The 55875-nt window shown below is 72.6% G+C and carries 51 protein-coding genes and 1 tRNA gene (2 of these 52 running past the window's edge); 26 read left to right on the top strand and 26 right to left on the bottom strand.

The features are described from left to right. The 4 genes in view from arsB to ACI3EY_RS09050 are tightly spaced (at most 28 nt apart) and all read left to right on the top strand, a layout consistent with a single transcriptional unit that may run on beyond the window. A protein-coding gene (arsB, locus tag ACI3EY_RS09065) for an ACR3 family arsenite efflux transporter (RefSeq protein ID WP_405040195.1) crosses the window boundary here: on the top strand, nt 1–883 show its 3' portion. Its footprint begins 221 nt before the window's first position; 883 of the gene's 1104 nt are visible here — the last part of the coding sequence; its start codon lies beyond the left edge, outside the window; it ends in the stop codon at nt 881–883. After that, the gene (locus tag ACI3EY_RS09060; protein WP_405040194.1) at nt 880–1893 is read left to right on the top strand and encodes a metalloregulator ArsR/SmtB family transcription factor; all 1014 of its coding nucleotides are present in this window, start codon (nt 880–882) and stop codon (nt 1891–1893) included. Before arsB ends, ACI3EY_RS09060 begins: the two co-directional genes overlap by 4 nt. Before the next feature lie 28 nt (nt 1894–1921). Further along, nucleotides 1922–2347, top strand: a complete 426-nt coding sequence (locus tag ACI3EY_RS09055; protein ID WP_405040193.1) for an arsenate reductase ArsC — start codon at nt 1922–1924, stop codon at nt 2345–2347. A 3-nt stretch (nt 2348–2350) separates the two neighbouring features. Next, on the top strand, nt 2351–3427 hold the full coding sequence (locus ACI3EY_RS09050) for an ArsO family NAD(P)H-dependent flavin-containing monooxygenase (protein WP_405040192.1): 1077 nt from the start codon (nt 2351–2353) through the stop codon (nt 3425–3427). On the opposite strand, the gene ACI3EY_RS09045 is transcribed toward ACI3EY_RS09050, so the two are convergent. Then, a complete protein-coding gene (locus ACI3EY_RS09045) occupies nt 3409–3936 on the bottom strand; it encodes a DinB family protein (protein ID WP_405040191.1) in 528 nt (175 codons plus the stop codon). The genes ACI3EY_RS09050 and ACI3EY_RS09045 overlap by 19 nt on opposite strands. Before the next feature lie 75 nt (nt 3937–4011). Here ACI3EY_RS09045 and ACI3EY_RS09040 point away from each other — a divergent pair, with 75 nt between their 5' ends. Beyond that, nucleotides 4012–4482, top strand: a complete 471-nt coding sequence (locus tag ACI3EY_RS09040) for a hemerythrin domain-containing protein (protein ID WP_405040190.1) — start codon at nt 4012–4014, stop codon at nt 4480–4482. 6 nt (nt 4483–4488) lie between these two features. On the opposite strand, the gene ACI3EY_RS09035 is transcribed toward ACI3EY_RS09040, so the two are convergent. The 6 genes from ACI3EY_RS09035 to orn form a co-directional block, all read right to left on the bottom strand. Continuing rightward, entirely contained in the window at nt 4489–5283 is a 795-nt protein-coding gene (locus tag ACI3EY_RS09035) for an ABC transporter permease (RefSeq protein ID WP_405036026.1), read from the bottom strand. Further along, nucleotides 5280–6245, bottom strand: coding sequence for an ABC transporter ATP-binding protein (locus tag ACI3EY_RS09030; protein ID WP_405040189.1), 966 nt, complete (start codon nt 6243–6245; stop codon nt 5280–5282). The genes ACI3EY_RS09035 and ACI3EY_RS09030 overlap by 4 nt, the downstream gene beginning before the upstream one ends. 1 nt (nt 6246) lies before the next feature. Next, nucleotides 6247–7017, bottom strand: coding sequence for a hypothetical protein (locus ACI3EY_RS09025; RefSeq protein WP_405040188.1), 771 nt, complete (start codon nt 7015–7017; stop codon nt 6247–6249). Continuing rightward, the gene (locus ACI3EY_RS09020) at nt 7014–7883 is read right to left on the bottom strand and encodes an ATP-binding cassette domain-containing protein (protein WP_405036029.1); all 870 of its coding nucleotides are present in this window, start codon (nt 7881–7883) and stop codon (nt 7014–7016) included. Before ACI3EY_RS09020 ends, ACI3EY_RS09025 begins: the two co-directional genes overlap by 4 nt. Then, nucleotides 7880–8254, bottom strand: coding sequence for a GntR family transcriptional regulator (locus ACI3EY_RS09015; RefSeq protein WP_405036030.1), 375 nt, complete (start codon nt 8252–8254; stop codon nt 7880–7882). Before ACI3EY_RS09015 ends, ACI3EY_RS09020 begins: the two co-directional genes overlap by 4 nt. A 141-nt stretch (nt 8255–8395) precedes the next feature. Further along, nucleotides 8396–9010, bottom strand: coding sequence for an oligoribonuclease (gene orn, locus ACI3EY_RS09010; RefSeq protein ID WP_405036031.1), 615 nt, complete (start codon nt 9008–9010; stop codon nt 8396–8398). A gap of 41 nt (nt 9011–9051) precedes the next feature. On the opposite strand from orn, the gene ACI3EY_RS09005 reads away from it, so the two are divergent. Both ACI3EY_RS09005 and ACI3EY_RS09000 read left to right on the top strand, forming a co-directional pair. Continuing rightward, nucleotides 9052–10269: a PrsW family intramembrane metalloprotease gene (locus tag ACI3EY_RS09005; RefSeq protein WP_405036032.1), complete on the top strand. Its 1218-nt coding sequence runs from the start codon at nt 9052–9054 to the stop codon at nt 10267–10269. Continuing rightward, a complete protein-coding gene (locus ACI3EY_RS09000; RefSeq protein ID WP_405036033.1) occupies nt 10269–10583 on the top strand; it encodes a hypothetical protein in 315 nt (104 codons plus the stop codon). Before ACI3EY_RS09005 ends, ACI3EY_RS09000 begins: the two co-directional genes overlap by 1 nt. Here the strand turns inward: ACI3EY_RS09000 and ACI3EY_RS08995 are convergent. After that, the gene (locus tag ACI3EY_RS08995) at nt 10549–10779 is read right to left on the bottom strand and encodes a hypothetical protein (protein WP_405036034.1); all 231 of its coding nucleotides are present in this window, start codon (nt 10777–10779) and stop codon (nt 10549–10551) included. The two genes, ACI3EY_RS09000 and ACI3EY_RS08995, sit on opposite strands and share 35 nt — an antisense overlap. Nucleotides 10780–10889: 110 nt before the next feature. Here ACI3EY_RS08995 and ACI3EY_RS08990 point away from each other — a divergent pair, with 110 nt between their 5' ends. Next, nucleotides 10890–11594 carry a class I SAM-dependent methyltransferase gene (locus tag ACI3EY_RS08990; RefSeq protein ID WP_405040187.1) on the top strand — a complete coding sequence of 235 codons (705 nt, stop codon included), beginning with the start codon at nt 10890–10892 and terminating at the stop codon, nt 11592–11594. A gap of 75 nt (nt 11595–11669) precedes the next feature. On the opposite strand, the gene ACI3EY_RS08985 is transcribed toward ACI3EY_RS08990, so the two are convergent. Next, complete coding sequence (locus ACI3EY_RS08985) at nt 11670–12050, bottom strand: VOC family protein (protein ID WP_405040186.1); 381 nt, start codon at nt 12048–12050, stop codon at nt 11670–11672. 150 nt (nt 12051–12200) lie between these two features. Between ACI3EY_RS08985 and ACI3EY_RS08980 the strand changes: the two genes are divergently transcribed. Continuing rightward, nucleotides 12201–12611 carry a hypothetical protein gene (locus ACI3EY_RS08980; RefSeq protein WP_405036037.1) on the top strand — a complete coding sequence of 137 codons (411 nt, stop codon included), beginning with the start codon at nt 12201–12203 and terminating at the stop codon, nt 12609–12611. Between the two features lie 53 nt (nt 12612–12664). Next, nucleotides 12665–14650: a CocE/NonD family hydrolase gene (locus ACI3EY_RS08975; RefSeq protein ID WP_405040185.1), complete on the top strand. Its 1986-nt coding sequence runs from the start codon at nt 12665–12667 to the stop codon at nt 14648–14650. Between the two features lie 34 nt (nt 14651–14684). Here the strand turns inward: ACI3EY_RS08975 and ACI3EY_RS08970 are convergent, their stop codons facing one another. Both ACI3EY_RS08970 and ACI3EY_RS08965 read right to left on the bottom strand, forming a co-directional pair. Next, the gene (locus ACI3EY_RS08970) at nt 14685–15635 is read right to left on the bottom strand and encodes a class II glutamine amidotransferase (protein WP_405040184.1); all 951 of its coding nucleotides are present in this window, start codon (nt 15633–15635) and stop codon (nt 14685–14687) included. 98 nt (nt 15636–15733) lie between these two features. Then, nucleotides 15734–15806 (bottom strand) — tRNA-Arg (locus tag ACI3EY_RS08965). 44 nt (nt 15807–15850) lie between these two features. Here ACI3EY_RS08965 and tyrA point away from each other — a divergent pair. The 6 genes from tyrA (at nt 15851) to ACI3EY_RS08935 (ending at nt 23864) form a co-directional block, all read left to right on the top strand. Continuing rightward, nucleotides 15851–16996, top strand: coding sequence for a bifunctional chorismate mutase/prephenate dehydrogenase (gene tyrA, locus ACI3EY_RS08960; RefSeq protein ID WP_405040183.1), 1146 nt, complete (start codon nt 15851–15853; stop codon nt 16994–16996). A 53-nt stretch (nt 16997–17049) separates the two neighbouring features. Next, nucleotides 17050–18750 carry a dynamin family protein gene (locus ACI3EY_RS08955; RefSeq protein ID WP_405040182.1) on the top strand — a complete coding sequence of 567 codons (1701 nt, stop codon included), beginning with the start codon at nt 17050–17052 and terminating at the stop codon, nt 18748–18750. Beyond that, a complete protein-coding gene (locus tag ACI3EY_RS08950) occupies nt 18747–20402 on the top strand; it encodes a YfjP family GTPase (RefSeq protein ID WP_405040181.1) in 1656 nt (551 codons plus the stop codon). Before ACI3EY_RS08955 ends, ACI3EY_RS08950 begins: the two co-directional genes overlap by 4 nt. A 189-nt stretch (nt 20403–20591) precedes the next feature. Next, nucleotides 20592–21119 carry a single-stranded DNA-binding protein gene (locus ACI3EY_RS08945; RefSeq protein ID WP_405040180.1) on the top strand — a complete coding sequence of 176 codons (528 nt, stop codon included), beginning with the start codon at nt 20592–20594 and terminating at the stop codon, nt 21117–21119. A gap of 63 nt (nt 21120–21182) precedes the next feature. Then, entirely contained in the window at nt 21183–22865 is a 1683-nt protein-coding gene (ettA, locus tag ACI3EY_RS08940) for an energy-dependent translational throttle protein EttA (protein WP_405040179.1), read from the top strand. A gap of 90 nt (nt 22866–22955) precedes the next feature. After that, on the top strand, nt 22956–23864 hold the full coding sequence (locus tag ACI3EY_RS08935) for a pseudouridine synthase (RefSeq protein WP_405040178.1): 909 nt from the start codon (nt 22956–22958) through the stop codon (nt 23862–23864). 62 nt (nt 23865–23926) lie between these two features. On the opposite strand, the gene ACI3EY_RS08930 is transcribed toward ACI3EY_RS08935, so the two are convergent. The 3 genes from ACI3EY_RS08930 to ACI3EY_RS08920 all read right to left on the bottom strand — a co-directional run bounded on the left by ACI3EY_RS08930 (nt 23927) and on the right by ACI3EY_RS08920 (nt 30103). Next, nucleotides 23927–27874, bottom strand: coding sequence for a cell wall-binding repeat-containing protein (locus ACI3EY_RS08930; protein WP_405040177.1), 3948 nt, complete (start codon nt 27872–27874; stop codon nt 23927–23929). 174 nt (nt 27875–28048) lie between these two features. Next, nucleotides 28049–29014, bottom strand: a complete 966-nt coding sequence (locus tag ACI3EY_RS08925; protein ID WP_405040176.1) for an acyl-CoA thioesterase — start codon at nt 29012–29014, stop codon at nt 28049–28051. Nucleotides 29015–29032: 18 nt separating this feature from the next. Beyond that, nucleotides 29033–30103 (bottom strand): aldo/keto reductase, encoded by a 1071-nt coding sequence (locus ACI3EY_RS08920; protein ID WP_405040175.1) that lies wholly within the window; start codon nt 30101–30103, stop codon nt 29033–29035. A gap of 95 nt (nt 30104–30198) precedes the next feature. Between ACI3EY_RS08920 and ACI3EY_RS08915 the strand changes: the two genes are divergently transcribed. Beyond that, nucleotides 30199–30987, top strand: a complete 789-nt coding sequence (locus ACI3EY_RS08915) for a hypothetical protein (RefSeq protein ID WP_405040174.1) — start codon at nt 30199–30201, stop codon at nt 30985–30987. Nucleotides 30988–31034: 47 nt separating this feature from the next. Here the strand turns inward: ACI3EY_RS08915 and ACI3EY_RS08910 are convergent, their stop codons facing one another. The 3 genes from ACI3EY_RS08910 to ACI3EY_RS08900 are packed head-to-tail and all read right to left on the bottom strand — an operon-like array spanning nt 31035 to nt 33945. Then, on the bottom strand, nt 31035–31682 hold the full coding sequence (locus ACI3EY_RS08910; RefSeq protein WP_405040173.1) for a LutC/YkgG family protein: 648 nt from the start codon (nt 31680–31682) through the stop codon (nt 31035–31037). Further along, complete coding sequence (locus ACI3EY_RS08905; protein WP_405040172.1) at nt 31679–33187, bottom strand: LutB/LldF family L-lactate oxidation iron-sulfur protein; 1509 nt, start codon at nt 33185–33187, stop codon at nt 31679–31681. The genes ACI3EY_RS08910 and ACI3EY_RS08905 overlap by 4 nt, the downstream gene beginning before the upstream one ends. Beyond that, on the bottom strand, nt 33184–33945 hold the full coding sequence (locus ACI3EY_RS08900) for a (Fe-S)-binding protein (RefSeq protein WP_405040171.1): 762 nt from the start codon (nt 33943–33945) through the stop codon (nt 33184–33186). Before ACI3EY_RS08900 ends, ACI3EY_RS08905 begins: the two co-directional genes overlap by 4 nt. A gap of 94 nt (nt 33946–34039) precedes the next feature. Between ACI3EY_RS08900 and ACI3EY_RS08895 the strand changes: the two genes are divergently transcribed. The 3 genes from ACI3EY_RS08895 to ACI3EY_RS08885 are packed head-to-tail and all read left to right on the top strand — an operon-like array spanning nt 34040 to nt 35921. After that, the gene (locus ACI3EY_RS08895; RefSeq protein WP_405040170.1) at nt 34040–34768 is read left to right on the top strand and encodes a FadR/GntR family transcriptional regulator; all 729 of its coding nucleotides are present in this window, start codon (nt 34040–34042) and stop codon (nt 34766–34768) included. Next, nucleotides 34765–35265, top strand: coding sequence for an acyl-CoA thioesterase (locus ACI3EY_RS08890; protein ID WP_405040169.1), 501 nt, complete (start codon nt 34765–34767; stop codon nt 35263–35265). Before ACI3EY_RS08895 ends, ACI3EY_RS08890 begins: the two co-directional genes overlap by 4 nt. Then, nucleotides 35262–35921 carry a hypothetical protein gene (locus ACI3EY_RS08885; RefSeq protein ID WP_405040168.1) on the top strand — a complete coding sequence of 220 codons (660 nt, stop codon included), beginning with the start codon at nt 35262–35264 and terminating at the stop codon, nt 35919–35921. The genes ACI3EY_RS08890 and ACI3EY_RS08885 overlap by 4 nt, the downstream gene beginning before the upstream one ends. A gap of 70 nt (nt 35922–35991) precedes the next feature. Here the strand turns inward: ACI3EY_RS08885 and ACI3EY_RS08880 are convergent, their stop codons facing one another. Continuing rightward, a complete protein-coding gene (locus tag ACI3EY_RS08880; RefSeq protein WP_405040167.1) occupies nt 35992–36534 on the bottom strand; it encodes an ArsR family transcriptional regulator in 543 nt (180 codons plus the stop codon). Nucleotides 36535–36592: 58 nt separating this feature from the next. Here ACI3EY_RS08880 and ACI3EY_RS08875 point away from each other — a divergent pair, with 58 nt between their 5' ends. Continuing rightward, nucleotides 36593–37873: an MFS transporter gene (locus ACI3EY_RS08875; RefSeq protein ID WP_405040166.1), complete on the top strand. Its 1281-nt coding sequence runs from the start codon at nt 36593–36595 to the stop codon at nt 37871–37873. A 32-nt stretch (nt 37874–37905) separates the two neighbouring features. Here ACI3EY_RS08875 and ACI3EY_RS08870 read toward each other — a convergent pair whose 3' ends face one another. Genes ACI3EY_RS08870 through ACI3EY_RS08860 form a run of 3 tightly spaced genes read right to left on the bottom strand, consistent with a single transcriptional unit; the run spans nt 37906 to nt 42356 of the window. Further along, nucleotides 37906–39594 (bottom strand): glycoside hydrolase family 13 protein, encoded by a 1689-nt coding sequence (locus tag ACI3EY_RS08870; RefSeq protein ID WP_405040165.1) that lies wholly within the window; start codon nt 39592–39594, stop codon nt 37906–37908. A gap of 24 nt (nt 39595–39618) precedes the next feature. Further along, nucleotides 39619–40026 (bottom strand): globin, encoded by a 408-nt coding sequence (locus ACI3EY_RS08865; protein WP_405036059.1) that lies wholly within the window; start codon nt 40024–40026, stop codon nt 39619–39621. Nucleotides 40027–40052: 26 nt separating this feature from the next. Continuing rightward, nucleotides 40053–42356: a hypothetical protein gene (locus ACI3EY_RS08860; RefSeq protein WP_405040164.1), complete on the bottom strand. Its 2304-nt coding sequence runs from the start codon at nt 42354–42356 to the stop codon at nt 40053–40055. A gap of 106 nt (nt 42357–42462) precedes the next feature. Here ACI3EY_RS08860 and ACI3EY_RS08855 point away from each other — a divergent pair, with 106 nt between their 5' ends. After that, nucleotides 42463–43782, top strand: coding sequence for an FUSC family protein (locus tag ACI3EY_RS08855; RefSeq protein ID WP_405040163.1), 1320 nt, complete (start codon nt 42463–42465; stop codon nt 43780–43782). Here the strand turns inward: ACI3EY_RS08855 and ACI3EY_RS08850 are convergent. From ACI3EY_RS08850 to ACI3EY_RS08840, 3 genes are read right to left on the bottom strand one after another with little or no spacing between them, the layout of a single operon-like run. Then, nucleotides 43742–45592, bottom strand: coding sequence for a hypothetical protein (locus tag ACI3EY_RS08850; RefSeq protein WP_405036062.1), 1851 nt, complete (start codon nt 45590–45592; stop codon nt 43742–43744). The genes ACI3EY_RS08855 and ACI3EY_RS08850 overlap by 41 nt on opposite strands. Then, entirely contained in the window at nt 45589–46104 is a 516-nt protein-coding gene (locus tag ACI3EY_RS08845) for a SigE family RNA polymerase sigma factor (RefSeq protein ID WP_405036063.1), read from the bottom strand. Before ACI3EY_RS08845 ends, ACI3EY_RS08850 begins: the two co-directional genes overlap by 4 nt. 57 nt (nt 46105–46161) lie before the next feature. Further along, nucleotides 46162–47067, bottom strand: coding sequence for a mechanosensitive ion channel family protein (locus ACI3EY_RS08840; RefSeq protein WP_405040162.1), 906 nt, complete (start codon nt 47065–47067; stop codon nt 46162–46164). A 109-nt stretch (nt 47068–47176) separates the two neighbouring features. Between ACI3EY_RS08840 and malQ the strand changes: the two genes are divergently transcribed. Then, nucleotides 47177–49348, top strand: coding sequence for a 4-alpha-glucanotransferase (malQ, locus tag ACI3EY_RS08835; RefSeq protein ID WP_405040161.1), 2172 nt, complete (start codon nt 47177–47179; stop codon nt 49346–49348). A 127-nt stretch (nt 49349–49475) separates the two neighbouring features. Here malQ and ACI3EY_RS08830 read toward each other — a convergent pair whose 3' ends face one another. Together ACI3EY_RS08830 and pepN are read right to left on the bottom strand one after the other, a co-directional pair. Then, a complete protein-coding gene (locus ACI3EY_RS08830) occupies nt 49476–50555 on the bottom strand; it encodes a type IV toxin-antitoxin system AbiEi family antitoxin domain-containing protein (protein ID WP_405040160.1) in 1080 nt (359 codons plus the stop codon). Between the two features lie 273 nt (nt 50556–50828). Beyond that, the gene (gene pepN, locus ACI3EY_RS08825; protein ID WP_405040159.1) at nt 50829–53417 is read right to left on the bottom strand and encodes an aminopeptidase N; all 2589 of its coding nucleotides are present in this window, start codon (nt 53415–53417) and stop codon (nt 50829–50831) included. Nucleotides 53418–53485: 68 nt separating this feature from the next. On the opposite strand from pepN, the gene ACI3EY_RS08820 reads away from it, so the two are divergent. The 3 genes in view from ACI3EY_RS08820 to mgtE are tightly spaced (at most 17 nt apart) and all read left to right on the top strand, a layout consistent with a single transcriptional unit that may run on beyond the window. Further along, nucleotides 53486–54133: a mycothiol-dependent nitroreductase Rv2466c family protein gene (locus ACI3EY_RS08820; protein ID WP_405036068.1), complete on the top strand. Its 648-nt coding sequence runs from the start codon at nt 53486–53488 to the stop codon at nt 54131–54133. A 17-nt stretch (nt 54134–54150) separates the two neighbouring features. After that, nucleotides 54151–54618, top strand: coding sequence for a ribose-5-phosphate isomerase (locus ACI3EY_RS08815; protein WP_405036069.1), 468 nt, complete (start codon nt 54151–54153; stop codon nt 54616–54618). Further along, a protein-coding gene (gene mgtE, locus ACI3EY_RS08810) for a magnesium transporter (RefSeq protein ID WP_405040158.1) crosses the window boundary here: on the top strand, nt 54615–55875 show its 5' portion. The gene runs 98 nt beyond the window's last position; only the first 1261 of its 1359 coding nucleotides appear in the window; it begins with the start codon at nt 54615–54617; its stop codon lies beyond the right edge, outside the window. Before ACI3EY_RS08815 ends, mgtE begins: the two co-directional genes overlap by 4 nt.

Here is a 55875-nt window from a genome sequence, read left to right as displayed (position 1 = left end):
GGCCAAGGTCCGCTACGACCGGGTCGCCACCGTCACCGGGGACCGGCGGCTGCTCGTCTCCTCGCTGGTGCTGAACTGGCTGGTGGGACCGGCGGTCATGTTCGCCCTCGCCTGGCTCTTCCTGGCGGACCTGCCGGAGTACCGCACCGGCCTGATCATCGTCGGCCTGGCCCGCTGCATCGCGATGGTGGTGATCTGGAACGACCTGGCCTGCGGGGACCGGGAGGCGGCCGCGGTGCTGGTGGCCATCAACTCCGTCTTCCAGGTCTTCGCGTTCTCGCTGCTCGGCTGGTTCTACCTCACCGTGCTGCCGACCTGGCTGGGCCTGGACACCCAGGGCCTTGACGTCTCGGTCGGGCAGATCGCGCTCAACGTGCTGGTCTTCCTCGGCATACCGCTGGTCGCCGGGTTCGCCTCGCGCTGGATCGGCGAGCGGCGCAAGGGCCGGGACTGGTACGAGGAGCGCTTCCTGCCGGTGATCGGACCGTGGGCGCTCTACGGGCTGCTCTTCACCATCGTGCTCCTCTTCGCCCTGCAGGGTGACGCGATCGCCTCCAGCCCCTGGGACGTCGCCCGGATCGCGGTGCCGCTGCTCGCCTACTTCGCCCTCATGTGGTCCGTCGGGATGGTCGTCGGCAAGGGTCTCGGGCTCGGGTATGCCCGGACCACCACGCTGGCGTTCACCTCGGCCGGCAACAACTTCGAGCTCGCCATCGCGGTGGCGATCGGCACCTTCGGCGCCACCTCCGGCCAGGCCCTGGCGGGCGTGGTCGGACCCCTCATCGAGGTGCCGGTGCTGGTCGGCCTGGTCTACGTCACGCTGTGGCTCGGCCGCCGCTGGTTCCGCACGGATCCTTACGCCCCCAGGACGGAGCAGCCATGAGCACCACGACCACCAGTGCGCAGGAGCGTGCGGAGGACTGCCGCCCGACGACGGCCTACGCCATCAGCACCGAGGCGGCCACCTCGCTGTCGGCGACGCTGAAGGCGCTCGGGGACCCGCTGCGGCTGCGGATGCTCTCTGCCGTCGCCACCGACGAGCGCGGCGAGTCGTGCGTCTGCGACCTCGCCGAGCTCGCCGACGTCTCCCAGCCCACCGTCTCCCACCACCTGAGGACGCTCAAGGAGGCCGGCCTGCTCTCCGCGCAGCGGCGGGGGACCTGGGTCTGGTACCGCATCGCGGACGGCCGGCAGGGGGCGGTCACCGCGCTGCTGGACGCCTTCGCCCCCGCGGTCGTCACCCGGGACGTGCCGACCTCGCCCGCGCCGGTGCAGGAGGGCGGCGAGGATCTCGACGCACGGGTCACCCGGCTGGGTGAGCGGATCGCCGACGAGATGCCGCAGCTGCACCGGGAGCTGGTGCTGAGCGTGGTGCGTGAGTCCTACGCGGGCCTGGCCCGGTCGGCCCGGATCACCCGCTACCTGGTGCCGCAGACCGAGCGCTTCGCCCGGCAGCGGCTGGCCGACCTGACCCGGGACCGGGAGACGTCGGTGCCGCAGGTGCTCTTCGTCTGCGTCGCCAACGCCGGGCGTTCTCAGCTCGCGGCGGCCATCGTCAACCAGCTCGCCGGTGGCCGGGTGGTGGCCCGCTCCGCAGGATCGGCCCCGGCCGCGGACGTGCACCCGCACGTGCGGACCCTGCTGACCCGGATCGAGGGGGACGACCACGCCGCCGACCGGTTCCCGAAGCCGCTGACCGACGACGCCGTCCGCGCCGCCGACGTGGTCGTCACCATGGGCTGCGGCGACGTCTGCCCGCTCATCCCGGGTGTGCGCTACGAGGACTGGCCGGTGGGCGACCCCGCCCTGGCCTCGCCCGAAGGCGTCGAGACCATCCGGGACGAGATCACCGTCCGGGTCCGCGCCCTGCTGGACACCCTCCTCACCCCCTGAACCGTCGACAGCTCCCGGAAGGAGCCCCATGTCCGAGCAGCCCTCGCCCGCCCGCACGCCGTCCGTCCTCTTCGTCTGCGTCCACAACGCCGGCCGGTCCCAGATGGCCGCCGGCTACCTGCGGCACCTCGCCGGTGACCGGATCGAGGTCCGCTCGGCCGGCTCGGTGCCGGCCGAGGCGATCAACCCGGTCGCCGTCGCCGCGATGGCCGAGGAGGGTGTCGACATCGTCGGGGAGCAGCCGAAGGTGCTGACCACCGAGGCCGTCCAGGCCTCGGACGTCGTCATCACCATGGGCTGCGGCGACACCTGCCCGATCTTCCCCGGCAAGCGCTACGAGGACTGGCAGCTGGACGACCCCGCCGGGCAGGGGCTCGAGGCCGTGCGCCCCATCCGGGACGACATCCGGGCCCGGGTGGGCACCCTGGTGGACGAGCTGCTCGGGCGTCCCTAGCCGATGGCGGGGGTCCCACAGGTCGACGAGGTCGACGTCGTCGTCGTGGGCGGTGGTCAGGCCGGCCTGGCCGCCGGGTACTTCCTGCGGCGGGCGGGCCTGCGGTTCGTCGTCCTCGACGCCGAGGACCACCCCGGCGGTGCTTGGCAGCACGGCTGGGACTCGCTGCACCTCTTCTCCCCGGCCGCGCACAGCCCTCTGCCGGGCTGGTGGATGCCCGCCCAGGAGGGGGAGGAGTACCCGAGCGCCGACCACGTCGTCTCCTACCTCACCCGGTACGAGGAGCGCTACGAGCTGCCGGTGCACCGACCGGTCCGGGTGCTGGCGGTGCGGGACGCGGGCGAGCGGCTGGCGGTCGAGACCGGCACCGGCCAGGTGTGGCACGCCCGGCACGTGATCAGCGCCACCGGCACCTGGGGGTCGCCCTACCTGCCGCTGCGGCCCGGGCACGAGGAGTATGCCGGTGAGCAGCTCCACACGGTCGACTACCGCAGCCCGGAGCCGTTCCGTGGGCGGTCCGTCGTCGTCGTGGGCGGCGGGAACTCGGCCGCGCAGATCCTCGCCGAGGTCTCCCGGGTGGCGGACACCCTCTGGGTCGCCCGCGAGGAGCCGCGGTTCATGCCGGACGACGTGGACGGTCGGGTCCTCTTCGACGTGGCCACCCGCAGGGACGCGGCCCGCCGGGCGGGCCGGGAGACCGAGGGGGTGACCGGGCTGGGCGACATCGTGATGGTGCCCCCCGTGCGGGAGGCGCGGGAGCGCGGCGTCCTGCACGCCCGGCCGATGTTCGACCGGCTCACCGTCGAGGGTGTCGCCTGGGCGGACGGCAGCGGGCATACCTGCGACGCGGTCATCTGGTGCACCGGGTTCCGGCCCACGCTCCAGCACCTCGCCCCGCTGGGCCTGACCCGCGAGGACGGGATGCCGAGGACCGAGGGAACCCGGTCGCTGGACGAGCCGCGCCTGCACCTGCTCGGCTACGGCGACTGGACCGGCTTCGCCTCGGCCACCCTGATCGGCGCGGGGCGCTCCGCCAAGGGGGCGGTCGCCACGATCGTCGATCAGCCCATCGAGCGCTGACCGTCGAGGCTCTCGCGGATGATGTCGGCATGGCCGGCGTGCTGGGCCGTCTCCACCGCGATGTGCATCACGGTCCGCCGGACGGACCAGCTGGTGCCCGCCTCGAACCAGGGCGCCTCCGGCAGCGGGTGGCGCGCGTCGAGGTCGACCCGGGCGACCAGCTCGTCGGTGGTGGCCGCCACCGCCGCGTAGTCCGCCAGCAGGCCGGCCAGGGTCTCACCCGGGAGCATCCGGAACTGGTTCTGGTAGTCCAGTGCCCAGGTCGGTGGGTTGCTCCAGTCGATGCCCTCCCAGTCGACGTCGCCCTGGGTCGTCGCCCCGTCGACGATGAAGTCCGCCCACTCCTTCTCGGTGGCGGCCACGTGCTTGATCAGCCCGCCGAGGCACAGCGTGCTGGCGGTGGGTGTGGCCCGGCCCTGCTCGTCGCTGAGCCCCGCCACCGTCAGCCGGAACAGGTCCCGGTGCTTGTGCAGGAGATCCAGCAGGTCGTCACGCTCTGAGTTCGTCATGTGACCGACTGTAGGAGCCATTGTGGTCACATTCAGACCTCTACCAGAAGCGCGCTCGGTGTAGTCTCGCCTGTCGTGAGCGACGGCGAGACGACCAGGCTGGTGGCCTGGAGCCAGGAGCTGCGCGAGGTGCACGGGCGGCTGCGGGACGCCCTCGAGGTGGTCCGGGACGCTGTCGATGAGGACGGTGGCGCCGAAGCCGCCACACGTGACCTGCTGCTCTTCTGTCATGGCTTCTGTGCCGCTCTGACCGGCCATCACGAGGGCGAGGACCGACACCTCTTCCCGGCCGTCGCAGCGGCATACCCTGAGCTGGCACCGACGCTGCGCTCCTTGCAGCAGGACCACTCGATGATCGGGCACCTCGTCGGCGGACTGCAGAAGGCGGTCGAGGCCTCGGCCACGCCGGACGAGCTCGACCGCCACCTGGAGGGGATCGCCGCGATCATGGAGAGCCACTTCCGCTACGAGGAGCGGCAGCTCCTGAGGGTCCTCGACGGCCTCGCGCTGACAGCGGAGCCTGCTCAGGTGCTGGGGCCCCTGTGAGGGACGTCAGCGCCAGCGGAACACCTTGACCGCGATGGTGCAGGTGAGCACCGTCCACAGCCCCATCGAGACGAACTGCTCGGTCGGGAAGTCCCCGACGCCGAACCAGGCCGTGGTCATCGCCTGGCTGGCCCCGCCCAGCGGCATCCAGGTGGAGATGGTCTGCAACGTCTCCGGCATGGTCGGCCCCGGGGTCCAGAGGCCTGCGAAGAAGAGCAGCGGGAAGTAGACGAGCATCCCGATACCGCCGGCCGCACTCGCCTTGCGCATCACCCCGCCCAGGATGAGTCCGATGCCGAAGACCGACCCGATCGCCAGGGGCAGGGTGAGCAGGAGCAGGCCCCAGTCCTGGGGCAGTGGGACGTCGAGCAGGACGACCGCGACGGTGACCGCAGCGACGCTGCCGATCATCAGCCAGAAGAGGTTGACCCCGGCCTGGGCGATCAGGATCCCCTGCGGTGCCATCGGCGTGGTGGACAGTCGTCGCAGGACGCCTCTCTCCCGGTAGCCCGCCAGGTAGGTCGGGAACGACGACAGACCGGCGGTGGCGATGGCCACGCAGATCATCGTCGGTGTCATCAGGTCGAGCGCCTGCAACCCGGTCCAGGGCCCGGCGTCCGTCAGGGGGTCGCGCATCCCCGGGACGGCGAGTCCGATGCCGAGCAGGAGCACGGTAGGGAAGGCGACAACGAAGAACAGGCTGCCGTAGTCCCGGGTGAACAGCCGGAACTCGGTTGCGATGAGGCGTCCGAGCCCGGGCATGCCCAGGCGGTGGGTCGTGGTGGGTGCGGTGGTGGTCACGATGCCTCCTGCGTGGTGGTGACGAGGTCGACGAAGACGTCCTCCAGCGAGCGCGCCCGGGTCTGGACCTCGTCCGGGATGACGCCCTGTTCGCTGAGCGCGAGCACGACGGCGGGCAGCACCGCGTCGGTGCCGCTGATGGTCCAGCCCCGCTGGGCGGGCTCGATGCTGGTGACCTCGGGCAGCACGGGCAGTCCGAGTCGGTCCGGGTGGTGTCCGTCGGGCAGGGCGATGCGGAACGAGCGAGCACCCTCGGCGGCACCGGTCAGCTCGGCAGGGGAACCCTGCGCCGCCACCACGCCGTCGGCGATGACCATCAGACGGTCGCACAGGCGCTCGGCCTCGTCCATGAAGTGGGTGACCAGGATGATGGTGACGCCCTGGTCCCGCACCTGCTCGATGAGCCCCCACGTCTCCCGACGGGCCTGGGGGTCGAGCCCGGTGGTGAGCTCGTCCAGGATGGCGATCTCCGGCCGGCCCACCAGCGCCAGCGCGATCGACAGACGCTGCTTCTGGCCGCCGGAGAGATCGTCGAAGGGGGTGTCCGCCTTGTCCGCCAGACCGAGGAGGCGCAGCAGCACCTCCGGGTCCTCGGGCTCGGGGTAGAACGCCGCATAGAGCCGCAGCGCCTCGCGCGGCGTGATCTGGCCCTGCAGGGTGGACTCCTGCAGCTGGATGCCCAGGCGTTCCTTGAGGTATGCCGGGTGTCGGCGAGGGTCGACGCCGAGGACCTCGACCCGACCACCGTCGGCCCGGCGCAGGTTCGCCAGGATCTCCACGGTGGTGGTCTTCCCGGCGCCGTTGGCGCCGAGGATGCCGAAGATCTCGCCGCGCCGGACCTCGAAGGACACGTCGCGCACGGCGACCTTGTCCCGGTATGCCTTGCGCAGGTGCTGCACCCGGATGACGGGGGTGCCGGTCTCCGGGGCCGGGGGCGCCGGGGCGGTGGTCGGGGTGGTCATGTCAGGCCTCCTTGGGGGCGAGTGCCATGGTGATGGTCAGCCGGTAGTGCGCCGCCGAGGCCACGATGATCAGGGCCAGCGGCAGCGCCGGCTGCCAGACGCCGAGGTCGAGGCTCAGGGCGGTGGGCAGGATGTCCTGGGCCGTCCCCCAGGGCGTGCCGGCGTTGGTCCCGTAGACCGCGGCCAGCAACACCGGGGCCAGGGTGAGCGGTAGGGCCGCCGTGCCCAGCAGTCCGCCGAGCCGGTAGTAGGCGGTGTGCACCAGCAGGCCCGAGACGTTCCCGGCCCAGTAGAGAAGGAACAGGAAGAGCAGGAGCGGTAGCGCGTAGCCCGCGGCGGGCTCGTTCGGGTCGTCCGCCAGGCCCGCCCGCCACCCCAGGGCGCCGAAGAGGGGGCGCTCCAGCATCAGGAGGAGGACCAGGCTCATCGAGAACGTCGCGGCCAGCCCTGCCGCGGTCACCAGGGACCCCGTGGCGGCGCCGGACCGGGTGATGCCGTTCATGATGTACGTCGGGGTCATGACCCCGCACATGATCATCATCGAGAAGCCGAACCACAGGCCTGCCTGTTGGCCGAACTGCACGATCGAGACCTCGGGAACGGTGTTGTACCGGTAGACGAGAGCCACCCCGACGCCGATCACCAGCATGATGAGCAGGAACCACTTGGCGACGTAGAGGCACATCCACATGGTCAGGTCGAAGCTGCGGCGCCAGTGCGGTCCCAGGGCCTGGGGCTCGGGTGCCGGTCGGGCGACGGTCTTGGTGCTCATCGGTGGTCCTCCTCGGTCAGGTGGATGAACAGGTCCTGCAACGGGACACGGCCGACCTCGACGCCGACGCTGCGGGCGTGCTCCAGGGCGTGCTGGTCGAGCTCGCCGAAGAGGGTGACCCGGCGGGTCGGGCCCAGGTCCTGGGTGCCGATCACGGGCAGCCCTCCCACCAGGTCGTCCACCGTCGCGGTCGGGCCGGTGAGCGTGAGCCCCCGGGCTCGGACGTCGTCGGCCCCCGACTGCAGGAGCAGTGCACCGCGGGACAGGATGGTGACCGTCTCCACGATGGGCTCGAGCTCGGCGATGAGGTGGCTGGAGATCACGTAGGTGCGGGGGTTCTCGACGTAGTCGGCGATCAGCTCGTCGTAGAAGTGCTGCCGGGTGGGGGCGTCCATGCCCAGGTGGACCTCGTCCAGCAGGGTCAGTGGGGCCCGGGACGCCAGCCCGACGATGGCCCCGACGGTGGAGCGCTGGCCACGCGAGAGGTGGTTGACCTTGGTATCGGCGCTGAGACCGAAGGAGTCCAGGAGGTCGTCGGCGTACGCCCGGTCGAAGGTGGGGCGCAGCGTCTCGAGCATCTCCAGGGTGTCGCCGATCGGCTCCTCGTCGATCAGGTCCCCGCCCTCGCGGACCAGGCAGATCCGCTCGGTGAGCATCCCGCGCTCCCACGGGTCCTGCCCATCCACCCGGACGCTCCCGGAGGTGGGTCGTCGTGCGGCGGCGATCAGGGAGAGCAGGGTCGACTTGCCGGCGCCGTTGCGGCCGAGCAGGCCGTGGATCCCGCCCTCGGACCAGCTCAGGGACACGGCGTCCAGGGCGGTGGTGTCCGTGAAGCGGACGCTGACGTCCTCCAACGTGACGTTCATCGGTCGGAGCCTCCTGTCGGGTGCTGATCGCTGATGTAGGTGATGAGCTGCTCGGCGGTGATGCCCAGGTGGGCGGCCTCGCGCAGCACGGGGGAGAGGCGCTCCGCGAAGAAGCTGTCGCTGCCCTTGCTCCGCAGCCGGGCCGCGGCCCCGTCGGTGACGAACATGCCGACGCCCCGCTGCTTGTAGAGGACCCCCTCGTCGACGAGCTCGGCGAACGCCTTGGCGGCGGTCGCGGGGTTGATGCGGTAGGTGGTGGCGTACTGGGTGGTGCTCATCACCTGGTCCCCTTCCTGGAGGGCGCCGGAGAGGATCTCGCCCCGGATCGCCTCGGCGATCTGGACGTAGATCGGTTCGCGTCCGTCGAACACGCAACCTCCTTGGTCATGTGGTTCATTACATGACTAATGAACCATGGAGGTGGGTATGCCGTCAACCCCGGGAACGAGAACGACCTCCCGTTCTCCTGCCGGGGCAGGAGGACGAGAGGCCGAGAAGCGGCGGTCGGAGGCTCAGCCGGGTGCGGCGCCCGCCTCCTGCTGGTCGGTGGCGATCTGCCGCAGCGCGGTGGTGTCCAGCCCGGGGTGGTCCCGGAAGATCGCCGCCCGGTAGTACCGCAGCTCGGCGATGCTGTCCTGGATGTCGCCCAGGGCGCGGTGGCCACCGGTCTTGCGGGGGGCGGCGAAGTAGGCGCGCGGGTACCAGCGGCGGGCGAGCTCCTTGATCGAGGAGACGTCCACGATCCGGTAGTGCAGGTGGGCCTCCAGCTCGGGCATGTCCCGGGCCAGGAAGGCCCGGTCGGTGCTGACGGTGTTGCCGCCCAACGGCGCCTTGCGGGCGTCGGGGACGTGCTCGCGCACATACTCCATCACCTGGTTCTGCGCCTCCTCCAGGGTGATCCCGCCCTCCAGCAGGGGGAGCAGCCCGGAGTCGGTGTGCATCTGGCGCACGAAGTCACCCATCTGGTCCATCGCCTCCTGCGGCGGGCGGATCACCACGTCGACGCCCTCGCCGAGCACGGTCAACTCGGAGTCGGTCACCAGGCAGGCGACCTCGACCAGGGCATCGGCCACGGTGTCCAGGCCGGTCATCTCGCAGTCGATCCAGACGATACGTTCAGCGCTCACGCACCCAGGGTATGCCTCCACCTACCGGTAATCTCACGGCCATGGTGTTCCAGCCCCCGCAGCCGACCGGCTCGCTGCCTCCCCCCACGGGTCCCTCCGCCGGCGGGGGTGACTGGCACCAGGTGATGACCTTCCAGCCCTCGGCCCCGACCCCGCCGAACGCCACCCGACGCCCGGTCATCCGCAGGGTGCTGCTGTGGAGCGTCACGGTGACCATGTTCGGGCTGGCCGGCCTGGCGATGACCCTGGTGGTCACCACCGCGGTGGGTGTGCAGGCGGCGGTGCTCGGGATGGTGACCTCCTCCCTCGCCCTGGGCATCGTCATACCCCTGTTCATCTGGGTGGACCGGCTGGAGGCGGAGCCGCCCAGGCTGCTGTGGTTCGCGTTCCTGTGGGGGGCTCTCGTCTCGACCCTGGGGGCGTTGGTCCTGAACGAGCTCGGGGTCGCCTTCTTCGCCGGGATGCACGAGGACCCGGTCGTCCTCGGTGCGGTGGTGGTGGCCCCGCTGTCCGAGGAGTTCTTCAAGGGGCTGGGGGTGCTGCTCATCTTCTGGCTGGCCCGGCGCGAGTTCCACGGGGTGACCGACGGGATCGTCTACGCCGGGATCGTGGCGGCCGGCTTCGCGTTCGTCGAGAACATCATCTACCTGGGGCAGATGTACGTGGAGGCGGGACCGGCCGGGCTGGTGGGCATCTTCGTGCTGCGCTGCCTGGTGAGCCCGTTCGCGCACCCGATGTTCACGGTCTGCATCGGGCTGGCGCTGGGGCTGATCACCACCCGTCGTCGCTGGGGATCGGCCTGGATCGTCCTCGTCGGCTTCGCCGGGGCGGTCTTCCTGCACGCCCTCTTCAACTACAGCGCCGTCGCGGCGTCGGGCAGCTACTTCGTCCTCTTCGCTGTGGTGCAGGTCCCGCTGTTCATCGGTTTCCTGATGCTGCTGCGCTGGGCGAGGGTCCGGGAGTCACGGATCGTGCGGGACACCCTCACCGGCTACGGCTTGGCCGGCTGGTACACCCCGGCGGAGGTGGCGATGATCGCCGACCCGGGGGAGCGGCGGCGGGCGAGGCACTGGGCGCGCGGGGTCGGTGGCAAGCCCGCGGAGCGGGCGATGGAGGCCTTCCAGGACGAGAGCGGGGAGCTGGCGATGGTGCGCAAGCACCTGGCGCACAGCGGCCCGGACCCGGTCTGGCAGCACCGGGAACGAGCCCTGCTGGAGACCATCAGCGCTCATCGGCGCGTCTTCGTGCCGGGGGCATGATGGGGGCACAGCAAGGGGCGAGCGACACACGCGCACCGCGCGGGCGTCGCTTCTGGGCCGCGGTCGTGCTCGCCGTGGCGCTGCTGGTGGGCGGGGTCCTCGTGGCAGACCCCGGCCGGACCCGGTCCTTCGGCTGGTTCGCCTACCAGCCGCTGCCCGCCGAGGCGGGGCTGCCCTACATGTTCTTCCCGGACCAGCTGTGGGGGCTGCTGCTCCTCGCGCTGGGGGCGCTGCTGCTGTCCGGACTGGTGGGGTATGCCCTCGGCTCGCGGCGTGGGCCTACTCGTCCCGGGCAGCGACCTTCGGCTCGCTGATCTCCACCCCCGGGACCGAGAGGTCCTTGAGGGCCTTGGACACACCGGCCACCAGGCTGGCGGCGGCACGGTCCTCGGCGCGGATGTCGTCGGGGGAGAGCGAGTCCTCGGGGGTCGCGGACTGCACCGACTCGACGAGGGCGTCCTCGTCGGTGATGTCCGCGTCCAGGGTGATGGTCAGCGTGTGCTTCGTCATGCTTCCAGGGTCGCCGATGGGGCCGGTGCGGGCGACCTGGATCAGCACCCGTCGCTGGCCGCGCGAAAAGCCGTTGTGCGAGGACGGTCGACCGGGCATGCTGCGGCCCCGTGAGCTTCACGGACTTCGTACCCTCGGGCAACCAGGCGGTCGACCCCGCCGTCTACGACATCGAGAACGCGGCCATCGACCGCGAGGGCCGGCTCTGGTCCGCGCTGCAGGAGCAGGCCCCGTGGGACGGCCGCACGCTGGTCGACGTGGGCTGCGGGTCGGGGTTCTGGCTCCCGCGCTACCAGGAGGCCGCGCGGGTCGTCGGGGTGGAGCCCGACGCGTCGCTGCTGGGCCCGGCGCGGGCTCGCGCCGGGGGTGCGACGGTGCTGCACGGCTCGGCCGAGAGCATCCCCCTCGAGGACGCGTCCGCCGACGTCGTGCACGCACGGTTCGCCTACTTCTTCCCGCACCCACGGTTCGACCCCTCGGCCGGCCTCGCGGAGGTGGCCCGGGTGCTCCGCCCCGGGGGTGCCCTGGTGGTCGTCGACAACGACACCGAGCAGGGGGAGTTCGCCGAGCTGCTCACCGCCAGCTCCTGGGCGGCGCCGCAGGGACAGGACCGGTATGCCCGTGGCTGGTGGGCTGAGCAGGGGGCCGCCACCACCCCCGTCCTGAGCTCCTGGCAGTTCGACTCGCGGGCCGACCTCGAGGCGGTGCTGCGGCTGGAGTTTCCCGCCGAGCTGGCCCAGGGGTGGCTCGACGCGTACCCGGGGCGTCGGCACCTCAGCTACGGGTACCTCGTGCACACCTGGTGGGCGCCGTGACGCCCCAGCCGCTCAGCCGATCCGCTCGGCCAGGGAGACGATGATCCCCTCCGGTCCGCGGACGTAGGCCATCGTTCAGGCGCCCTCGTAGGTGCCGATGCCACCGACCAGCCCGAACCCGTCGGCAGCGAGCGCCGCGACCAGCGCCCCGAGGTCGTCCACCTCGAAGGCGACGTTGCGCAGCCCCAGCTCGTTCGCCATCGCGGTGGGCGATCCGGGAAGGTGGCCCGGCCGAAGGAAGCGCGAGAGCTCGAGGGTGGTGTCACCCCCGGGCGTGCTCAGCATCACGATCTCGGTGCGGGATCCGGGCATACCGATGACGGTGTCCAGGAACTCGCCCTCCACGACCATCCGCTCACCCGCGACCTCGAGCCCGAGACGGACGAAGAAGTCCTGGACGGCGTCGAGGTCGGCGACGGTGATGCCGACGTGGTCGAAGCGCTGGATGCGGGGCATGGCTCTCCTTCGAGGCGAGAGGACGACCTGTGGAAGGCCCTCAGGACTCGGACCGTGGATGGCATCGGTCCTGTCCCGTACGGTGAGGAGATGGTACGCAGAGTGGCAGCCATCGGACTTCTCGTTGCTGTCGTAGGGACTCTTCTGAGCGTGCCGTGGCGCCGCTCGGGTCCGGCTGCTCCGGGGACACCGCTGGACCATGCCGGGTACGTCCTGCTGGGGCTGTTGCCCCTGGTGGGGACGCTGCTGCTCGCCGTGGGGGTGGTGATGCTGGGGCTGGCGATCCTGACGCGCAGCACCGGTCGGCTGCCCCTGCGGGACCACCCCATCTCGCTGGTCTGGGTCGGGGTGTCCCTCTGGCTGGGGTCGATCCTGCTGGAGCTGGCCCTGACGGCGCTGCTCCCCGCCGGCGCGTACTCTGCGGTGCTGACCGGGATCAACGTCGCCTTCCTGGTCCGGGCCGTCGGCGGCACCGTCATCGGTCTGTGGCTCACCGGGCTGCTCGTGGACCGGTGGACCGCACCGGATCGGCCGGCCACGTCGGCCCGATCGACGACCTAGGGTGTCCGGGTCGCCGCCATACCGTGCGACTCGAACGACCACCCGGAGGTTTCGTGGACATCGACCCGGCCACCATCGAGGTCCGTGACCTCTGGATCCCGATGGCCGACGGGGTGCGGCTCCGGGCGCGCGTGTGGCTGCCCACCGGTGCCGAGGGCATACCGGTACCGGTGCTGCTGGAGTACCTGCCCTACCGCCTCGACGACTGGACCTCGGTGCGGGACAGCGAACGGCATCCCTACTACGCCGCGCACGGGTATGCCTCGGTGCGCGTCGACGTGCGTGGCACCGGCAGCTCGGAAGGACTCTTCGAGGACGAGTACTCGCCGGTCGAGCTGGACGACGGGGTCGCGGTCGTCGAGTGGTTGGCCCGGCAGCCGTGGTCGAGCGGTGCCGTCGGCATGTTCGGCATCTCCTGGGGAGGGTTCAACTCCTTGCAGATCGCCGAGCGTGCCCCGGAGGCGCTGAAGGCGGTGGTGACGGTCTGCTCGACCGACGACCGCTACGACAACGACGTGCACTACGTGGGGGGTGCGGTGCTGGCCATCGACATGGCGGGGTGGGCCGGCACCATGCTGGCCTTCGCCTCCCGGCCGCCCCGGCCCGAGGTGGTCGGCCCCGGGTGGGTGCAGCGGTGGCGTGAGCGGCTGCAGCACCAGCGCCCCTTGGGACCGGTCTGGCTCGCCCACCAGGAGCGGGACGGGTACTGGCGCCACGGAAGCGTCAGCGAGAACTACGCCGGCATCCGGGCGGCGGTGCTGGCCGTCGGCGGCTGGGCCGACCCCTACCGGGACGCGGTGCTGCGGCTGCTGACCCGCCTGGACGCCCCGGTCAAGGGGATCATCGGCCCCTGGTCGCACCAGTACCCGGACCGGGGGCTGGCCCCGGGACCCGGCATCGACTTCCTCGGCGAGACACTGCGCTGGTGGGACCGGTGGCTCAAGGGCGCCGACACCGGCGTCGAGGCCGAGCCGGACCTGCGCGCCTGGGTCACCGACCCGGGGCCACCGGCTCCTTACGTCGCCGAGCAGCAGGGCCGCTGGGTGGGGGTGGACTGGCCCGGCGAGGTTCCCCGCCGCGAGCTCACCCTGGGGCACGGGCGGGTCACGGTCCGGTCCCCGTGGGCGACCGGGCAGGACGCGGGCAGGTTCTTCCCGTTCGGGAACCCGGCCGACCTGCCGCCGGACCAGCGGGCCGAGGACGGTCGTTCGGTATGCCTGGACCACCCCGTCGGGGAGGTCGCCGTGGAGCTGCTGGGCACCGCGGTGGCCAGGCTCCGGCTGCGCTCCACCCACGACCGCGGGCACGTGGTCGTACGCCTCTGCGACGTCGCCCCGGACGGGCCCTCGACCCTGGTGAGCCGGGGCGTGCTGAACCTGCTGAAGAGGGACGGCATGGACCGGTCGGTGCCCTTGCCGGTCGGCGAGGACGTCGAGGTGGAGGTGCCGCTGGTGGCCGCGGGGCACCACTTCCGGCCCGGGCACCGCATCCGGGTCGCGCTCAGCAACCACTACTGGCCGTGGGTGTGGCCGCACGGCGTCGACGACGCCCTCGAGGTCGACCTGGCCGCGAGCTCGATGACCCTGCCGTTGGTGGACCCCGGCGCAGTGCCGGTCGCCTTCGGGCCGGCGCGCCACGCCCGTCCGATCCCGATCACCGTGCCGGACGGCGCCGAGGACCCCCGGCCGGCCAGGGTGGTCCGCCACGACGTGGCGGCCGGGGAGACGACGATCGAGGTCGACCCGGGCTACGGCGGCACCCGCCGCTACCCCGACGGGCTGGAGTTCCTGGAGTCGGCCCGCGAGGTGTACCTCATCCGGGAGGGGGACCCGTCCTCACCGCGGACCGAGTCGCACTGGCGGATCCGGCTCAGCAACGACCGCTGGGCGGCCGAGGTGCAGACCCGGTCGGTGATCACCTGCGACGCGGACACCTTCGTCCTGGAGAACACGGTCCGGGCCACCGCCGAGCGGGACGGCAGGTCCGAGACGGTGCACGAGGAGACGGTGCGCGACCGCATACCGAGGACGTCGGCCTGACTCCGATGGCCCGGGGCCGCGACGGCCCGGCCGCCTACATCGACAGCGTGGTGACGGTCTTGGTCACCTTCCCGCCCTCGTTGCTGAGGAACACCATCTCGCCGAAGTTGAGATGCGACCAGCCGTCGGTGTCGTCGGTCAGTGCCTCGGAGGCGAAGATGGCCCCCGTCGCCTCGTCCTCCTCGCACGTCTCGAAGTCGTAGGTCGCCGGGTCCCTGTCGAAGTGGCGACCCATCAGGAAGTACATCGGCTCCAGGAGCATCGACAGGGCGAAGTCGTCCGTGCCCGGACCGGACTCGCGCAGCTCCTGCCAGTCACCGGTCGGGTTCGTCTCGCCCTGGAGTCCGAGACCGACGTTGACCCCGATGATCCGGTCCACCGAGACCAGGGCCATCTTCAGCTTGGTCAGGCCGGGGAGGTCGAGGTCCGCCATCGCCGCGGCGATCAGCGGGACCATCGTCTCGACCGCGCGCTGGACGTCCTCGTCGCTGTCGCCCTCGAGCAGGGAGAGCAGGAGGACGTAGAGGAACTCCGTGTCGGTGTTGCCCCGCATCTGCTTCAGGTACCTGTCCTGGCAGTGCTGCAGCAGCTCCCGCTGCAGCAGCTGCCAGTTCGGCAGGTAGCCGTTCTGCGCGACGATCCAGGGGGTCCCGGTGAACGAGAAGGGGTGGCAGTTCTCGTCGGCCAGCACGACCTGCGCGTCGTAGGCGGAGGCCCGCACGTGGGCGAGCATCGTGCTGGCGCGCAGGCTCGGGACGACGTGCTCGAGGTTGTCGTCATAGAAGGCGGCGGTGGGGCGGCGGTAGATGAAGGGCTCCTCGGGCTTGAGGAGGTGCTCGCTCCAGGCGCCGAAGCCCCACCCGGCCAGCTGCAGCTCCGGGTGGCGCTCAGGGTCGAGGGCCTGGTTGACCAGGCTGTTCGTGGGCGTGAGGAGCAGATGCTCCAGCGGGGTCTCCGGTCCGATGAACGCGAGCACTCGACACATACGGTTCCTCCACTGACGGGTCGTTCCGGGGATGACCGTCGACAGCCTATGTCCCTATCCGGCCCCGTCGGCAACAGGTCGGCGGCTCGTCACGCGGGCGCCCCCGGCAGGACTCGAACCTGCAACCTACGGATTAGAAGGCCGTTGCTCTATCCATTGAGCTACGGGGGCTGACCGGTCAAAGTCTAGGGCGTGGGCGTCTAGGATCGATCGCCATGACGGATGTTGCAGGCGGCCCGGAGGCGCCGCTGGGTGCCCTGCGCGCCCAGATCGACGAGGTCGACGGCCAGCTGCTGGAGCTGCTCGCCCGGCGCCTCGAGCTGGTCGCCGAGGTCGGGGAGGTCAAGGGCAAGCACGGCCTGCCCATCTACGCCCCCGACCGGGAGCGCGCGATGATCGCCGCCAAGCGCGAGCTCGCCCAGCAGCGCGGGCTGTCCCCGGACCTGATCGAGGACGTGCTGCGCCGGTGCATGCGCGAGGCCTACACCCACGAGAAGAACATGGGCTTCACCCGCCGTGCCCCCGGGCTCGGGCCCGTCGTCGTCGTCGGCGGGGCCGGCAGGATGGGCGCCCTCTTCGGGCGGATGTTCACCCTCTCCGGGTATGACGTCCGCGTCGTCGAGCGCGACGACACCCCCGAGCAGGTGGCCGCCGCGGTCGCCGGCGCCGGGATGGTGCTGGTCTCGGTGCCCATCCACGACACGGTCGACGTGGTGCGCTCGCTGCCGCCGCTTCCCGCCGACTGCCTGCTGGTCGACCTGACCTCCACCAAGCGGTCGGTGATGGCGGCCATGCTGGAGCAGCACCCCGGCCCGGTGCTCGGGCTGCACCCGATGTTCGGCCCCGACGTGGACAGCTTCGCCAAGCAGGTCGTCGCACACGTGCCCGGCCGCGACCCCGACGCCAGCGTCTGGTTGCTGGAGCAGGTCCGCCTCTGGGGGGCCCGGATGCACGAGGTCGACGCCGACGAGCACGACCACGCGATGGGCCTGATCCAGGCGCTGCGGCACTTCTCGACCTTCGCCTACGGCTGGCACCTGGCTCACGAGGACCGTGACCTGGACACCCTGCTCGCGCTGTCCTCGCCGATCTACCGCCTCGAGCTCATCATGGTCGGGCGCCTCTTCGCCCAGGACGCCGAGCTGTACTTCGACATCATCACCGGCTCGACCGACGCCCTGGAGCTGATCGAGCGCTACCACGAGCGGTACTCCCGGGCCATCGAGCTGCTCCGCACCGGGGACCGGGAGGCGTTCGTGCGGCAGTTCGGTGAGGTGGAGGAGTGGTTCGGCGACCACGCCGGACGCTTCCTCGCCGAGTCCCAGGGACTCCTCGCGCACGCGGACAGCGCCCGCGCCTGAGCCCTCCGGCGGTTCGTCTTGGTGGCGACCAGGGCGCCCGGCACACTGGGCGGGTGACCTCCGATCCCGCTGCGCTGCTCGCTGCCGTCGAACGGCTACGGTCGGCGACCGGCGAGGTCGGCCTGCCGCTGGAGCTCGACGACGCGGAGGCCTCGAGGGCCCTGCAGCGTGAGCTGCGCGAGCAGCTGGACGACTACGTGCTGCCGCGGCTGCGCTCCCTGGACGCGCCCCTGCTGGCGGTGGTCGGCGGGTCCACCGGCGCCGGTAAGTCCACGTTGGTCAACTCGGTGGTGGGGGAGCAGGTCACCCGCGCCGGGGTGATCCGGCCGACCACCCGGTCCTCGGTCCTGGTTCACCACGAGAGCGACGCCGCCTGGTTCACCGGGAGTCGGATCCTGCCCGACCTGGCCCGGGTCACCGGCGCCGCCGACCGGGTCGAGGACCCGGCCTCGGTGCGGTTGGTGGCCTCGGCCGCGCTCCCGGCCGGGTTGGCCCTGCTGGACGCCCCCGACATCGACTCCGTCGTCCGGGAGAACCGCCGGCTCTCCAAGGAGCTGCTCGCCGCGGCCGACCTGTGGCTCTTCGTCACCACCGCCGCGCGGTATGCCGACGCCGTCCCCTGGGACCTGCTGCGGGAGGCGAGCGAGCGGGGCACCGCGGTCGCCGTCGTCCTCAACCGGGTCCCGCCGGAGGCGATGGGCCAGGTGCGGGTGCACCTGGCGTCCATGCTGCGCAAGCAGGGCCTGGGTCAGTCGCCGATCTTCACCATCGGCGAGGACGACCTCGTCGACGGACGGGTCCCCGAGCGCAGCAGCGCGCGGCTGCGCGGCTGGCTGCAGTCGTTGGCCGGGGACGCCCGCGCCCGCTCCGTGGTGATCCGGCGCACGCTCACCGGAACCCTGGCCTCGCTCGACCGGCGCGCCGCCACCCTGGCCGCCGCCGGTGCCGGGCAGCTGGCGGCCGGTGACGTGCTGTCGGTGGCCGCGGCGACGGCATACCGGGACGCAGCGCGCGGTGTCGACCAGGGCGTGCAGGACGGGTCGCTGCTGCGCGGGGAGGTGCTCGCCCGGTGGCACGAGCTGGTCGGCACCGGGGAGTTCCTGCGCTCGGTCGAGGCCGGGATCGGCCGGGTCCGGGACCGCCTCGGCGCCTTCCTCACCGGCCGGGACTTCGCCCCCGAACCGCTCGGCGAGGCGCTGCAGACCGGGGCCGCGGCGCTCATCACCTCGCACGGCCAGGTCGCCGCCGGCACCGCCGCCCGCGCCTGGCGCACGTCCCCCGGAGGACCCGGCCTGCTGGCCGCCCACCCCGGCCTGGGCAAGGCCTCCCCGGACCTGTCCGAGCAGGTCGAACGGCTGATCCGGGACTGGCAGGGCGAGCTCCTGGAGCTGGTCCGGGAGGAGGCGGGCTCCCGGCGGGCGACCGCCCGCTACCTCGCCTTCGGTGTCAACGGCCTCGGTGTGCTGCTGATGATCGTCGTCTTCAGCGCGACCGCCCTCATCCCGACCGGCGCCGAGGTGGCGGTCGGGGCCGGCTCGGCCGTGCTGGCCCAACGGCTGCTGGAGGCGGTCTTCGGTGACCAGGCGGTGCGGGCGATGGCGGTCAAGGCGCGCCAGGCGCTGATGCGCCGGGTGGAGCAGCTCTACGAGGCGGAACGGTTCCGTTTCGACCGGGCTCTGGCGTCGGCGCCGATGTCGCCCGGTGCGGTGGCCGAGTTGCAGGCCGCAGCAGCCGGGGTGGAGGCAGCACGATGACGGCACCCGCACGACGCCGCGGCCGGCGGCCCGAGCTGGCGTTGACCGAGCGGGCGGAGCGGCTCGGCTCCGTCCTCGAGCTCAGCGGGAACGAGCTGGAGCCCGCCGCGGTGCAGTCCGCCAGGGCGGTCGTGGACCGGGTGGGGCAGCGGTGGGCGATCGGTGGCGGACGCACCGTGGTCGCGCTGGCCGGTGCCACCGGCTCGGGCAAGTCCAGCCTCTTCAACGCCTTGGTGGGCGAGGACGTCTCCACCATCTCGCCGCGCCGGCCGACCACCGCAGAGGCCACGGCGGCCGTCTGGGGCGAGGAGGACGACGCCGAGCTGCTCGACTGGCTCGGGGTGGGCCGCCGCCACCACGTCGGCGCCGCCGGTGAGCACGGAGGGCTGGACGGGCTCGTCCTCGTCGACCTGCCGGACGTGGACTCCCGCGAGCTGCGGCACCGGGTCGAGGCGGACCGCATCCTGGAGCGGGCCGACGTCTTCGTCTGGGTCACCGACCCGCAGAAGTATGCCGACGCCCGCCTGCACGAGGACTACCTGCGCCCGCTGCGTCACCACGACGCGGTGATGCTCGTGGTGCTGAACCAGGTGGACCGGGTGCGCGAGCAGGGCGGGGTCGAGCAGATCACCGCCGATCTGCGCCGGCTGGTGCAGGCCGACGGGGCCGGCGAGCACGACGTCATCGGCACCTCGGCCCGGATGGGCACCGGGCTGGGTGAGCTGCGGCAGCGCATCGGCGCCGTCGTCGGGGCCCGGAACGCCACCGAGGCCCGGCTGGAGGCCGACCTGCGGGCCGCGGCCGAGGAGCTGGCGCGCGGCGTGGCCGAGCGGACCCCGGCCCTGGGCCAGGAGACGGACCGGCGGCTGCACGCGGCGCTCCGGGTCTCCGCCGGGGTGCCGGTGGTGCTGGACGCCGTCGACGCCGACCACCGCCGCCGCGCGCACGCCCGGACGGGATGGCCGTTCACCCGGTGGGTCGCCGGGCTGGGGGCCGACCCGCTGCGCCGGTTGCGCCTCGGAGACGACCGGGCCGGCTCCTCCGGCATCGCCCCCTCGGACGTGCGGGCGGTGCTGGGGCGCTCCTCGCTGCCCAGCCCGACCCCGGCGGCTCGCGCCAACGTGCAGCTGGCCACCCGGCAGCTGGGGGAGGACGTGGGCGAGCACCTGCCCACCCCCTGGGCGGAGTCGGTGCTGGACGCCGCCAGCCCGGAGCAGGACACCGTCTCCGACGCCCTCGACCAGGCGGTCGTCGGGGTCCCTCTGCGCACCCGGACCCCGGCCTGGTGGCCGGTGCTCGGCGTGCTCCAGCTGCTGCTCGCCACGACTGCCGTCGTCGGTCTCGGGTGGTTGACCGCGCTCGCGGTGCTGGGCTGGATGCAGCTGTCCGTCGAGGCACCCTCGCTGGGGCCGGTGCCGGTCCCGCTGGCGCTGCTGGTGGGCGGGTTGCTCGCCGGGGTGCTGATCGCCGCGCTCGGCCGGGTGGCGGCCCGGGTCGGCGGGCGTCGACGACGGGCCCAGGTGGGGCGGGAGCTGGACCGTGCCATCGAGGCGGTGAGCGCGGAGCACATCCGTCGGCCGGTGGCCGCTGTCCTGGAACGGCACGAGGCGACCCGGGTGATGCTCCAGCAGGCCGGCAGCGGCGCCCCCTGACCCACCCCTTCCCCGACCGGGCGCGCGTTGTGCTTCGACCGGGCGAGCGTTGTGCGCCCATCCACATCCCCCTGAACCGGGACCCGGGCGTCCACAGATCCGGGTATGCCTCTGGTCACGGGCCGTGTACCGGTCGACCCTGCTGGCAGGGCCACCGACGGTGGACCACCAACCAGAGGGGAACTCATCATGATGAACGAGCTCACGATCACCGTCTCGGGCAACCTCACCCGGGAGCCGGACCGCCGGGTCGGCTCGGCCAGCGGCCGGGACTTCGCGGTCGTACCGATCGCCGTCAACCGGCGGCGTTTCGACAAGGCGCAGGAGGTATGGGTCACCGCCGACACGGTCTACGTGGACCTGCTCTGCTTCGGCCACACCGGCGCGACGGCGCTCTCCAGCTTCAAGAAGGGGGACCCGGTGCTGGCGCACGGCAGGCTGTCGTTGCGTGAGTGGTCCACCGAGAACTCCTCGGGCACGACCGTCTGCGTGGACGTCGACTGCATCGGGCACGACGTCTCGCTGGGGGTCAGCCGCTTCACCAAGGGCTGGGTCGCCTACGACCCCGATCGGGCACAGGACTACGACCCGACGCCGCGGGGCGTGGGGGAGGGCCTCGACGGCGGTGCCCACACCGACCCCGACATCGATGCGGACGCCGACGGGGTCGTCGAGGACGACGAGCAGGCGGACGAGGTGCTGGCCCGCAGCGCCTGAGCGCGGGGTCTGCGGGCGGGCCGAGATTCGGAGACGGCCCGCCCGCCCCGATACCCTGGTGGCATGGCCGAATTCATCTACACCATGACGCGTGCCCGCAAGGCGCACGGCGACAAGGTGATCCTCGACGACGTGACGATGTCCTTCTACCCGGGCGCCAAGATCGGTGTCGTGGGCCCCAACGGTGCCGGCAAGTCCACGATCCTCAAGATCATGGCCGGTCTGGACCAGGCGTCGAACGGTGAGGCGCGGCTGACGCCCGGCTACTCCGTCGGCATCCTGCTGCAGGAGCCGCCGCTCAACGAGGAGAAGACCGTCCTGGGCAACGTCGAGGAGGGGCTCGGCGAGATCAAGCAGAAGGTCGACCGGTTCAACGAGATCGGTGAGCTGATGGCTCAGCCGGACGCCGACTTCGACGCGCTGATGGCCGAGATGGGCCAGCTCCAGGAGGACATCGACCACGCCGACGCCTGGGACCTCGGTGCCCAGCTCGACCAGGCCATGGACGCGCTGCGCTGCCCCCCGCCGGACAGTGACGTGACCGTCCTCTCCGGAGGTGAGCGCCGCCGGGTGGCCCTGTGCAAGCTGCTGCTCTCCAAGCCGGACCTGCTGCTGCTCGACGAGCCGACCAACCACCTGGACGCCGAGTCGGTGCAGTGGCTGGAGCAGCACCTCGCTTCCTACCAGGGCGCCGTCCTGGCGGTGACGCACGACAGGTACTTCCTCGACAACGTCGCCCAGTGGATCGCCGAGGTCGACCGGGGCCGCCTCTACTCCTACGAGGGCAACTACTCCGCCTACCTGGAGAAGAAGCGCGAGCGCCTGGCCGTGGCGGGCAAGAAGGACGCCAAGCTGGCCAAGCGGCTCGAGTCCGAGCTGGAGTGGGTCCGTTCCAACCCCAAGGCCAAGCAGACCAAGAACAAGGCACGGCTGGCCCGGTACGAGGAGATGGCCGCGGAGGCCGAGAAGACCCGCAAGCTCGACTTCGAGGAGATCGCGATACCGCCCGGCCCGCGGCTGGGCAGCCAGGTCATCGAGGTCAAGGACCTGAAGAAGGGGTTCGGCGACCGCACCCTCATCGAGGGCCTGTCGTTCACGCTCCCGCGCAACGGCATCGTCGGGGTGATCGGCCCCAACGGCGTCGGCAAGACCACGCTCTTCAAGACCATCGTGGGGATGGAAGAGGCGGACGCCGGCGAGGTCAAAGTCGGCGAGACCGTCGAGATCTCCTACGTGGACCAGTCCCGTGGCGGCATCGACGCGGAGAAGTCCCTGTGGGAGGTCGTCTCGGACGGGCTCGACTACATCCAGGTCGGGCAGGTGGAGATCCCCAGCCGCGCCTACGTCAGTCAGTTCGGCTTCAAGGGCCCGGACCAGCAGAAGAAGGCGGGGGTCCTCTCCGGTGGAGAGCGCAACCGCCTCAACCTGGCGCTGACCCTCAAGGAGGGCGGCAACCTGCTGCTCCTCGACGAGCCCACCAACGACCTCGACGTCGAGACCCTGGGCAGCCTGGAGAACGCGCTGCTGAAGTTCCCCGGGTGTGCCGTGGTGATCAGCCACGACCGGTGGTTCCTGGACCGAGTCGCCACCCACATCCTGGCCTACGAGGGCACCGACGAGGAGCCCGCGAAGTGGTACTGGTTCGAGGGCAACTTCGACGCCTACGAGGAGAACAAGGTCGAGCGCCTCGGCGCCGACGCAGCGCGGCCGCACCGCGTCACCTACCGCAAGCTGACCCGCGACTGACCCAGCCTCGTGCCGCGCCGCGGACGTCGCCACACCCGCCCCCAGCCACCGTTGCCCCCGCGCGACGGGCTGGGGGCGGCTCGCGTCCGGATGCCGTCCCGGCCGCCTGGGTCGCCCGGGTCGTCGTGGCCCACCGTCCTGGACTTCCTGGTGGTGCTCACCGGTGACGAGCCCGGCCTCCGTCGCCGGATCGCCGCCGGCGAGGTCGTCCTGGCCGACGGCACCCCGGTCGAGGAGGGCACGCCCTACCTGCCGGGTGGGGTCGTGCACCTCTACCGCGACCTGCCGACCGAGGTCGAGGTGCCCGGCGAGATCCCGGTGCTGCTGCGTGACGACGAGTGCGGGCTGCTGGTCGTGGACAAGCCCCCGTTCCTGGCGACCATGCCGCGCGGCAGCCACGTGGCGCAGACCGTGGTGGTGCGGCTGCGCCGTGAGCTCGACCTGCCCGACCTGACCCCCGTGCACCGCCTGGACCGGCTCACCAGCGGCGTCCTGCTGCTCACCACCCGTCCGGAGGCCCGCAGCCCGTACCAGCGGATGGTGCAGGCCGGCGGCCTGGACAAGACCTACGAGGCCCTCGCGCCGGTGCGTCCCAACCTCCCGCTGCCGACCACGGTGACGAACCGGATCGTCAAGGAACGGGGGATCCCGCAGGCCCGGGTCGAGGAGGGGGACCCGAACGCCATCACCCGGGTCGAGCTGCTCGGGACGCTCGGATCCCGCGGCCACTACCGGCTGCTGCCCACCACCGGACGCACCCACCAGCTGCGGGTGCACCTGGCCGGCCTCGGGGTCCCCATCGCCGGCGACCCGCTCTACCCGGTGGTCCGCGACGTCGACCCCACCGACCTCAGCACCCCGCTCCAGCTGCTTTCCCGCGCGGTCACCTTCCGGGACCCGGTGAACGGCCGGCTCCGCACGGTCACCAGCCGCCGGACCCTGCCCATACCGGGGTATGCCGTTCCCGCCGGGGACGCCGACGGGCCCGCCTCCCGGTGAGGGAGACGGGCCCGTCGGTGAGAAGCTGGCCGGTCAGGGGATGAGCCCCGGCCGGCCGGGTGTCACGGCAGCGCCGTGACGAGGGTGTACGCCAGCTCCTCGGTCCCGTCGCTGTAGCCGACGGCGCCCAGGTAGCGGGTGCCGGCCTCCAGCCCGGTCCACGAGAGGTCCAGCGTCACCGGGGTGCCCGCGGTCACGGCCACCGGCGACGGGGTGACGGTGAGGTTGCCCTCGTCCGCGCCCGGCAGGTAGAGGTGCAGCGGACCGGTGGCGACGTCTCCGGCGGCACCGTCCCAGTAGTCGATCGCGACAAGGTAGTCGCCGGGCTCCAGCCCGGTCAAGGTGACTGCCTCGTCCGAACCACCCGCCGCGCTCTGACCGAGGATGGTGCCCGTCTCCGCGTCAGCGACGTAGAGGTCGAGGTCGAGCCCGGCCGGGCTCCACTCGTCCTCGATCGTCTCGACCCGCATGGCGACGGTGCCCTCGGGAACCGTGACCGGTACGACCAGGTCGGCGATGCCGGCACCACCACCCGGACCGTCGGAGGTGACCTCGACCACGGTGCTGTCCGCGGCCGCCAGGCCGTGGACGTTCGAGGTCAGCGTCCCGGTGAAGCCGGGGGTGACCTCCATGGAGGTCTCCCCGTCCGTCCCGTCGACGACGACCTCGGCCGGGGCGCCGATGGCGACCGGCTGCACCGCGATCGGGCTGGTGACGTCAGCGGCCCCACCGGTCCAGGTGAGCGACCCGAAGGTCCACTGGTCCAGCGGTGCGTCGACGGTGGTGATGGTCACCGTGAAGGAGGCCTCACCGCCGGCCGGCACGTCCAGGACGGACGGCTCAACGACGACAGAGGTCCCGGCCGGGGCCTCCACCTCGGCGGTGTAGGTGCCACCCGCTCCGGTGGTGTCGGTGACCGTGCGGGTGACCGTCTGCTGACCGCCCAGGGCACCGATCGAGATGCTCGCGTAGTTCAGGTCGCTCGGGTCGCTCTCACCGACGACGGCGCAGTCCGCGCCACCACCGATGAGCTGCCACTGACCGATCGCGCAGGCATACCCGATCCAGTCGAAGACGTTCGAGTCGTAGACCAGCGGCGTGTCGTACGCCGCGGCCGGCTCGACCTCACCGGAGCCGTAGTGCAGCGGGCTGGAGGGCTCGCCGCCGTAGTTGATCAGCTCACCCTGGTCGTCGGTGGGGTCGGCGGTGGTCATCATCGCCGACTTGACCGCCATCGGGCTCCACTCCGGGTTGTCCTGCATCATCAGCGCAGCCAGACCCGCGATGTGCGGGGCCGACATGGACGTGCCGGACAGGCTGTCGAAGTCCGTGCCGGGGGTACCGGCCGGGGAGACCGCCGCGATGACGTCGACGCCCGGGCCGGTGATGTCCGGCTTGAGCAGGTCGCCGTCACCCGCGATGGCGGGGCCGTAGGAGCTGAAGCCGGCCATCTCGGGGGCGACGATGTCGCCACCCTCGCCGGAGGCGGAGATGAACGCCGTCAGCTCGGGGTCGGCCTCCTCGGCTGCCTTGATCGCGTCACCGGCGGTGCCGTTGACGTGGATCGTGGGCACAGCGTGGAAGTCACCGTTGATCGACTCGGCGTCGGTGGTGTTGGCCAGGATCATGCCGACACCGCCCGCCGCTGCGACCGTGTCGCTCTTCTCCACCCGGGCGTTCTCACCGCGGGTGCAGATGACGATGTGGTCGGCCGCGGCCTCGGCGTCCAGCGACTCCGGCAGGCACAGCAGCGCCGCGCCCTCCGGGGCGCCCGCTGCCGGGATGTCCTCGGAGTTGACCACCGGGGCGGGGCCGACGGCCTCGCCCACACCGATGCCCTCGAAGCGAGTGCCGTCAGCACCGGAGAGGGCGTCCTCGATGGTGGTCATGACGTTGTCGGTGAGGGCGTTGGTGCCTCCCAGGAGGAAGACCTGGGCGGGGTCGACCCCGACGATCGCGTCAAGCACCTGTGCCGGGACCGAGTCCTGGCGGCTGAGCATGACAGGCACCTGCTGGAACCCGGCCAGCGCCGAAGCGGCGAGGGCGTCCGGGTAGTCCAGTCCGGTGGCGACGTGCACCACCGGGGCCGGGTTCTCGGAGCTGTAGCCGAAGCGCTCGGCGACGGCGACCGAGGTGCCGTACCGGTTGGCGCCGGCGAGGCGCTCGTCGCCGCCGAGCTCGGTGTAGACCTCGTCGCTGACGGCGACCTCACCACCGAGCACGTGGACGTCGGGTGCACCCAGGCCCTCCAGGGCCGTGGTGATCGAGCCGGGGACCGAGTCGGTGCGGGTCAGCAGGACCGGGACACCTTCGGTGGCGGCGAGGGCCGAGCCGGACAGGGCGTCGGCGAAGGCCTCGTTCTGGCCGGTGGCGACGTAGACGTGGTCGACGGTGCCGTACTGCGCGGCGATCAGGGCCGAGGTCTCGAAGCGGTCACGGCCCGCGATGCGGGTGACCTCCCCGTAGCCCTCGAGCTGTGCTTCGACGGCCGCAGACACGGCGACCTCGCCACCGAGGATGACGATGTTGCTGGGGTCGATGTCCTCGATCGCGCTGATGGTCGCCTGCGGCAGACCGCCGACGCGGGTCAGCAGGACCGGAGCAGGTGACCCGTCCGGGGTGACCATGGGCTCCACACCGTTGGTGGTGGGAACGATGCCCTTGGCGGCCGAGGCCGCGCCGGAGAGGGCGTCGGCGAACTGGTTTCCGGTGGCGATGTAGACGGTGTCCACGTCGTCCGGGTAGGCCGCCGCGATGTTGGCTGCGGTGACGTACCGGTCGCTGCCCGAGATCCGGTCCACCGGCACGTCGCCGGAGCCGAGGTCGACGTACTTGGTGGTGTTGCGGTCGTGCGTGGAGGCGGCGACAGTCATCAGCCACGGCGAGTTGTGCGCGACCGAGCCGGCACCCACGGTGTCACCGGAGTTGCCGGCCGAGGCGGCCACGAAGACGCCCGCGTCGGCAGCGTTCAGGAACGCCAGCTCGACGGAGTCCACGACGAACTGCGAGGACCCGGAGACCGAGTAGTTGATGACGTCGACACCGTCGGCGACGGCGTCGTCGATGGCGGCGACCAGGCCACCGGTGCTGCCGGTGCCGTTGCCGTCCGAGGTCTGCCACAGGGCCTTGTAGAAGGCCAGGTGGGCGGCCGGGGCCATGCCGCTGCCGGAGCCCATGTCGGTGCCGAAGACACTCATCTGGACGCCGTTGTTGCCGGCCGAGGTGCCACCCACGTGACTGCCGTGGCCGTTGGTGTCACGGGGGGACTGGAAGTCGAAGGCGGTGTTGTTGCCCTCCGCGTAGTAGCGGGCGCCGATCACCTTGCTGTTGCAGGTGACGTTGCCCTCGGGGTCCTCGTCGTCGCCGGTGATGCACTCACCGGCCCACCCCTCGGGCGGGGCGGGGTCGCCGGCCAGCGGTGCGAAGCTCGAGTTCTCCGGCCAGAAGCCGGAGTCGATGATGCCGACGACCATCCCGGCACCGGCGTTGGCGTCGCCACCGAACTGGGTGTCCCAGACGCCGCCCTCCCCGCGCATACCGAGGTAGTCGGGGGTCGAGACGGTGTCCGCCGTCCGCATCTCGTCCTCCCAGACGTAGGCCACGTCCGGGTCCTTGCGCAGCTCGGAGACCTGCTGCGCGGTCAGGTCGGCGGTGAAGCCGTTGAGCACCGTGGTGTAGCCGTAGCTGGCGTCCGCGCGGTCCAGACCGACCGAGTCGAGGACCTCGTTCTGCTGACGCTCGAGGAAGGCGGTGTAGTCGACCGCCGCGCTGGTGGTGGTGTCCAGCTTCTGACCCTCGGGGGCCTTCGTCGCGGGGATGCCCTCGACACCTCCCTCGTAGGCGGCCAGGGAGTCGGCCTTCAGCATGACGATGTAGGAACCGTCCTCGGCGACCGTCAGCTCGGGTGCGGCCCACGAAGGGGGGCCTACCAGAGCGAGCGGTGCGAGGAGGGCACCCGCACCGGTGAGCGCCAGCAGGCGCTTCCCCCGGTGTCCAGGTGTGTTGTGCACGGTGCAGTCCTTTGCTCGAACGGATGGACGTCGCCGCCGAGGAGAACACCACGAGGTCGCGCACCGTCAGCGGGGGACCTCTGCAGTATCGGCCTGTGCACTCAGAGTGTCCACAGGGAGATCCCCGACCTCCGCCGTCTTGACCGAATCGTTACCGGACGTGACGGCCCCCCGTCAGCCCTTGACCCGGACCATCCCCTCCTGGCCCACGGTCGCCAGCAGCGCCCCGTCGGCGGAGAACATGTGCCCCAGGCCCAGCCCGCGACCGGACTGCGCGGACGGGGAGGACTGGGTGTAGAGCACCCACTCGTCGATGCGTGCGGGGCGGTGGAACCACATCGAGTGGTCCAGGCTGGCCGGGCGCAGACGAGGGTCGCCCCAGCCCAGGCCGTGCCGCCGCAGGATCGGCTCGAGGACCACGTAGTCGGAGGCATAGGCCAGGACCGCCGCGTGCAGCAACGGGTCCTCCGGCAGCTCGCGCGCCAGCCGCAGCCACACCGACTGCTGGTCCGCGCCGGGCTCGCCCGAGCTCAGCAGGAGCGGCTCCACGTGCCGCAGCTCCACCGGGCGACGCCTCGCGGTGGCCTGCGCCACCGGGTGCGGCACCTTCTCCAGGATCTCCCGGTCCGAGCGCAGGGTGTCCGGTGGCGGCGCGTCCGGCATCCCGACCTGATGACTGAGCCCCTCGGCCGGCTCCTGGAAGGACATGATGATGGACATCAGGATGCGGCCGTCCTGGACGGCGTGGACCCGGCGCGCGCTGAAGCTGCGACCGTCGCGCATCCGCTCGACGAGGAAGCGCAGCGGACGGTTCGCGTCCCCGGGGCGCAGGAAGTACCCGTGCATAGAGTGGATCGGGCGCGGCGGCGGGTCCGTCTCGGTAGGCCCGCCGGCCACCGGCTCCACGGTGCGGCCGGCGGCGACGAGGCACTGGGCCAGCACCTGGCCCCCGAACACCCGGCCGTGCGGCATCGGCTGGCTGCGCCCGGCGAAGACGTCGCCCTCGGAGTGGGCCAGGTCGGGGTCGATCCCGTCGACCCCCTCCGGGGAGGCCACCCGGATGGTGGTGGAGCCCTCCCGGCGCAGGTCGAGCACGTCCAGGAGGTCGTCGATAGGGTCGTCCAGCGGTGCGTCGGTCACGACGCAGAGCCTACTGACTCACCCGATCGACGCCGACTCCTCCCACAGGTCGACCTCCTCGGTGTGCCCGGCCAGCTCGTCGATACGGGCCAGCTCGTCGTCGGTGAAGTCGGTGCGGGCCGCGGCCTCCAGGTTCTGCTCCAGCTGGACGATGCTGGAGACACCGATCAGCGTGGAGGTCACCCCACCGGGTCGGATCGCCCAGGACAGCGCCATCTGGGCCAGGCTCTGCCCGCGCTCCTGCGCGATCGCACCCAGCCCGTGCAGACGCTCCCTGGTCTGCGCGGTGAGCACCCGGCCGTCGAAGGAGGGGCGTGCGGTAGCCCGCTCCGGGTCGTCGTCGCTGAGGTACTTGTCGGTGAGCAGCCCCTGGGCGAGCGCGGTGAACCCGATCGAGCCCATCCCGCTGCCGCGCAGCACGTCGAAGAGCCCCTGCTCCGGCCAGCGGTTGAGCATCGAGTAGGCCGGCTGGTGGATGATCAGCGGCGTCCCCAGCTCGCGGGCCACGGCGACCGCCTCGGCGGTGCGTTCGGGGGAGTAGGAGGAGATCCCGGCATACAGCGCCTTGCCCTGGCGGACCGCGGTGTCCAGCGCGCCGATGGTCTCGGCGACCGGGGTGCCCTCGTCCGCGCGGTGCGAGTAGAAGATGTCGACCGACTCGACGCACATCCGGCGCAGCGACTCCTCCAGGCTGGCCAGCACGTACTTGCGGGAGCCGAGCATGCCGTAGGGGCCGGGCCACATGTCCCAGCCGGCCTTCGTGGAGAGCACCATCTCGTCGCGGTAGGGCCGGAAGTCGGTGCGCATCATCCGCCCGAAGTTCTCCTCGGCCGAGCCGTAGGGCGGTCCGTAGTTGTTGGCCAGGTCGAAGTGCGTGATGCCCTCGTCGAAGGCGCGGCGCAGGATCTCGCGCTGGGTGTCGAAGGGCCGGTTGTCGCCGAAGTTGTACCAGAGGCCCAGCGACAGCGGCGGTAGCAGCAGCCCGCTGCTGCCCACCCGCCGGTACTCCAGCTTCTGGTGGCGGTCGGGGGCCGCGACGTACGGGCGGTGGGTGTCCGGGACGTCCTGGGCGTAGTACGCAGAGCTCATGGGTCGCAGGCTACGCCGCTGGGCCGGCGGAGGCATGCGACGTGCACCCTGCTCGGGCACGGGATCTCCCCAGGATGTCCCCGCACACTGGGGGTATGCCCTCCGCCACCCCCTCCGGTACCGCAGCCCGGCGCCCGGCGTCGGGGGGTGGTCTGGTCGCCGGGGTGTTCGTCATGCTGCTGGCGCTGGTGCTGCTGGGCGGTGCGCTGAGCGGGGCGCTGCCGCGGATCGGCGCGTGGACGTCGGGCCTCACCGCACCGTGCAGTGTCGTCGTCGATGGCGAGGGCGGCGCTGACGTCGTCCCCCTGGACCGGGAGCAGGCGCGGGCGGCGACGGCCGCCGCGGCCTGGACGCTGCGCACCGGCCAGGCCCCGGCCGAGGTCCTGAGCCGGACCGGGGCCGAGCTCCCGGACGGCGTCGTGGACGCGGTGCTGGGTGCCCGCGCCGGCACCGCGCTCACCTGCCGGTCCACCGAGGCGGACGCCGGCCGGCAGCAGATCACCGACACCGGGCTGACGCCGCGGGCGCAGGCGGTGCGTGAGGCCCTCGAGGCCGAGTTCGGGGAGCTGTCGCTCGGCGGCTTCGCACCCGGTGGGGTGGACTCCGGCCACGGCGCGGAGTCCACCCACTACGAGGGGCGTGCGGTCGACGTCTTCTACCGCCCGGTCACCGAGGCGAGCCTGGACCAGGGCTGGGTGCTGGCTCAGTGGCTGGTGGCGCACGGCGAGGGGCTCACCGTGCAGTACGTGATCTTCGACGACCACTGGTGGGGAGTGCGCCAGTCTGCCCGGGGCTGGCAGCCCTACGAGGCCCCGGGCGGGTCGAGCGACCCGGTGCTGCGCCACCGGGACCACGTGCACGTGGACGTCGTGCGCGGCGACTGAGCAGGACGCATACCCGTCCTGAGGTGATTGCTCCGTGCCGGACCGGCTCAGTCGACCAGGATCACGTCCAGCACGCGCGGGCCGTGCACGCCCTCGACCCGGTCCAGCTCGATGTCGCTGGTGGCGCTGGGGCCGCTGACCCAGGTGAGCGGACGCCGCGGGTCGAGCAGGGCCACCGCGTCCGGGACGTCGTGCACCACCTGCTCGGCGAGGACGACGCAGACGTGCTGGTCCGGGACCAGGGTGAGCGCTCGGCGCCCCTGGTCGGCGGTGTGGTCCAGCACGATCGTGCCGGTGGTGGCGACCCCGAGCCGGGCGGCGGTGACGACGGCGTCCACCGCGTCCAGCCCGTCGGGGGTGAGCGGACCACCGTCCGTGGCGACGTCGCGGAGCAGGGTGAGCCCGGCGGCGTCCACGGGCGCGACCCAGTCGGCGGGCAGCTCGTCCGGCACCAGCACGCTGCGGGCCCGGCCCCGGGCCAGCGCGGCGGCGACCTGGGCACCGACCTGTCCGGGGGTGCAGCGGACCACGGTGGCGCGGTAGTCGGCGACGGTGTCGACGAACAGCTCCAGGGTCTGCGCCCGCGAGGTCGCCGGGGTGGCGATCACCGGGGCCGGCCCACGGGCGCCGGTCGGGGTCGTGACGTCGGCCGTCGCCGCCCGCAGCCGGGCCAGGATCTCCTCGCGCGCGCTCACGAGCCGCTCCCGTCGGGGTCGGTGGCCGGGTCGACCGGCTCGTTGTCGGGCCCGTCGTGCGTCCGGGACCACCACTGCCGGAACGTCTCGGTCGGTGGGGTGGGCAGGTCCCGGGCCTGCGTCCAGGCACCCAGCCCGGGGACCGAGCGCACCGTGCGCCCGCCGAGCAGGCGGCCCCCCAGGGTGGACGCGCGCTGGGCCGCCTCCAGCCGTCGGTGGTCGCCGAACACCCAGGACGCGGCCCTCATCGAGGCGGCCTCCGGGCTGCGTCCCGAGGCCTCGTCCACCACCTGGGTGCGCAGGTGCACCAGCAGCGAGGGGATGTCGATCCGTACCGGGCAGGCCTCGAAGCAGGCGCCGCAGAGCGAGCTGGCGTAGGGCAGGCTCCGGTCCACCTCCGAGGAGGTCCCGCGCAGCTGCGGGTTGAGGACGGCGCCGATCGGGCCCGGGTAGACCGAGCCGTAGGCGTGCCCGCCGACCCGTTCGTAGACCGGGCAGACGTTGAGGCAGGCCGAGCACCGGATGCACCGCAGCGCCTCCCGTCCCACCTCGTCCTCGAGCACCTTGCTGCGGCCGTTGTCGAGGAGCACCACGTGCACCTCCTGGGGTCCGTCGCCGGGGTGCACCCCGGTCCACAGGGAGGTGTAGGGGTTCATCCGCTCGCCGGTGCTGGACCGGGGGAGTAGCTGCAGGAAGGTGCCGAGGTCGCCGAAGGTGGGCAGCACCTTCTCCACCCCGACCACGCTGATCAGCGTCTCCGGCAGGGTGAGGCACATCCGGCCGTTGCCCTCGGACTCGACGACGGCCAGGGTGCCGGTGTCGGCGACCGCGAAGTTGGCGCCCGAGACCGCGACCTTGGCGCGCAGGAACTTCTCCCGCAGGTGCAGCCGTGCCGCCTCGGCGAGCCGGGCCGGTTCGTCGGTGAGGCCGACCGGGGCGGGCCGGCCCACGGCGGCCATCTCCCGGGCGAAGATCTCCCGGATCTCGGCACGGTTGCGGTGGATCGCCGGCACCAGGATGTGGCTGGGCCGGTCGTGGCCGAGCTGCACGATGAGCTCGGCCAGGTCGGTCTCCCAGGCCGCGATCCCGGCTTCCTCCAGGGCCTCGTTGAGCTCGATCTCCTGGGTCGCCATCGACTTGACCTTGACGACCTCGTCGGTGCCCTTGTCCCGCACCAGCTGCACCACGATGGCGTTCGCCTCGGCGGCGTCCCGCGCCCAGTGCACCACCGCCCCTCGGGCGGTGAGGTTGGCCTCCAGCTGCTCCAGGTAGTCGGGGAGGTGGTGCAGCGCCTCGTCCTTGGCGTCCGCGCCGGCCAGGCGCAGCTCCTCCCACGCGTCGACCTCCTCGACCACCTGGGCGCGCTTGCCGCGGATGGTCGCGGTCGCGTGCGCGAGGTTGCGTCGTTGCTGGGTGTCGGCCAGGGCACCGCGCGCGGCACGCTGGAAGGACGGCATCCCCAGGAAGGTGGCCGAGGTGCTCTGCACGGGTATGCCCTCGCTCATGCCGGGTCCTCCTCGGTCGCGGCCAGCACCTCGGCGAGGTGCACGGTGCGCATCCCCGCGCGTTGCCGGTCCAGCATGCCGCCGATGTGGGCCAGGCAGGAGTTGTCCCCGGCCACCAGCACCTCGGCGCCGGTGTCCCGGGCGTGCCTGGCCTTGTCCGCGCCCATCGCGATCGAGGTGTCGGCGTTCTTCATCGCGAAGGTGCCGCCGAAGCCGCAGCACTCCTCCGCCTGCGGCAGGGGGACCAGGTCGATCCCGCGGACCGCGCGCAGCAGCCGCAGCGGCTTGTCGCCGACCCCGAGCATCCGCAGGCTGTGGCAGGTCGGGTGGTAGGTGACGCGGTGCGGGTAGGAGGCACCCACGTCGGTGACGCCGAGCACGTCCACCAGGAACTCGGAGAGCTCGCGGACCCGCGGCGCGGCGGCCCGCACCCGCGCCTCCAGGGCCGTGTCGCCGGTCCGGCGGGCGAGGGTGGCGTGCTGCTCGCGGACCGATCCGACGCAGGAGCCGGAGGGGGCGACGACGTGGTCGAAGCCCTCGAAGGCGTCCAGGAACGGGCGGACCCGGCGGGCGCCGGCATCGGCATACCCGGTGTTGGTGAACATCTGGCCGCAGCAGGTCTGCTCGCGCGGGAAGACCACCCGGCAGCCCAGCCGCTCGAGCAGCCGCACCATCGCCCGGGGCGCCTCCGGCCACATCGTGTCGTTGAAGCAGGTGGCGAAGACGGCCACCGTGAGCCCTGCTCCCGGGTCGGTCATCGCCGCGCCTCCTAATGGTCTGACCATTGACATGCCACCTCACCGTACGGATACACTGCCGCAGCGTCAAGAACGAGGGACGGGAGGGCGCGCGTTGACCGGGACCGGACCGCCGCGGGCGTACCAGCTGGTGACCGGCTGGGTGGAGGAGCGGATCCTGGCCGGGGCGCTGACGGTCGGGGACCTGATCCCCGCCGAGCGCGACCTCGCGAGCACCCTGTCGGTGAGCCGCTCGGCGGTCCGCGAGGCGGTGCGCACGCTGCAGGCCCAGGGGGTGCTGGTCTCCTCGGTCGGCGCCGGGGGCGCCGGCGGGACCCGGGTGTCGGCACTGCCCTCGGGGGCGCTGACCCGGTTGCTGCGGATGCACGTCGCGCTGGCGAACTTCGCCCTCGACGACGTCCTCGAGGTGCGGGTGGCCCTGGAGCGGCTGTCCGCCCGGCTGGCGGCACCCCGGCTCACCTCCGACGACCTGGCGGCGATGCAGGCCTCGCTGCGGGCCATGCGGGAGGCGCCCACCCGGGACGACTTCAACGACGCCGACACCGCCTTCCACGTGGCGATCGCCGAGGCGGCCGGCAACCGCCTCGCCGCCGACACCACGGTCGCGATCCGGGAGTCGGTGCGGGCGCCCCTGCAGGCCGGCTTCGCGCGGCTGGACGAGCAGGACTACGAGCAGCTGCGGGTCGTCCTGCTCACCGAGCACGAGCAGATCTGCGCCGCGTTGGCCCGTGGGCAGGCCGAGGAGGCCGAGACGCTGCTCGAGGAGCACGTGCGTCGGGCCTGGGCCAGGCTCGGTCACGGGTTCGCGACAATGGAGGGATGAGTACCCCACTGGTCGACGTCCCCGGGTGCGCGGACGTCTTCCCGATCACCGTCCGCTGGTCCGACCTCGACGCCTACGGCCACGTCAACAACGTGCAGTACCTGCGGTTCTTCGAGGAGGCCCGGGTGTATGCCTTCAAGGCCTGGTTCGGCCAGGGCCGCGACCTCATCGACGAGGGGATGCTGGTCGCCTCCCAGGCCATCGACCACCTGCTCCCGATGGGCTTCGGCTACGGCCCGGCCCGGGTCGCCGTCTGGTGCGGCGGGGTCGGGGGTGCCAGCTTCGAGCTCGGGTATGCCGTGGCCGGCGTCGAGGGCGACGACGCCGTCTACGCCCGGGGCCGGGTGCACCTGGTCGCCTACGACCTGGGTGAGCAGCGCCCACGCCGCCTCGGTGCGCCGGAGCGGGAGGCGCTGGCCCGGGTCACCGCCCCGTCGCCGGTGCTGCGCGGGGACCGGCCGGTGGGTGGGGTGCCCCGGGGGAGCGAGCCCCGATGAGCGAGCTCAGCTTCCCGGACGGGGAGTCGCTGGCCGACCTCGCCACCTACGTGCGCCGGGCCGCCCGATTGGACGAGGACGGCGCCATCCGGCTCCAGGTCGCCGGGTCCGTGCTCGCCGCCTGGGTCTGCGTGCTGCCGGGCTCGGGGCTGCTGCGCAGCGGTCTGGTGCTGGGGCTGCGGACGATGCCGGTGGACCCCGCCGGTCAGGAGCAGGGGGTGGATGTCACCGTGCCGCTGGCCGGGGTGGCCGACCGGTTCGCCCGCCGCGCCGCCACCGGTGACGCCTCGACCCGGTTGTCGGTGCCGCCGACCACGGTGGCCCCCTCGTGGGCGGCGCTGTCCGCCCCCCGGGGCGGGTGGGAGCCGGTGCGGACGGTCTCGGTGGCCGGGCTGCTGGAGGTCGCCCGGGAGGGCATCGCCGAGGTGACCCGCGGGGCGCCCGAGGGATCGGGGTCCAGCGCGGTGGCCTCGCTGCGGGCGCGGGTCTGGGGCCGCGAGGTCGACGGGGTGCCTGCCGGTGCCGCGCTCGCGGTGCACGCCCTGGGCTTCGTGGGCGCGGACGACCCGGCCGTGGCACCGCCGGCGACGGTGCACCGCAGCGGGGCCTGGCTGCGGGTCTCGACCTCGGCCGGGCACGTCATCCTGCGTCCCTGACCACACTCCCCCCTCCGACCGGGCGTCGCCCCTGGTTGCCCTCAGCCCCACCGGGCGTCGCCCGTGGTTGCTACTCCTGCCGCGGCCGGCTGCTGGTGTCCCGGTGCAGCGCCAGGAAGAGCGACCACGGCTCCGCCTTCGGGTCGCGCGGCCGGTCGTGGAACTCCACCAGCAGCGCGTGCAACCGGTCCCGCAGCTCGTCCATGTCCGGTGCCGGGAGCCGCAGCCCCAGGCGGGTCAGCCCCCGCTCCTCCTCGGGCACCTGCTCGATCTCGCTGAGGAACGCCTCCAGCATCGCGCCGCCACCCCCGCCACCGCCGGGGGTCCGGGCATACCAGGACCGCCCCGTCGTGCGGTAGGGGATCTCGCGGGCGCCGCGGCGGCCCCGGCGCGGTTCCAGCGCCTCGAGGAAACCGGTGTCGACCAGGGTCCGGACGTGGTGCAACGTCGTCGCGGGGTTTTTGTCCACCGACTCGGCGATCTCCCGGTTGGTGAGCGGTGCGTCGAGGCACAGCCGCAGGATCCTCAGCCGAAGGCCCGATGCCAGCGCCCTGGCCTCGGCGTCGCTGGCCTCGAACGGCTCGTAGGTCCGGGGTCCCGGGTCAGGGCTCATACGCCCCATCCTACTAAGTGATTGACAAATCTCAATCACTTGCTCCAGGATCGTCCTCGTGACCACCCGCCGCCCCGCCAGCCTCTGGCGCCACCACGACTTCCGCCAGCTCTGGATGGGCGACACCGTCTCCGTCTTCGGCGCCCAGTTCGTCGGCTTCGCGATGCCGCTGATGGCCGTCCAGCTGCTCGGCGCCGACGCCTTCCAGATGGGACTGCTGGCGACCCTCGAGTCACTGGCCTTCCTGCTCATCGGGCTGCCCGCGGGAGCCTGGGTGGACCGCTGGCGCAAGAAGACGGTCCTGGTCCTGGGCGACCTGACCCGCGCCGCCCTGCTGCTCACCCTGCCGCTCGCCTGGCTCGGCGGGATCCTCTCGATGCCCCAGCTGTATGTCGTCGCGTTCGCGGTCGGGTGCATCACCGTGTTCTTCGACGTCGCCAACCAGTCCTACCTGCCCGAGCTCGTCGAGGGCGAGCAGATCAGCGACGGCAACGGCAAGCTGCAGGCCAGCCAGCAGACCGCGATGGTCGTCGGCCCGGCCGCCGCGGCGGCGATGGTGCGGTGGCTGGGCTCGCCGCTGACCATCGCGGTGACCTCGATCTGCATGGCGCTCAGCTCGCTCTTCGTCAGCCGCATCAGGCACCAGGAGCAGGCACCCGACCCGGCCGCCCGGCGTCCGCTGCGCACCGAGATCCGGGAGGGGCTGGCCTTCGTGCTCGGCCACCCGCTGCTGCGCCGGATCGTCGCCTGCACGGGCCTGTCGAACCTGGCGTCCTCCGCCATCTTCGCCCTCTTCGTGCTGTACGCCCTCACCACCCTCGACCTCGCCGAGACCACGCTGGGACTGGTGATGTCGCTGGGGGCGGTGGGCGGCCTGCTCGGTGCGGTCTCCTCGGGCTGGTTCTCCCGGCTGGTGGGGGAGGGTCGGGCCATCCCGGTCTCGGCCGTCCTCTTCGGGTTGGCCTCCTTCGCGGTGCCGCTGGCCAGCGTGCTGCCGACGGTGCCGACCCTGCTGGTCGGGAACCTGGTGCTGTCCTGGGCGGTCGTCGTCTACAACATCGCCCAGGTGAGCTTCCGGCAGCGGCTGTGCCCCAAGCCGCTGCTGGGCCGGATGAACGCCTCGATCCGCTTCCTGGTGTGGGGGCCGATGCCGATCGGCGCCTTCGTCGGCGGCATCCTCGGCCAGCAGCTGGGGCTGGTGCCGACCCTGTGGATCTTCGCCGGGATCAGCATGGCGGCCGCGATCCCCGTGCTGCTGTCACCGCTGCGGGGGATGCGCGACCTGCCACGTGCCCTGGATGCGCTGGCCGGGGACGACGCCGCCGCCCCCGCACCCTGAGTCAGGGGGCGGGGGCGGCAGGGAGTATGCGCTCAGCTGAGCCAGACGGTGGTGTCCTGACCGAGCATCCCCTCGTGCAGCCGCCCGCTGCAGACCAGCACGGAGGTGCCCTCGGGCAGGGCCACCGGCTCCTCGCCGAAGTTGGTGATCACGGTGACCGGGGTCCCGTCGCCGCGGGCGTTGCGGAACGCCAGCACCTCCGGGCCGAGGTCCAGCCACTCCAGGCCGCCGACGCCGAGGTCGTGCTCGCGCCGCAGCCGGAGCAGCGTGCGGTAGAGCTCCAGGGTCGACCCCTCGACACCCTGCTGCCGGTCCACCGCGAAGACCCCGTAGAGGTCGGGCTGGGGCAGCCAGCTCTCCTCGCCGGGGCCGAACCCGAAGGACGGGGCCGCGGCGGTCCACGGCATCGGTACCCGGCACCCGTCCCGGCCGGTCTCCTCACCGGCGGTGCGGTGGAAGGCCGGGTCCTGGCGGACCGCGTCCGGCAGGGCGGTGTGCTCGGGCAGCCCGAGCTCCTCGCCGTTGTAGAGGTAGGCGGAGCCGGGCAGCGCCAGCATCAGGGTCGTCGCGGCCCGCGCCCGACGCAGCCCCAGCACCGCGTTCGGCTGCGGCTCCAGCGCCCCGATGCCGTTCGGCCGGGGCGTGCCGACCGGCAGGCCCAGGCGGGAGGCGTGCCGCACCACGTCGTGGTTGGACAGGACCCAGGTGGTGGGGGCTCCGACGGCCTCGGCGGCGACCAGGGAGGCCTCGACGACCTCGGTGACGTCATCGACCCGCCACGGGCTCTGCAGGAAGTGGAAGTTGAACGCCTGGTGCATCTCGTCGGCCCGGGTGTAGCGCATCGTGCGCTCCTGGGTCGGCAGCCAGGCCTCGGCGCACAGGATGCGGTCCTGGGCCGGGTCGCCGGTCGGGTTGTAGGAGTCCAGCAGCCGCCGCCAGCCACGGTAGATCTCGTGGACGCCCTCCTGATCCCACATCGGGCCGAGGTGGGTGTGCGCCGTCTCGCCGTCACCGCCGTTGGCCATCACGGCCCGCCCGTGCCAGTCGGGCAGCTCGGGGTCCTTGATCAGGGCGTGCGCCACGTCGACGCGGAAGCCGTCGACACCGCGGTCCAGCCAGAAGCGGAGCACGTCCTGGAACTCCTCGACCACCTCGGGGTTGTCCCAGTTGAGGTCGGGCTGGGTGTCGTCGAAGAGGTGCAGGTACCACTGGCCGGGGGTGCCGTCCGGCTCGGTGACCCGGGTCCAGGCGCCGCCACCGAAGACGCTCTCCCAGTTGTTGGGCGGCTCGGTGCCGTCCCCGCGTCCCGGGCGGAAGACATACCGCTCCCGCTCCGGGCTGCCCGGCCCGGCGGCCAGCGCGGCCTGGAACCAGGCGTGCTGGTCGCTGGTGTGGTTGGGCACCAGGTCGATGACCACCCGGACGCCGAGCTCGTGGGCGCGGGCGATCAGGGCGTCGGCGTCGGAGAGGTCGCCGAAGAGCGGGTCGATGTCGCGGTAGTCGGCGACGTCGTAGCCGGCGTCGGCCATCGGGGAGCGGTAGAACGGGCTGATCCAGATGGCGTCCACGCCCAGCTCCGCCAGGTACGGCAGCCGGGAGGTGATGCCGGGCAGGTCACCCACCCCGTCGCCGTCCTGGTCCGCGAAGCTGCGCGGGTAGACCTGGTAGATGACGGCGTGGCGCCACCAGGGCGCCTCGTGCGGCAGGGGGTTGTGGGTCACCGCCCCAGCCTAGGAAGTGCGCGCTCAGTCCTCCAAAACGTTGACCATCGCCTGCGCGGCGTGCGCCATGTATGCCCGCATCTGCTGCTCGTCCAGGCTGTCCATCCGGTCGCTCACCGTGTCCAGGGCCGCGTTCATGTGGTGCAGCCAGCGGTCCCGCTGGGTGGGGGTGACCCGGAACGGCATGTGCCGCATCCGCAGCCGCGGGTGACCCCGCTGCTCGGAGTAGGTGGTGGGCCCGCCCCAGTACTGCTCGAGGAACATCCGGAAGCGCACCTCGGCCGGGCCGAGGTCCTCCTCGGGGTAGAGCGCGCGCAACGGAGGGTCCTGGGCCACGCCTCGGTAGAACTCGTGCACCAGGGTGACGAAGGTGTCGTGCCCGCCGACGCGTTCGTAGACGGTGCTGGGGCGCTCGGGCTGGGGGTGGGTCACGTCCCCATGGTGTCAAAGGCGTCCGGTCACGGCGCCAGCACCTCCACGGTGAAGTCCTCGTAGTCCTCGACCACGACGGTGAGTTCCTGATCGGCGGTCGAGCCGGAGCCGCCCATCAGGTTCGGCAGCTGGACGTCCGTGGTGACCGGTTGGTCCGTCCAGCTCGACCACCACCCGTCCGGGTGCTGCGGGGTGGCCGACGTGCCGTCGACGAGGAACTGCATCCGGCCCCGACCGGAGGTGGTGACCCGCACGATCATCGGCGGACGGTTCTCGAGCCCGACCGAGACCTGTCTGCCCTCGGTGTCGTCCTCGTCCAGCACCGCCACCGTCTCCGGCGGGGTCGAGCCGAACAGGTACTCGGAGGTCGGCTCCTCGTCGGGGCCCCAGGACTGGGGCGGCACCTGCGCCGCGGCGAAGTCGAACTCCCCGTACGGGACCGGCGCGTACACCAGGACAGTCGCGGGCGGCTGACCCGGGGCCGGGGGAGCCGCCACCGACAGGGCACCACCGGCGCCCTCCGGGGCCTGGCTGAAGCCGTGTCCCATGTTCTGCAGCGCCGAGTCCAGGTCCGGGGCGAAGTCCTGGTAGCGCACCTCGGGACCCTGGGTCACGAGCCCGTTGCTCCAGGGCAGGAACGTGTCCACACCCTCCGCGGCCACGCCGAGGACCATCGGGGCCGGCTCGTCCGGGTCCGCAGGGTCGAGGCCGCCGAGCTCGCGGAGCTGACCGTCCTGCGGGACGTCCCACTGCCCGACGAGGCGGTGGCCAAGGATGAGCTCCGGGGCATCGGTGTCGGCCACCGGGTCGAGGGCTGCGGTGTCCGGCTCCACCTGGGACGCCTCGGCGACCTGCACCTGGACCTGGTCGATCGGCGCCTCGGCCACCACCTCGACGACGACCTCACGCCGCTCCCCGGCCGGGGGCCGGGCGTCCTCCGGGATCTCGACCCGCAGCTCGGACCCTGCCGCATAGACCCACCACCGCCCGTCGCGCAGGTCGGGTCGCTGGGTGGACCAGTCGACCTCACCGGTGGCGGAGGTGTAGCGCTGGAGGTCCCCGTCGTCGGTGGCCGCGAGCCCGTCGACCTGCACCGAGACCGTGCCCCGCCCACCGGACCAGACCCGGAGGGTGCTGTCCGCACCGATCTCGACGGCCTGGAGCAGCCGCTGCTGCCCCATCTGGGCCGGGGCGTCGGCCGACTCGTCGTCGAGGACGACGGCGCCGTCCGCCGCGGAGGGCGGCTCGGCGTCGGTGCCACCGGGCAGCGGCGAGTTGATGGGCGAGGGGGCCTCGGCATACACGCCGAGGGTCGCCCCGCCGCCGGGCGGGAGGTCGCCACGCAGCTGCAGCTCCGCGGTCCCCGAGGGTGGCAGCGCGACGATCCGGGACACCGGTGGGCCGTCCTCGCGCCCGGCGCAGGGGATCTCGACGCTGCTCCCGTCCGCGGTGCTCACGTCGGCACGGGGGGTCTCGAGGTTGGCGTCCTGCGCGGGCGGCATGTCGCACCACAGCACCGCGAAGCTCGCGCCGGACCCCTGCCCGGCCAGCGTGACGTCCGTCGTCCCCCCGGCGTCGACCTCGACGCTCTCGCGCAGGGTGAGGCCCATCGCGCCCTGCGGCGGCTCGCCCTCGTCGGTCAGCTCCCACCCGGCCTCGGTGAGGTCCGGGCCGTCGGGGTCGGCGACGGCGGCGTCCTCGACCCCCGCCTCGTCCACGGCGTCGCCGGTGCCGAGGACGTCGCCGGAGGTGAGCGCATACCCGACGGCGAGCGCGAGGGCGACCGCGGCCGCTGCGGCGAGCCCCTGCCGTCGGCGCCGGTGCGAGGTGGCCGGGCGCGGGCTCGCGCTCACCTCGACGTTGCCGAGCGCGTCGCGCAGCGCCGCACCGGTGAGGGCGTAGCGGTCGGCGACGGCGGTGAGGGCGACGTCCACCCCCGGGGTGGTGGGCACCAGCGCCACCACCTTCGCGCGACGGACCCCGACCGTCTCGGCGACCTCGGTGTCGGAGGCACCCTCGACCAGGCTGAGGGCGGACGCCGCCCGGGCCCGGGGCGGCAGGGACCGCAGCACGTCCCCGGGGTCGCGGGGACCGTCGGGTGTCCCGGTCTCCGCCCGTTCCACCCGGCGCGGGGCAGCCCTCAGGTATGCGCGGACCACCTCGGTCCGCAGCGTTGTCCGGTCCGCCCCGGGGCGGGCGGCGAGTGCGTCCGCGGTCAGCGCCGTGGCGGCGTCGGTGCCGGCGACCAGCATCGCGGCGAGGCGGTGCAGCGCCGCGGCGTGCTCCCCGTGCCGGTCGTCGACGGTGCCCCCGGCGTCGTCCTGTCCCATCGTTCGAGGATGCCACGGGCTTCCTGACGGCGCAGGGTGGCGCCCGGGCGCCGGGCGCCGGGCGATGAGCGCGGACGCGCCGGGTCGTCGCGTGGTCTGATGGGGCATGGGGCAAGTGCGTGCCGTCCTCACCCGGGTCTGGGCCGGGCGTCCGACCTCGGTCCGGGCGTCGGCCTCGCGGGCGTGGCCGGTCCTGGTCAACCTGGTCCGGATGACCGTGGGCGGGGTGCTCGCCTACCTCATCACGCTGGTCGTCACCGACGGCCCGATCGACCTCACCGGCTCGTTGACCGCGCTGCTGGTGATGCAGGCCAGCGCCACCGGGTCGATGCGGATGGCCCTGGTCCGGGTCGGCGCGGTCGTCACCGGGGTCGGGGTGGCGCTGCTGGTCTCGATCTTCGTCGGGCTCACCTGGTGGTCGCTGGCGGTCGTCATCTTCTCCTCGCTCCTGCTGGCCCGGACCTTCCGGCTCGGCAACCAGGCGCTGGAGACCCCCATCAGCGGCATGCTCATCCTGGCCGCCGCCGGCCAGGAGATCGCCGCCGAGGTCCGGCTCACCACCACCCTCGTCGGGGCCGTGATCGGCATCGCTCTCCCGCTGCTGTGGCCTCCCGCGATCCCGGTCCCGTCGGCCTCGGGCGCAGTACGTCGGGTCGCCGCCGGGCTGGCGGCTGCCTTCCGGGACGCGTCCGTGCAGGTGGACGAGCGGCCGGTGACCCGGGACAGCGTGGAGGGTCACCTGGACGCGGTCCGCGCGGTCACCGGTGACATCGGCCGGGCCAGTGACGAGGTGAGCCGGGTCCGTGACATCTGGCGGTGGAACACCCGCGCCATCGGCCGGGCCGACGTGGGCCCGCTGCTGCAGACCGGGCTGGAGTCGCTGCAGGCCTGCGCGGCCGCCGCGCGGGCCCTCTTCATCGCGATGCTGAGGGAGGCGCCGGAGGAGGCCAGCGCCGACGCCTTCTCCGACGACGTGCGGTCCGCCTACGCGGTGGTGCTCGCCGACCTGGGGGAGTGCATCGACGCCTTCGGCCGGCTGGTCGAGGCCGAGACCCAGGGCGAGCAGGCGCAGCTGCACGAGGTGCTCGACGAGAACATCGAACTGCTGCGCGAGACCCGGGCGATCCTGACCGAGCTGATGCTCGCCGAGGTCGACGACACCGAGCAGTGGTTGCTGCGCGGCTCCATCCTGCGCGCGGTCGACGAGATCCTGCAGGTGCTGGACGCCCGGACCCGGGCGCGGAACCACGACCGCTGGCGGTCCACCCAGGGGGACCGGCCGCTGCCGGGTGCCACCACCGCCAGCGAGCTGGTGCCCCTGGACCGGGTGCTCCGATGGCCCGGCGTCGCCCGGTGGCCTGGCCGACGTCGGGCCACCGGGCAGGTCACTCCTCCACCTGCGCCGGGGCCAGCACCTCGAGGGTGAGGCTCCCCTCCGGGTAGCCCTCGACGACCAGCTCCATCTCCGCGCCCGGCGCGGCGCTCCGCTCGATCCCTGTGGTCAGCACCCGTGAGGTCTCCTGCGCGCTCCAGGCGCTCCACCAGTCGGCATCCGCCTCCGGCGCATTGCGGGCCGGGGCGTCCAGCACGTTCTCCCCGTCGGCGAGCAGCTGCAGGCGGCCCACCCCGGTGGTGGTCATCACCACGTCCCGGCTGCCCGGCGGCAGGGTGAACGTGGCACGGCCGTCCTCGAGGTCGGCCTCCGTCACCGTGGCCACCACCTCGGCGGGAACCTCCCGGACCTGCTCCGCGGACACCTCGGAGGGGAGCGCGGTGGCCGTCGCCTGGTCGAACTCGGAGAACGGCACCGGCAGGTATGCCGCGACGGTGCCGTCCTCGGCGTCCGGCCCCAGCGGCAGTTCGACTCGGGCCGTCGGGTCGCCGTCGAACCGGATGCCGACGTCGTCGCGCTGCGGTGCCTCCAGGGCGGTCAGTGCCGGCTCGCCGTCGACGCACGCACGCTCGATCCGCTCCCCACCGACCGTCAGGACGGCGGTGCCGGCCGTGACGGCATCGATGCCGGGGCAACGGAAGACCCAGGTCGGTGTCTCGCCCCGAAGGGAGGCCGGCAGCTCCAGCACGGACTCGCCGGCCGCCGACGGGACCTGCCAGGTCGCGACCCGGCGCATCCCGGCATACCGGTCGGGGAGGTCGTCGACGTCGTCGAGCGGTGCGAGCGCCTCCGCCTCGGACCCGGGCACCTCGGTGACGGCCACCTGCCAGGTCAGCGCCTGCGGAGCCAGGACCGCGACCTCCACCGTGCTGCCCACCTCGGCGAGGTCGCCGGCCAGTGGGATCTCCATCTGCTGACCTGCCGTGAACGAGGTGAGGTGCTCGTCCCGCAGGGCAGGATGCGCCTCGCGCCAGGTCTCGGTGCTGTCGCCGTCGTCGGTGAGCAGCGTCCCGTCCACCCAGACCTGCAGACGACCCGGCATCCCGGTCCACACCTGGAGGGTGCTGTTGTCGCCGACGGTGACATCGGCGGCGCGTACCCGGGTGGCGGCACCGTCGGGAGCGTCCTCCAGTCCGCTCACCAGGCGCTGCGCGGTGTCGGGGTCGATGACGACCGCCCCGTCCTCCGGGGCAGGTGCGGCCAGCGGCGGGTCGGGCCAGCCGGCGAAGGGGTACCCGGACCACTCCGCCTCCTCGTAGACGCCGAGCACGGCGGACGACCCCTCGGGCAGGTCGCCCTCCCAGGTGCCCGCCCACGGCTGGTCGGTGGGCGGCAGCGGCACCGGGGACACCTGGTCGGGAGTCCCGTCGTCGGACAGGCACGGCACGGTCACGTCGATCTGCGGCAGCCGCAGCCGAGGTGGCTGGATCGCCGGGTCGTCGACGGGCCCGGTGTCGCACCAGAGCACGGCGTAGCGCTGGGTCCCGCCGTCGGGGGAGGGCACCGTCGCCTCGCTCGCGCCCTCCAGTTCCGTGCTCTCCAGCAGGGTCAGCCCACCGGCCATCTCGGGGGGTGCACCGTCGGTGAGCGTCCACTCCTGCTCCGTCCCGAGGGTGTCGCCGGCAGGGGCGACGGCGGTCTGCTCGGGCCAGGCCTGGCCCACCACCAGGACACCGGCGGCAGCGGCGGCGACCCCGCCGGCCGCGATCCAGCCGGCGCGACGACGCCGGGCGGCACGCGTGCCGCGCAGCTCCGCGAGCAGGTCCTGCGGCGCAGGAGCAGGATGGTCCTGGGACAGCTGCCGCAGGGTCGAGCGCAGGTCCTCGGTCGTCGGTGCCATCATCGGGCCGTCCCTTCGTGATCGACGTGTTCCTCGAGGTACGAGCTGATCCGCAGCGACCCCAGGGCACGCGAGTGGTGTGACTTGACCGTGCCGAGCGCCACGTCCATGCAGGCGGCGGTGTCCGCCTCGGAGAGGTCGTGGAAGTAACGCAGCACCACGACGGCCCGCTGCGCGGCCGGGAGGTCGCCGACGGCCGCGGCCAGGTCCAGACGGGTCGCGGTGTCGACGGCCTCACCCGGAGGGGACTGCTCGGGCAGGTGCTCGGTCGGGACCTCCCCGTGCCAACGTCGGCGCCGGGAGCTGAGGAACTCGCGCACCAGGATGGCCCGCACGTACCCCTCCGGGCTGCCGGTGATGCGCCCCCAGCTGCGCCACGCCTTGAGCAACGCCTCCTGCAGCAGGTCGTGCGCCGAGTGGGGGTCGCGGGTCAGCAGCACCGCGGTGCGGTGCAGCCGATCGCTGCGCGACAGGACGAACTCGGTGAACGGTACCGGTGGGTCTGTCGTCGTCATGGGTACCTCCTTGCCCTGTCAGACGACATCGACCCGGAGAAAGGTTGTCCCCTCCGCTCAGGCGGGCGTGTCCCCCCAGGGGTTGATCCGCGGACCGCGGATGTTCGCCTGGTCGAAGGCCTCCTTGGCGCGCTCGCGGATGACGCGCGGTATGCCCCACTGCTCGCCCGGACGGCACTTGGCGAAGATCCGCAGCGTCATGGTGCCGCCGGAGACGGACTCGACCCCGGCCACCGAGGGCTCCTCCAGGAGGCGGTCGCTCCACTCGGGGTCGGCATACACGGCGGCGGAGACCTCCTTCAGCAGGGGAAGTACCCGTCGCGGGTCCTCGTCGTAGGCCACCGGGATGTCGATCGTGGCCACCGCCCAGCCCTGGCTCTTGTTGCCGATCCGGATGATCTCGCCGTTACGGATGAACCACACCACCCCGGTGGCGTCCCGGAGCCGGGTCACCCGGAGGCTGACCTCCTCGACGGTGCCCACGGCCTCACCGGTGTCGACCAGGTCACCGACGCCGTACTGGTCCTCGATGATCATGAAGATCCCGGACAGGAAGTCCTTGACCAGGGCCTGCGCGCCGAAACCGAAGGCGATGCCGCCGATACCGGCCGAGGTGAGCAGCGGGGCCAGCGGGAGCCCCAGCTCGGCCATGATCGTCAGCAGGGCCACCACGGCCACCACGAAGGTGGCGATGCTGCGCAGTAGCGAACCCATCGTCAGCGCCCGCTGGCGACGCCGCTCCTGACGGATCCCGGACGCCGAGCCGACCAACCGGTCGAAGGACGAGCGCTCGTGCTGGTCCGCCCGGTCGGCCGCGGTGCTGACCACGGTGCGGATCGCGCGGTGCGCCGCCCAGCGCACCACCAGCGCGAAGATCGCGATCAGGACGATCCGCAGGGGTGCGCCCAGGAGCCAGTCCCAGGTGGAGGCCCAGGTCGTGAAGGGCCAGTCGATGCTCAACATGTCTCCATTGTCCAAGGCCGTCCGGGGTGGTGCGTGCGGCCCGTCGGGGAGGGCAGTCCGAGCCTGACAGACTAGGTGCGACACCCGAATCCTCGAGAGGTTCCCGCACGTGACCGAGAGCTCCCCCCGCCTCGCCGACCTGGCCGAGGCCTACGGCATCGCCACCGAGTTCTGGGACTGGCACGGCGCCCGCACCACGGTCCCCGACGACACGGTCGTCGCGGTGCTCGCGGCGCTCGGTGTCGATGTCAGCGGCGCCGACTACATCGCCCGCGAGCTGGAACGTGCCGCGGAGCGACCCTGGCGTCGCCCGCTGCCCGCGGTGCTCGTGGTCGCGGAGGGGTCACCCGTCGAGGTGCCCGTGCACGTCCGGGAGGCCTCGGCGGTGCAGGCCGCGCTAACCCTCGAGGACGGCACCCGGACAGAGGTCGGGGTGCTGGCCGACCTCCCGGAGAGCCGCACCGTGGACGGGGCTGAGGTGTTCCGGCTGACCCTGGACCTGCCGCAGGACCTCCCGCTGGGGTGGCACGCCGTCGAGCTGCAGGCCGACGGCGGACAGGTGCGGATGCCGCTGGTCGTCACTCCCGCCCGGCTGGAGCTGCCCGACTCCCTGCAGGCCCCGGACGCCCAGGGCTGGGGACTGATGACCCAGCTCTACGCGATGCGCTCGTCGGACTCCTGGGGGATCGGGGACCTCGCCGACCTGGGCGACGCCGGGGCCTGGGCCGCTGGGCTGGGGGCGGACTTCGTGCTGGTCAACCCGCTGCACGCGGCGGAGCCGACGGGTGAGATGGAGCCCTCGCCGTACCTGCCCACCAGCCGCCGGTTCGTGAACCCCCTCTACATCCGCGTCGAGGACGTGCCCGAGGTGGCATACCTCTCGGCCGCGCAGCGGCAGCTCGTGGAGTGGCACGCGGACGACGCCAAGCGCTATCTCGACCTCGACACCCTCGAGCGGGACGCGGTCTGGCCGGCCAAGGAGGCGGCGCTGCGGATGATCTTCGGCCAGGCACGCTCGCTGCGGCGTGCCCGGCGGTTCCAGGCCTACGTGGAGCGCGAGGGCCAGGGGCTGGTCGACTACGCGACCTGGTGCGCGATCTGCCAGGAGCACGGCACCTGGTGGAGGCAGTGGCCCGCAGGGCTGCAGGACCCGCGCAGCGCGGAGGTCGAGGCATACCGCGACGGGCACATGCAGGAGGTCGAGTTCCACTGCTGGCTGCAGTGGATCCTGGACGAGCAGCTGGCCCAGGTGCAGCGCGACCTGCTGGACACCGGGATGAGCCTGGGGGTGATCTCCGACCTGGCCGTCGGGGTGCACCCGGACGGCGCCGACGCCTGGGGGCTGGGCGACGCGCTCGCCCGCGGCGTCACCGTCGGTGCGCCGGCGGACCAGTACAACCAGATGGGGCAGGACTGGTCCCAGCCGCCGTGGCGCCCGGACAAGCTCGCCGAGCTCGGGTATGCCCCCTACCGCGACATGGTGCGGGCGGCGCTACGGGACAGCGGCGGGCTGCGCGTCGACCACGTCATCGGGCTGTTCCGCCTGTGGTGGATCCCGCAGGGCGCCGAGCCGTTCCAGGGCACCTACGTGCGCTACGACCACGAGGCGATGGTGGGGATCCTGCTGCTGGAGGCGCACCGGGCCGGGGCACTGGTGATCGGCGAGGACCTCGGCACCGTCGAGCCGTGGGTGCGCGACCACCTGCGCGAGCGCGGGGTGCTGGGCACCTCGATCCTGTGGTTCGAGCGCGACTGGGAGGGCGACGGCCGGCTGCTGGACCCCGAGGACTACCGGGAGCTGTGCCTGGCGACGGTGACCACCCACGACCTGCCGCCGACGGCGGGCTACCTGGAGGGCGTGCACGTCGAGCTGCGCTCACGCCTCGGCCTGCTGGACCGGCCGTTGGCCGAGGAGATGGCCCAGGAGGAGGCCTCCCGCGACGAGGTGCTGGCGGACCTGCGGCGACGCGGTCTGCTGCGCGAGGGGGCGGAGGTCCCCGAGCAGGTGCAGGCGATGCACGCCTTCCTGACCCGCACACCGGCCAAGCTGCTCGGCGTCAGCGTCAGCGACCTGGCCGGGGACAAGAGGGTCATCAACCAGCCCGGGACCGACGAGGAGTACCCGAACTGGCGGGTGCCGCTGGCCGGTCCCGAGGGTCGGCCGGTGCTGCTGGAGGAGCTCGTCACCTGGCGCTCGGCCCGGCGCCTGGCCCGGACCGTCGCCCGCCCCGCCCCCACTGCCACTGCCACTGCCAACACCACCACCCCCGCCCCCACCTGACCGAGCGTCTGGTGGTGCCTGACCGGGCGTCTGGTGGTGCTCGACCGGGCGTCTGGTGGTGCCTGACCGGGCGTCTGGTGGTGCCTGACCGGGCGTCTGGTGGTGCCTGACCGGGCGTCTTGACGTGTCAGGCCGACCGACGACGCCGTGGCTTCCGCGCCCTCAGCGTCTCCATGTCGATGCAAGCCCGGGGCTCGTCGAAGGGCAGGCGACGCAGCTCGCCCTGCCACAGGGCGAGAGCCTCGATGTGTGGGACAGGTGTGGCGAGACGACGACGGATCCGGCCGGCGACCTCGCCGGCGTCGGCGATGATCTCGTCCGACATCCACCGGATGCCTCGTAGCCCGAGCGACTCCAGCGCAGCGTGACGCGCCGTCTCGTGGCCAAGATGGGTGAGCACGGTCTGCTCAGGTGTCGACCCGGGACCAGCTCCCATGAAGTACTTGGCCTTCCCGTCGGCCTCGAGAAAGGCACCCTCCTCCGGGAGGAGTCCGTCGACGCGTCCCCGGAAGCGCCCGTCCAGACCGTAGATGTCGACCTGGGACAGCGGCAGGGCGATGCCCTGCTCATGCAGGGCCGCGAATGAGAACGACTCCAGCCAGCTCTCACGGCGTGGGTCCGAGAGGGCCAGCGCCGCCAACGCTCTCGGTCGGCCACGCCACCGACGTTGACCGTCCAGGGTGCGGACGAGGGAGTCCCGGGTGACCGACCCTTCGCGCAGCGCTCCGTCCACGGCCGCCGTCCCGTGCGGCAGTCGGCGGGTCCGGGCCGTGTCCACGACGGTGCGCTCGACGGTCGTCACCCGGACCCCGGAGAGAGATTGCACCGGCGTCTCGCCCGAGTCGCAGTGGTGGATCACCAGGCCGGGCTTGCGGCGCGAAGTGGCGTACCCGTCCAGCGCGGTGATCTCCACGGGGCTGGCCGGTGAGATCGTCACCGCCAACCCGTGCACGAGAGCGGCGCTGGTATGACTGGCGACGTGTCCCGGATGCCGGCGCAGCTGGTGGTGGAGCCGGTCGAGGTGCTCGGCGACAGCGACCTCCCAGTCCTCACCGCCGGGGCATACCGGGACGCACGCGGCATACAGTCCCCGGCTCAGCCGTTCGACCAGGCCGGTGAGCAGGGCCTCGTCGAGATCGTGCCGGGAGACGCCCGCGGTGAGCGCCTCCGGTCGGGTGAAAGGACGCGGGAGGCAGGACAGATCCATATCTGGACGCTGGCGGCACGGAGACCGGAACGCCATACCCGGACCGCATCTGTGGACAGCGCAGCTGGGCCGTGACAGGGATGTGGACACTCCGGGACGCCCGGACCGGCAACCCGAGACGCTCGGTCGGGCAATCCGAGCCGTCCGGACCGGCAACCCGAGACGCTCGGTCGGGCAATCCGAGCCGTCCGGACCGGCAACCCGAGACGCTCGGTCGGGCAACCCGAGACGCTCGGTCGGGCAACCCGAGACGCCCGGTCGGGTGGGGTCGGCTCAGGTGGGGGTATACGCTGCGTCGGCGGCCTGGGCGGTCAGGGCCCGGGCCACGGTGTCCCTGTTCTCGGCCACCGTGCGACGCAGGCTGTTGGAGGCGTCGGGGTGCTCGACCAGCCATCGCTCGGTCGCGGCCAGCAGCTTCGGGCTGGCCAGGGCCAGCGGGTAGAAGCCGGTGGCCAGCGAGTTCGCGATGTGGTGGGTGCGCTCGCTCCAGACCCGGTCGATCACCTCGTGGTAGCGGGCGGCGAAGGGCTCGAGCAGCGACTCGTCGTGCACCCGTCCGAAGCCGAGCGCCATCGCGGCCAGCACCGAGTTGGACAGGCCCTGCGTCTCGACGGCGTCCACCCAGGCGGCCTCCTTGGCCTGCTCGGTCGGCATGGCGGCCCGGGCCCGGGCGGCCTTCTCGTGGCCGGTCGCCGTGTTGTCCCGCCGGCGCTCGGCGGCGATGTCCTGCTCACCGGCCGCACCGGCGGTCGCCAGCGAGGTGAGCAGGGCCCACCGCATGTCCTGGTCGAGGGTGAGGCCGGCCAGCTCGCGCTCGCCGTCCAGGAGGCCGCGCACCTGGGCCACGTCCTGCTCGTCCTGGGCGAAGGACACCCAGGCCGTGACCAGCTGCAGCTGGGCGTCGCTACCGGGCTCCGCGGCCTCGGCGGCGGCCCGCAGCCCGGCGGTCAGCTCGGCCACCACCGCGCGCCGGTTCACCGGCGCCGTGTAGGTCAGCGCTGCGGCGCTGGCCTGCTGGATGAGCACCCGGAGCAGGGTGGAGTCGGTCTCACCCGTCAGCGCCTGCAGCACCAGCCGCACGTAGTCGGTCGCCGCCATCTCGGCGTCCCGGGTCATGTCCCAGGCCGCGCCGAGGACCAGCGCCCGGGGCAGGGAGTCCTCGAAGGCCCGGATGTGACCCAGGGCCGTGGCCAGCGAGCGCTCGTCCAGCCGGATCTTGGCGTAGGCGAGGTCGTCGTCGTTGACCAGCAGCAGGTCCGGCATCGGCTCGCCGACGAGCTCGGGCACCGCGGTGCGCTCGCCGTCGACGTCGAGCTCCACCCGCTTCACCCGGCGCAGCACGCCGTCGGTCAGGGAGTAGCACCCCACCGCCAGCCGGTGCGGGCGCTGCGTCGGGTGCTCCTGGGGCGTGGTCTGGACCAGGGTGAGCGCCGAGATGGCGCCGTCCTGCCCGACCTCGACCTCCGGGGTGAGGGTGTTCACCCCTGCCGTCTCCAGCCATACCGTGCTCCACGACCCCAGCTCGCGCCCGCTGGTCGCCTCGAGCTCGACCAGCAGGTCGGCCAGGGTGGTGTTGCCCCACGCGTGCTTGGCGAAGTAGGCCCGCAGGCCGTCCCGGAACGGCTCCCTCCCCACGTACGCGACGAGCTGCTTGAGCACCGAGGCGCCCTTGGCGTAGGTGATGCCGTCGAAGTTCACCTCCACCGCGGCCAGGTCCACCATGTCGGCGGCCACCGGGTGGGTGGAGGAGAGCTGGTCCTGCTTGTAGGCCCAGGCCTTCTCGGCGGTGCCGAAGGTCGTCCACGCGTCCGCCCACCCGGTCGCCTCCGCCTGGGCGGTGGTCGAGGCCCACTCGGCGAAGCTCTCGTTGAGCCACAGGTCGTCCCACCAGGTCATCGTCACCAGGTCGCCGAACCACATGTGCGCCAGCTCGTGCAGGATCGTCAGCGCGCGCCGCTCCACGATGGCCTCGGTGACCTTGGACCGGAAGACGTAGTTCTCCACGATGGTCACGCACCCGGCGTTCTCCATCGCGCCCATGTTGTACTCCGGCGTGAAGATCTGGTCGTACTTGGTGAACGGGTATGCCGAGTCGAACTCCTCCTCGAAGAAGGCGAACCCGCGCTTGGTCACGTCCAGGATGTTGTCGGCGTCCAGGTGCTCGGTCAGGCTGCGGCGGCAGAAGACACCCAGCGGGACCTCGCCGGCGCGGGTGCTCACGCTGTCCCGGACGACGTCGTAGGGACCGGCGACCAGGGCCGTGATGTAGGAGGAGATGCGCGGCGTCGCCGGGAAGACCCAGGTCGCGAGCGCGTCCGCCGGCACCCCGTCCGCGTTGCGCGCCCCCGGCGCCGGGGCGGGCTTCGGGGTCGGCTCGTTGGAGATGACCTCCCAGTGTGCGGGCGCGGTGACGGTGAAGGTGAACGCGGCCTTGAGGTCGGGCTGCTCGAAGACCGCGAACATCCGGCGGCTGTCCGGCACCTCGAACTGGGTGTAGAGGTAGACCTCCCCGTCGGCGGGGTCCACGAAGCGGTGCAGGCCCTCCCCGGTGTTCATGTACGCACCGGTCGCCTCGACCCGCAGCTCGTTGCTCTCCTGCAGGTCGGCCAGCTCGATCCGCGCGTCGGCGAACACCGCCGCCGGGTCCAGCTCCACACCGTTGAGCACCACCCGCTCGACCGAGGGCCCGACGAAGTCGATCCACGTCGACGCACCCGGCGCACTGCAGGAGAAGTGCACGGTGCTGGTGGTGGCGAAGGTCTCCGCCCCGCAGGTGAGGTCCAGCACGACGTCGTAGGACTCGGTCGCCACGAGCTGGGACCGGGCGGACGCCTCGTCGCGGGTGAGGTTGGAGCCGGGCATGCAGATGTCTCCTCGTCGAAAGGGTAGGCCGGAGGGTCACCCGGCGCGCTACGTGACACGATGGTCGCATGAGCGCCGACACCTCCACCGCACGGTCCACCACCTCCGCCGAGATGTTCTTCGACCCGGCCTGCCCGTGGGCCTGGATGACCTCCCGCTGGATGATGGAGGCCGCGCAGGTGCGCGACCTGGACATCACCTGGTCCGTGATGAGCCTGTCCGTCCTCAACGAGGGGCGGGACCTGGACGAGGGCTACACCGCCATGCTCGAGCGGACGTGGGGACCGGTGCGCACCATCATCGCCGCGACCGAGGGCCTCGCCGACGAGGAGGCCAACACGCTGCGCAAGAAGATGTACGACGCCTACGGCCGGCGCATCCACCTGGACGGTCGCGGCAGCGAGGACCTGCCGGCGATCACCGCCGAGGTCGTCGAGGAGCTCGGGCTGGACCCGGCCCTCACCGAGGCGGGCACCAGCGACGCCCACGACCAGGCGCTGCGCGCGAGCCACCAGCGCGCGATGGACCTGGTCGGCGACGAGGTCGGCACCCCGGTCGTCTCGGTCGAGGGCGTGGCCTTCTTCGGCCCCGTCGTCACCCCGGCCCCCAAGGGCGAGGCCGCGGGCCGGCTCTGGGACGGCTGCCTGCTGGTCGCCGGCACCCCGGGCTTCTACGAGATCAAGCGGACCCGCTCCCAGGGCCCGGACTTCAGCTGACGACGAGGAGCAGCACGGTGCGCATCCACATCGGCGGCGACCACGCCGCCCACGAGCTGCAGCGCGACCTGGTCTCGTGGCTGGGGGACCAGGGGCACGAGGTCCTCGACCACGGTCCGCACGACTACGACGCGCTCGACGACTACCCGGTCTACGTGCTGCGGGCCGCCGAGGGCGTCGCCGCCGACCCGGGCTCGCTCGGCATCGTGCTCGGCGGCTCCGGCAACGGTGAGCAGATGGCGGCCAACAAGGTCGCCGGGATCCGCGCGGCGCTGGCCTGCTCGAGGGAGCTGGCCACCCTGGCGCGCCAGCACAACGACGCGCAGGTGGTCTCGCTCGGGGCGAGGATGCATACCCTCGAAGAGGCCCGCGAGATCGTCGCCGCCTTCCTGGACACCCCCTTCTCCGGCGACGAACGGCACCAGCGGCGCATCGACATGATGAGCCGCTACGCCGCGGACGGCACCCTCCCGCCGGTCCCGTGACGGGTCGTCGTCGCGCGGTCCCGGACGGGTCCGGCGACGACAGGGCCGGACGCGCGCGCAGCGGTGGCCTCCCCGGGCTGCGGACCCTGCTGAGCGGGGCCGACCTGCCCGCGGTGGTCGACGAGCTGGAGCGGATGGACGCCGCCCCCCGGGCCGGCGCCTTCGCGCTGCTGCCGCACCCGACCGCGGTGCGGGTGGTGCAGATGCTCGACACCGACCTGCAGGCCGAGCTGCTCGCCGCGATGCCCGAGGACCAGGTCCGCCGGCTGGTCGCCGACCTGGCCCCCGACGACCGGGCGCGCACCCTGGCCGGGCTCCCCGCCCCGCTGACCGAGCGCCTGCTCGGCGGGCTGTCCGACGCCGAGCGCCGCAAGACCGAGGCGGTGCTGGCCCACCGCCCGGAGACCGTCGGCCGGTGGGCCACCCCGGAGGTGGTGAGCATGCCGGACACCGCCACCGTCGGACAGGCGCTGGACGCGGTGCGCGCGGACACCGGTGACGCCGAGATGCTCTACGTGCTGCCGGTGGTCGACGAGCAGCAGCGGGTGGTCGGGGTGGTGTCGCTGCGCCGGCTGCTGGTCAGCGACCCGGGGTTGGCACTGAGCGCCGTCATGCGGGAACCGATCACCGCGCACGCCGACGACGACCAGGAGGTCGGCGCCAACGTGGTGCGGGACCACGGCGCGCTCGCCGTCCCGGTGCTGGACGACGACGGCCGCCTGGTGGGCCTGTTCACGGTGGACGACGCGATGCGGGTGCTGCAGATCGAGGAGGACGAGGACTCGGCGCGCTCGGCCGGCATGGAGCGGCTGCGCCGGCCCTACCTGGCCACCTCGGTGCTCGCCCTGGCCCGGAGCCGGGTGGCCTGGCTGTTCGTCCTGCTGGTGGCTGCGACGCTGACCGTCAACGTGCTGGACTTCTTCGAGGACAGCCTGGAGCAGGTGGTGGCCCTGGCGCTCTTCGTCCCGCTGCTGATCGGCACCGGTGGCAACGTCGGTGCCCAGGCCGCCAGCACCGTGATCCGCGCGGTCGCGGTGGACGACGTCCGCTTCCCGGACCTGCCCCGGGTGGTCGGCAGGGAGCTGGTGACCGGTCTGCTGCTGGGCGCCGCCCTGGCGGTGGTCGCCTACGTCCCGGCGCGCTTCTTCACCGACGGGCAGGTGGCCCTGGTGATCTGCCTGTCGCTGGTCGTCGTCTGCGCGCTGGCGGCGACGGCGGGCGGGATGATCCCGTTGCTGGCCAAGCGCGTCGGTGTCG

Origin of the sequence: Serinicoccus shuyuelongi, from assembly GCF_045032955.1 — a bacterium.
In the GTDB taxonomy this organism is placed as follows: Bacteria; Actinomycetota; Actinomycetes; order Actinomycetales; family Dermatophilaceae; genus Ornithinicoccus.
This window is presented reverse-complemented; position numbering and strand designations above follow the sequence as displayed.

Bases quoted from the DNA above. Each gene is read 5' to 3' on its own strand.
- ACI3EY_RS09060 (WP_405040194.1), top strand. From the start codon at position 880: ATGAGCACCACGACCACCAGTGCGCAGGAGCGTGCGGAGGACTGCCGC.
- ACI3EY_RS09055 (WP_405040193.1), top strand. From the start codon at position 1,922: ATGTCCGAGCAGCCCTCGCCCGCCCGCACGCCGTCCGTCCTCTTCGTC.
- ACI3EY_RS09050 (WP_405040192.1), top strand. From the start codon at position 2,351: ATGGCGGGGGTCCCACAGGTCGACGAGGTCGACGTCGTCGTCGTGGGC.
- ACI3EY_RS09045 (WP_405040191.1), bottom strand. From the start codon at position 3,936: ATGACGAACTCAGAGCGTGACGACCTGCTGGATCTCCTGCACAAGCAC.
- ACI3EY_RS09030 (WP_405040189.1), bottom strand. From the start codon at position 6,245: ATGACCACCCCGACCACCGCCCCGGCGCCCCCGGCCCCGGAGACCGGC.
- ACI3EY_RS09025 (WP_405040188.1), bottom strand. From the start codon at position 7,017: ATGAGCACCAAGACCGTCGCCCGACCGGCACCCGAGCCCCAGGCCCTG.
- ACI3EY_RS09020 (WP_405036029.1), bottom strand. From the start codon at position 7,883: ATGAACGTCACGTTGGAGGACGTCAGCGTCCGCTTCACGGACACCACC.
- ACI3EY_RS09005 (WP_405036032.1), top strand. From the start codon at position 9,052: ATGGTGTTCCAGCCCCCGCAGCCGACCGGCTCGCTGCCTCCCCCCACG.
- ACI3EY_RS09000 (WP_405036033.1), top strand. From the start codon at position 10,269: ATGGGGGCACAGCAAGGGGCGAGCGACACACGCGCACCGCGCGGGCGT.
- ACI3EY_RS08995 (WP_405036034.1), bottom strand. From the start codon at position 10,779: ATGACGAAGCACACGCTGACCATCACCCTGGACGCGGACATCACCGAC.
- ACI3EY_RS08985 (WP_405040186.1), bottom strand. From the start codon at position 12,050: ATGCCCCGCATCCAGCGCTTCGACCACGTCGGCATCACCGTCGCCGAC.
- ACI3EY_RS08970 (WP_405040184.1), bottom strand. From the start codon at position 15,635: ATGTGTCGAGTGCTCGCGTTCATCGGACCGGAGACCCCGCTGGAGCAT.
- tyrA (WP_405040183.1), top strand. From the start codon at position 15,851: ATGACGGATGTTGCAGGCGGCCCGGAGGCGCCGCTGGGTGCCCTGCGC.
- ACI3EY_RS08950 (WP_405040181.1), top strand. From the start codon at position 18,747: ATGACGGCACCCGCACGACGCCGCGGCCGGCGGCCCGAGCTGGCGTTG.
- ACI3EY_RS08945 (WP_405040180.1), top strand. From the start codon at position 20,592: ATGATGAACGAGCTCACGATCACCGTCTCGGGCAACCTCACCCGGGAG.
- ettA (WP_405040179.1), top strand. From the start codon at position 21,183: ATGGCCGAATTCATCTACACCATGACGCGTGCCCGCAAGGCGCACGGC.
- ACI3EY_RS08935 (WP_405040178.1), top strand. From the start codon at position 22,956: ATGCCGTCCCGGCCGCCTGGGTCGCCCGGGTCGTCGTGGCCCACCGTC.
- ACI3EY_RS08920 (WP_405040175.1), bottom strand. From the start codon at position 30,103: ATGAGCTCTGCGTACTACGCCCAGGACGTCCCGGACACCCACCGCCCG.
- ACI3EY_RS08915 (WP_405040174.1), top strand. From the start codon at position 30,199: ATGCCCTCCGCCACCCCCTCCGGTACCGCAGCCCGGCGCCCGGCGTCG.
- ACI3EY_RS08905 (WP_405040172.1), bottom strand. From the start codon at position 33,187: ATGAGCGAGGGCATACCCGTGCAGAGCACCTCGGCCACCTTCCTGGGG.
- ACI3EY_RS08900 (WP_405040171.1), bottom strand. From the start codon at position 33,945: ATGACCGACCCGGGAGCAGGGCTCACGGTGGCCGTCTTCGCCACCTGC.
- ACI3EY_RS08890 (WP_405040169.1), top strand. From the start codon at position 34,765: ATGAGTACCCCACTGGTCGACGTCCCCGGGTGCGCGGACGTCTTCCCG.
- ACI3EY_RS08885 (WP_405040168.1), top strand. From the start codon at position 35,262: ATGAGCGAGCTCAGCTTCCCGGACGGGGAGTCGCTGGCCGACCTCGCC.
- ACI3EY_RS08880 (WP_405040167.1), bottom strand. From the start codon at position 36,534: ATGAGCCCTGACCCGGGACCCCGGACCTACGAGCCGTTCGAGGCCAGC.
- ACI3EY_RS08860 (WP_405040164.1), bottom strand. From the start codon at position 42,356: ATGGGACAGGACGACGCCGGGGGCACCGTCGACGACCGGCACGGGGAG.
- ACI3EY_RS08855 (WP_405040163.1), top strand. From the start codon at position 42,463: ATGGGGCAAGTGCGTGCCGTCCTCACCCGGGTCTGGGCCGGGCGTCCG.
- ACI3EY_RS08850 (WP_405036062.1), bottom strand. From the start codon at position 45,592: ATGATGGCACCGACGACCGAGGACCTGCGCTCGACCCTGCGGCAGCTG.
- ACI3EY_RS08845 (WP_405036063.1), bottom strand. From the start codon at position 46,104: ATGACGACGACAGACCCACCGGTACCGTTCACCGAGTTCGTCCTGTCG.
- ACI3EY_RS08840 (WP_405040162.1), bottom strand. From the start codon at position 47,067: ATGTTGAGCATCGACTGGCCCTTCACGACCTGGGCCTCCACCTGGGAC.
- ACI3EY_RS08830 (WP_405040160.1), bottom strand. From the start codon at position 50,555: ATGGATCTGTCCTGCCTCCCGCGTCCTTTCACCCGACCGGAGGCGCTC.
- pepN (WP_405040159.1), bottom strand. From the start codon at position 53,417: ATGCCCGGCTCCAACCTCACCCGCGACGAGGCGTCCGCCCGGTCCCAG.
- ACI3EY_RS08820 (WP_405036068.1), top strand. From the start codon at position 53,486: ATGAGCGCCGACACCTCCACCGCACGGTCCACCACCTCCGCCGAGATG.